This window comes from Roseobacter sp. N2S (genome assembly GCF_031454055.1).
In the GTDB taxonomy this organism is placed as follows: Bacteria; Pseudomonadota; Alphaproteobacteria; order Rhodobacterales; family Rhodobacteraceae; genus Amylibacter.
Genome location: NZ_JAVDQB010000004.1, coordinates 230,402 through 288,072 on the forward strand (window position 1 = coordinate 230,402; position 57,671 = coordinate 288,072).

Annotated in this window: 50 protein-coding genes (2 of these 50 running past the window's edge); 17 read left to right on the plus strand and 33 right to left on the minus strand. The window is 54.7% G+C overall.

Annotated features, from left to right (window positions below):
- From GGE09_RS12260 to trpE, 3 genes are all read left to right on the plus strand, one after another.
- Nucleotides 1-711: the 3' portion of an aminotransferase gene (locus GGE09_RS12260; protein WP_309746422.1), read on the plus strand. The gene continues 492 nt to the left of window position 1, outside the view; 711 of the gene's 1,203 nt are visible here — the last part of the coding sequence; its start codon lies beyond the left edge, outside the window; it ends in the stop codon at nt 709-711.
- 153 nt (nt 712-864) lie between these two features.
- The gene (locus GGE09_RS12265) at nt 865-2,730 is read left to right on the plus strand and encodes a SurA N-terminal domain-containing protein (protein WP_309746423.1); all 1,866 of its coding nucleotides are present in this window, start codon (nt 865-867) and stop codon (nt 2,728-2,730) included.
- Complete coding sequence (trpE, locus tag GGE09_RS12270; RefSeq protein ID WP_309746424.1) at nt 2,727-4,244, plus strand: anthranilate synthase component I; 1,518 nt, start codon at nt 2,727-2,729, stop codon at nt 4,242-4,244. Before GGE09_RS12265 ends, trpE begins: the two co-directional genes overlap by 4 nt.
- Nucleotides 4,245-4,332: 88 nt before the next feature.
- On the opposite strand, the gene GGE09_RS12275 is transcribed toward trpE, so the two are convergent.
- Nucleotides 4,333-5,991, minus strand: a complete 1,659-nt coding sequence (locus GGE09_RS12275) for a divergent polysaccharide deacetylase family protein (RefSeq protein ID WP_309746425.1) — start codon at nt 5,989-5,991, stop codon at nt 4,333-4,335.
- A 157-nt stretch (nt 5,992-6,148) separates the two neighbouring features.
- Between GGE09_RS12275 and GGE09_RS12280 the strand changes: the two genes are divergently transcribed.
- The 6 genes from GGE09_RS12280 (at nt 6,149) to lexA (ending at nt 11,079) form a co-directional block, all read left to right on the plus strand.
- Nucleotides 6,149-6,730, plus strand: a complete 582-nt coding sequence (locus tag GGE09_RS12280; protein ID WP_309746426.1) for an aminodeoxychorismate/anthranilate synthase component II — start codon at nt 6,149-6,151, stop codon at nt 6,728-6,730.
- Nucleotides 6,727-7,752 carry an anthranilate phosphoribosyltransferase gene (trpD, locus tag GGE09_RS12285; protein WP_309746427.1) on the plus strand — a complete coding sequence of 342 codons (1,026 nt, stop codon included), beginning with the start codon at nt 6,727-6,729 and terminating at the stop codon, nt 7,750-7,752. Before GGE09_RS12280 ends, trpD begins: the two co-directional genes overlap by 4 nt.
- Entirely contained in the window at nt 7,745-8,557 is an 813-nt protein-coding gene (gene trpC, locus GGE09_RS12290; protein ID WP_309746428.1) for an indole-3-glycerol phosphate synthase TrpC, read from the plus strand. Before trpD ends, trpC begins: the two co-directional genes overlap by 8 nt.
- Nucleotides 8,558-8,567: 10 nt before the next feature.
- Complete coding sequence (gene moaC, locus GGE09_RS12295; protein WP_309746429.1) at nt 8,568-9,038, plus strand: cyclic pyranopterin monophosphate synthase MoaC; 471 nt, start codon at nt 8,568-8,570, stop codon at nt 9,036-9,038.
- Entirely contained in the window at nt 9,035-10,219 is a 1,185-nt protein-coding gene (gene glp, locus GGE09_RS12300; protein ID WP_309746430.1) for a gephyrin-like molybdotransferase Glp, read from the plus strand. The genes moaC and glp overlap by 4 nt, the downstream gene beginning before the upstream one ends.
- 170 nt (nt 10,220-10,389) lie before the next feature.
- The gene (gene lexA, locus GGE09_RS12305; protein WP_309746431.1) at nt 10,390-11,079 is read left to right on the plus strand and encodes a transcriptional repressor LexA; all 690 of its coding nucleotides are present in this window, start codon (nt 10,390-10,392) and stop codon (nt 11,077-11,079) included.
- A gap of 69 nt (nt 11,080-11,148) precedes the next feature.
- On the opposite strand, the gene GGE09_RS12310 is transcribed toward lexA, so the two are convergent.
- Nucleotides 11,149-13,200, minus strand: a complete 2,052-nt coding sequence (locus tag GGE09_RS12310; RefSeq protein WP_309746432.1) for a ComEC/Rec2 family competence protein — start codon at nt 13,198-13,200, stop codon at nt 11,149-11,151.
- A gap of 83 nt (nt 13,201-13,283) precedes the next feature.
- On the opposite strand from GGE09_RS12310, the gene gltX reads away from it, so the two are divergent.
- Both gltX and gltA read left to right on the plus strand, forming a co-directional pair.
- Entirely contained in the window at nt 13,284-14,693 is a 1,410-nt protein-coding gene (gene gltX / locus GGE09_RS12315; protein ID WP_309746433.1) for a glutamate--tRNA ligase, read from the plus strand.
- Between the two features lie 67 nt (nt 14,694-14,760).
- On the plus strand, nt 14,761-16,056 hold the full coding sequence (gene gltA / locus GGE09_RS12320; RefSeq protein WP_309746434.1) for a citrate synthase: 1,296 nt from the start codon (nt 14,761-14,763) through the stop codon (nt 16,054-16,056).
- 76 nt (nt 16,057-16,132) lie between these two features.
- On the opposite strand, the gene GGE09_RS12325 is transcribed toward gltA, so the two are convergent.
- The 12 genes from GGE09_RS12325 to rplM form a co-directional block, all read right to left on the minus strand.
- Entirely contained in the window at nt 16,133-16,909 is a 777-nt protein-coding gene (locus tag GGE09_RS12325) for an enoyl-CoA hydratase-related protein (RefSeq protein WP_309746435.1), read from the minus strand.
- Between the two features lie 85 nt (nt 16,910-16,994).
- The gene (locus GGE09_RS12330; protein WP_309746436.1) at nt 16,995-17,450 is read right to left on the minus strand and encodes a cytochrome c-type biogenesis protein; all 456 of its coding nucleotides are present in this window, start codon (nt 17,448-17,450) and stop codon (nt 16,995-16,997) included.
- Nucleotides 17,451-17,452: 2 nt separating this feature from the next.
- A complete protein-coding gene (locus GGE09_RS12335) occupies nt 17,453-19,432 on the minus strand; it encodes a heme lyase CcmF/NrfE family subunit (protein WP_309746437.1) in 1,980 nt (659 codons plus the stop codon).
- A 286-nt stretch (nt 19,433-19,718) separates the two neighbouring features.
- On the minus strand, nt 19,719-20,195 hold the full coding sequence (locus GGE09_RS12340; RefSeq protein ID WP_309746438.1) for a holin family protein: 477 nt from the start codon (nt 20,193-20,195) through the stop codon (nt 19,719-19,721).
- Nucleotides 20,186-20,797, minus strand: coding sequence for a holin-associated N-acetylmuramidase (locus GGE09_RS12345; protein WP_309746439.1), 612 nt, complete (start codon nt 20,795-20,797; stop codon nt 20,186-20,188). The genes GGE09_RS12340 and GGE09_RS12345 overlap by 10 nt, the downstream gene beginning before the upstream one ends.
- A 75-nt stretch (nt 20,798-20,872) precedes the next feature.
- Complete coding sequence (gene ccmE / locus GGE09_RS12350; RefSeq protein ID WP_309746440.1) at nt 20,873-21,313, minus strand: cytochrome c maturation protein CcmE; 441 nt, start codon at nt 21,311-21,313, stop codon at nt 20,873-20,875.
- A gap of 2 nt (nt 21,314-21,315) precedes the next feature.
- Entirely contained in the window at nt 21,316-22,140 is an 825-nt protein-coding gene (locus GGE09_RS12355; protein WP_309746441.1) for a YihY/virulence factor BrkB family protein, read from the minus strand.
- On the minus strand, nt 22,137-23,180 hold the full coding sequence (argC, locus tag GGE09_RS12360) for an N-acetyl-gamma-glutamyl-phosphate reductase (protein ID WP_309746442.1): 1,044 nt from the start codon (nt 23,178-23,180) through the stop codon (nt 22,137-22,139). The genes GGE09_RS12355 and argC overlap by 4 nt, the downstream gene beginning before the upstream one ends.
- A gap of 104 nt (nt 23,181-23,284) precedes the next feature.
- Nucleotides 23,285-24,097 (minus strand): aspartate/glutamate racemase family protein, encoded by an 813-nt coding sequence (locus tag GGE09_RS12365; protein WP_309746443.1) that lies wholly within the window; start codon nt 24,095-24,097, stop codon nt 23,285-23,287.
- A gap of 109 nt (nt 24,098-24,206) precedes the next feature.
- Nucleotides 24,207-25,073, minus strand: coding sequence for a lysophospholipid acyltransferase family protein (locus tag GGE09_RS12370; RefSeq protein WP_309746444.1), 867 nt, complete (start codon nt 25,071-25,073; stop codon nt 24,207-24,209).
- A 130-nt stretch (nt 25,074-25,203) separates the two neighbouring features.
- A complete protein-coding gene (gene rpsI / locus GGE09_RS12375) occupies nt 25,204-25,707 on the minus strand; it encodes a 30S ribosomal protein S9 (RefSeq protein WP_309746445.1) in 504 nt (167 codons plus the stop codon).
- Complete coding sequence (gene rplM, locus GGE09_RS12380) at nt 25,704-26,171, minus strand: 50S ribosomal protein L13 (RefSeq protein ID WP_309746540.1); 468 nt, start codon at nt 26,169-26,171, stop codon at nt 25,704-25,706. Before rplM ends, rpsI begins: the two co-directional genes overlap by 4 nt.
- A 331-nt stretch (nt 26,172-26,502) precedes the next feature.
- Here rplM and GGE09_RS12385 point away from each other — a divergent pair, with 331 nt between their 5' ends.
- Nucleotides 26,503-28,629, plus strand: coding sequence for a calcium-binding protein (locus tag GGE09_RS12385; RefSeq protein WP_309746447.1), 2,127 nt, complete (start codon nt 26,503-26,505; stop codon nt 28,627-28,629).
- Here GGE09_RS12385 and GGE09_RS12390 read toward each other — a convergent pair.
- Entirely contained in the window at nt 28,626-29,057 is a 432-nt protein-coding gene (locus GGE09_RS12390) for a PaaI family thioesterase (protein WP_309746448.1), read from the minus strand. The genes GGE09_RS12385 and GGE09_RS12390 overlap by 4 nt on opposite strands.
- A gap of 17 nt (nt 29,058-29,074) precedes the next feature.
- Here GGE09_RS12390 and GGE09_RS12395 point away from each other — a divergent pair, with 17 nt between their 5' ends.
- On the plus strand, nt 29,075-29,920 hold the full coding sequence (locus tag GGE09_RS12395) for an enoyl-CoA hydratase (protein WP_309746449.1): 846 nt from the start codon (nt 29,075-29,077) through the stop codon (nt 29,918-29,920).
- A 78-nt stretch (nt 29,921-29,998) separates the two neighbouring features.
- Here the strand turns inward: GGE09_RS12395 and GGE09_RS12400 are convergent, their stop codons facing one another.
- From GGE09_RS12400 to recA, 7 genes are all read right to left on the minus strand, one after another.
- On the minus strand, nt 29,999-31,486 hold the full coding sequence (locus GGE09_RS12400) for a carboxypeptidase M32 (RefSeq protein ID WP_309746450.1): 1,488 nt from the start codon (nt 31,484-31,486) through the stop codon (nt 29,999-30,001).
- A gap of 13 nt (nt 31,487-31,499) precedes the next feature.
- Nucleotides 31,500-32,636: a heme A synthase gene (ctaA, locus tag GGE09_RS12405; protein ID WP_309746451.1), complete on the minus strand. Its 1,137-nt coding sequence runs from the start codon at nt 32,634-32,636 to the stop codon at nt 31,500-31,502.
- Nucleotides 32,637-32,696: 60 nt separating this feature from the next.
- A complete protein-coding gene (locus GGE09_RS12410; protein ID WP_309746452.1) occupies nt 32,697-33,470 on the minus strand; it encodes an RNA methyltransferase in 774 nt (257 codons plus the stop codon).
- Between the two features lie 129 nt (nt 33,471-33,599).
- Nucleotides 33,600-33,884 carry a DUF1330 domain-containing protein gene (locus GGE09_RS12415; protein ID WP_309746453.1) on the minus strand — a complete coding sequence of 95 codons (285 nt, stop codon included), beginning with the start codon at nt 33,882-33,884 and terminating at the stop codon, nt 33,600-33,602.
- Nucleotides 33,884-34,168 (minus strand): DUF1330 domain-containing protein, encoded by a 285-nt coding sequence (locus GGE09_RS12420; RefSeq protein WP_309746454.1) that lies wholly within the window; start codon nt 34,166-34,168, stop codon nt 33,884-33,886. Before GGE09_RS12420 ends, GGE09_RS12415 begins: the two co-directional genes overlap by 1 nt.
- Complete coding sequence (gene alaS, locus GGE09_RS12425) at nt 34,169-36,820, minus strand: alanine--tRNA ligase (RefSeq protein ID WP_309746455.1); 2,652 nt, start codon at nt 36,818-36,820, stop codon at nt 34,169-34,171.
- Nucleotides 36,821-37,002: 182 nt separating this feature from the next.
- A complete protein-coding gene (gene recA, locus GGE09_RS12430) occupies nt 37,003-38,082 on the minus strand; it encodes a recombinase RecA (protein WP_309746456.1) in 1,080 nt (359 codons plus the stop codon).
- Between the two features lie 193 nt (nt 38,083-38,275).
- On the opposite strand from recA, the gene GGE09_RS12435 reads away from it, so the two are divergent.
- Entirely contained in the window at nt 38,276-38,878 is a 603-nt protein-coding gene (locus GGE09_RS12435; protein WP_309746457.1) for a sulfotransferase family 2 domain-containing protein, read from the plus strand.
- Nucleotides 38,879-38,883: 5 nt separating this feature from the next.
- Here GGE09_RS12435 and GGE09_RS12440 read toward each other — a convergent pair whose 3' ends face one another.
- From GGE09_RS12440 to guaB, 3 genes are all read right to left on the minus strand, one after another.
- On the minus strand, nt 38,884-40,659 hold the full coding sequence (locus tag GGE09_RS12440; RefSeq protein WP_309746458.1) for an ATP-binding protein: 1,776 nt from the start codon (nt 40,657-40,659) through the stop codon (nt 38,884-38,886).
- Nucleotides 40,660-40,736: 77 nt separating this feature from the next.
- On the minus strand, nt 40,737-41,909 hold the full coding sequence (locus tag GGE09_RS12445) for an RsmB/NOP family class I SAM-dependent RNA methyltransferase (protein ID WP_309746459.1): 1,173 nt from the start codon (nt 41,907-41,909) through the stop codon (nt 40,737-40,739).
- A gap of 3 nt (nt 41,910-41,912) precedes the next feature.
- On the minus strand, nt 41,913-43,367 hold the full coding sequence (gene guaB / locus GGE09_RS12450; RefSeq protein ID WP_309746460.1) for an IMP dehydrogenase: 1,455 nt from the start codon (nt 43,365-43,367) through the stop codon (nt 41,913-41,915).
- Between the two features lie 127 nt (nt 43,368-43,494).
- Between guaB and GGE09_RS12455 the strand changes: the two genes are divergently transcribed.
- Nucleotides 43,495-44,403 carry a cytochrome c gene (locus tag GGE09_RS12455; protein ID WP_309746461.1) on the plus strand — a complete coding sequence of 303 codons (909 nt, stop codon included), beginning with the start codon at nt 43,495-43,497 and terminating at the stop codon, nt 44,401-44,403.
- Nucleotides 44,404-44,495: 92 nt separating this feature from the next.
- On the opposite strand, the gene lipA is transcribed toward GGE09_RS12455, so the two are convergent.
- From lipA to GGE09_RS12495, 8 genes are all read right to left on the minus strand, one after another.
- Entirely contained in the window at nt 44,496-45,449 is a 954-nt protein-coding gene (gene lipA / locus GGE09_RS12460) for a lipoyl synthase (RefSeq protein WP_309746462.1), read from the minus strand.
- 125 nt (nt 45,450-45,574) lie between these two features.
- Complete coding sequence (locus tag GGE09_RS12465) at nt 45,575-46,132, minus strand: hypothetical protein (RefSeq protein WP_309746463.1); 558 nt, start codon at nt 46,130-46,132, stop codon at nt 45,575-45,577.
- Between the two features lie 170 nt (nt 46,133-46,302).
- The gene (gene katG / locus GGE09_RS12470) at nt 46,303-48,510 is read right to left on the minus strand and encodes a catalase/peroxidase HPI (protein ID WP_309746464.1); all 2,208 of its coding nucleotides are present in this window, start codon (nt 48,508-48,510) and stop codon (nt 46,303-46,305) included.
- A 377-nt stretch (nt 48,511-48,887) separates the two neighbouring features.
- Entirely contained in the window at nt 48,888-50,282 is a 1,395-nt protein-coding gene (gene lpdA, locus GGE09_RS12475) for a dihydrolipoyl dehydrogenase (RefSeq protein ID WP_309746465.1), read from the minus strand.
- A 120-nt stretch (nt 50,283-50,402) separates the two neighbouring features.
- Nucleotides 50,403-50,981 (minus strand): DUF924 family protein, encoded by a 579-nt coding sequence (locus tag GGE09_RS12480; protein WP_309746466.1) that lies wholly within the window; start codon nt 50,979-50,981, stop codon nt 50,403-50,405.
- A gap of 87 nt (nt 50,982-51,068) precedes the next feature.
- Complete coding sequence (locus GGE09_RS12485; RefSeq protein ID WP_309746467.1) at nt 51,069-52,343, minus strand: MFS transporter; 1,275 nt, start codon at nt 52,341-52,343, stop codon at nt 51,069-51,071.
- 85 nt (nt 52,344-52,428) lie between these two features.
- Nucleotides 52,429-53,487: a tRNA preQ1(34) S-adenosylmethionine ribosyltransferase-isomerase QueA gene (gene queA / locus GGE09_RS12490; protein ID WP_309746468.1), complete on the minus strand. Its 1,059-nt coding sequence runs from the start codon at nt 53,485-53,487 to the stop codon at nt 52,429-52,431.
- A 70-nt stretch (nt 53,488-53,557) separates the two neighbouring features.
- A complete protein-coding gene (locus GGE09_RS12495; RefSeq protein WP_309746469.1) occupies nt 53,558-56,788 on the minus strand; it encodes an AsmA-like C-terminal region-containing protein in 3,231 nt (1,076 codons plus the stop codon).
- 176 nt (nt 56,789-56,964) lie between these two features.
- On the opposite strand from GGE09_RS12495, the gene bcp reads away from it, so the two are divergent.
- Nucleotides 56,965-57,426: a thioredoxin-dependent thiol peroxidase gene (gene bcp / locus GGE09_RS12500; protein ID WP_309746470.1), complete on the plus strand. Its 462-nt coding sequence runs from the start codon at nt 56,965-56,967 to the stop codon at nt 57,424-57,426.
- Nucleotides 57,423-57,671: the 5' end (the start) of a ferritin-like domain-containing protein gene (locus GGE09_RS12505; protein ID WP_309746471.1), read on the plus strand. 564 nt of this gene lie beyond the right edge of the window; only the first 249 of its 813 coding nucleotides appear in the window; its start codon is at nt 57,423-57,425; the stop codon falls past the right edge of the window. Before bcp ends, GGE09_RS12505 begins: the two co-directional genes overlap by 4 nt.

The window sequence follows — 57,671 nt, forward strand, 5'->3', positions numbered from 1 at the left end:
GGGATGATTGATGATCGGGTTAAAGCCATCGTCCTGGTCACCCCGAACAACCCCAGCGGCGTGGAATATCCGCCTGCGCTGACCTCTGCCTTTTACAAACTGGCGCAAAAGCGCGGCATTGCGCTGATCGTTGACGAAACATACCGCGATTTTCATTCGCAAACTGGCGCACCACACGGGCTTTTCGCCGATCCGGATTGGCAGGATACGCTGATCCAACTCTATTCCTTTTCCAAAGCCTATCGCCTGACCGGCCACCGCGTTGGTGCGATGATCTGTTCGGCCAGCCGAATGCTGCAAATTGAAAAGTTTCTCGACACGCAGACCATTTGCCCCAATCAATTAGGCCAACGCGGGGCTTTATTCGGCATGCGCACGCTGGGCAGTTGGCTGGCCCGCGAGCGTCAGGAAATTCTGGACCGCGCCGCCGCCATGCGCGCAGGATTTCCACAATTGGACGGCTGGCAATTGAAAGGCTGCGGCGCTTATTTTGCCTATGTGTCCCACCCGTTTGACGCACCGTCCAATGTAATCGCCAAAGCCTTGGTGGATAAAGCCGCCGTTCTGGCCCTACCTGGAACCATGTTCAGCCCCACTGTGGCCGAGGGCGGCACCGGTCACGCCGAACGGCATTTCCGCATTGCTTTTGCCAATGTAGACCGCACAGGCATCGCCACTTTGTTCGATCGTTTGGCCGCGTTTTCCCCATGAGCCGCCAATCCCCTCCGCCCCAACAGGCCCATTTCCACAGAAAACCCGCAAAATGTTGATCTCTATAGCCTATCGTAAGTGCGTTGCCGCTTGCTCTTCGGCCCGTTGCTGCCTAAAACCTGCCACCAGACTAGGGAGCAAAGGGTCCGTCAAATGCTAAATTCTATGCGCGGAAAAGGCCAAAGCAAGGTCATGTGGGTCATCATGGGGTTGCTCATGCTGGGCCTGACAGGTTTTGGGATCGGCGGCATTGGCGGCGGAAACATCCGGTCCATCGGGACTGTGGGGGACGAACCCATTGACACCAACACCTATGCGCGGGCCTATCAAAACGCCGCTGGACGGTTGAACCAACAGGCCGGCCGGACCCTGACCGCAGTGGAATTGGAAAATTTCGGAGTGCAAGAACAGGTTCTAGATGCAGTTGTCGGTCAAGCTGCCCTGAACAACGAGGCTGCAATGCGCGGTCTTTCCGTGGGCGATGAAACCGTCCGCACGACTATTCTGCAAAGCACACAGTTCCAAGGGTTGGACGGCACGTTTGATCGCGAAAACTATAACTTTTATCTGGAACGCCAACTTGGCATCACCGCAGGCGAATTTGAAACCCTGATCCGCAAGGAAAATGCCCGTTCCTTGGTGGAAAACACCATTGTCAGCGGTGTCAGCGGCGATCTGACGGTGCCTACAACACTGATGAATTTTGCCCAGCAGGAACGCTCTTTTGAATGGGCGGCCCTTGTTGAAGACAATCTTGGCACACCCATCCCCACGCCGAGCGACGAAGACCTGCAAGCCTATTATGACGCTCACGCAGCCAATTACCTTTCACCTTTGACCCGCAACATCACCTTTGCATGGCTGAACCCCACCGATCTGCTGGACAAGGTTGCAGTGGACGAGGCCGACATCCGCGAAAGCTATGACCTGCAATCAGACCGCTTTAACAAAGTGGAACAGCGGGCCGTGGATCGTATTATTTTCCCGACAACCGAAGACGCACAATCGGCGCGGGATCGTCTGGATGCCCAAACGGCCACCTTCAGTGAAATCGTTGCCGAACGTGGCCTAGAAGATGCCGACGTCGATCTGGGCGAAGTCAGCCGCAGCGATCTTGGCACAGCCGTTGGGGATCTGCTGTTTGCAGCCACCGAACCCGGCGTAGTGGGCCCTGTTCAATCCGACCTTGGCCCGGCCCTGTTCCGGATCAACGCGGTTCTGGCCGCCGACAGCACCCCTTATGAAGACGTGCGCGATGAGTTGCGCAATGAATTGGCAGGCGAATCTGCACGGCGTCTGGTGTCCGATCGTGTGACTGATATCGACGACCTGCTGGCAGGGGGCGCCGATCTGGAAGCGCTCGCTAAAGACACTGAAATGACCTTGAACACCATTGCCTATTTTGAAGGATCTGATGCGGCCATCGCGGGGTATGAAGAATTCCGCGCGGCTGCCATGGACGCCCAACAAGGCGACTTCCCAGAAGTGCTTGACCTGTCGGATGGCGGTGTGTTTGCCCTGCGTCTGGACAGCATCGACCAGCCCAAAGCCATCCCACTGGATGAGGTGCTTGAAAAAGTCACCGCCGACTGGCGTGCCGAACAACTGAACACAGCCCTTAAAGCCTTGGCAGAACGACTGAAACCCGGTCTGGAAAAAGGCGGCGATCTAAGCATCATGGGCCTGAACCTGACGCCGGTTGATGGCATCAAACGCAACAGTTATCTGGAACAACTGCCCCCGACCGCAGTGCTAGAAGCCTATAAACTGGCCAAAGGTGACGTGGCTATCGTGGATGGCGGTGACAGTGTTGTGCTGCTGCGTCTGACAAATATCACAGAATTCGACCCAGACCTTGATGGCAATGATGTTGTGCTTGAACGGATCAAAGGCCAGTTGGATGCGCAAATCTCGATCGACATGCTCAGCTATTATACCAACGCCCTGCAAACCGAAGCTGGCGTGCAGCTGAACCGCGCCATCATCTCGCAGATCAACGCACAGGTCACCGGATTTTGAGCACTCTCATACCAACATACGAGGCCTTTGAGGCCGCGCATAAAAATGGTGACAATCAGGTAGTCTACACCCGACTTGTTGCCGATCTGGATACCCCTGTCTCGCTGATGCTGAAACTGGCACAGGCACAAAAAGACAGCTTTATGCTGGAAAGCGTCACAGGCGGGGAAATCCGCGGGCGTTATACCTGTATCGGGATGAAACCCGATCTGGTCTGGCAGTGCCACGGCGATAAGGCGCGGATCAACCGTCAGGCACGATTTGATGCCAATGCCTTTGAGCCCATGAAGGCCGATCCCCTGACCAGCCTGCGCGCAGTGATCGACGAAAGCCATATCGACCTGCCCGAAGACCTGCCAGCCATCGCAGCGGGGCTGTTTGGCTATCTGGGCTATGACATGATCCGTCTGGTGGAAAACCTGCCAGACGTGAACCCTGATCCGCTCGGCCTGCCCGATGCGGTGATGATGCGCCCCTCTGTGGTGGTGGTTGTGGACGGTGTCAAAGACGAAATTACGGTTGTCTCGCCTGTTTGGGCCACTGGCGGCCTGTCTGCCCGCGCCGCCTATAATCAGGCCGCCGAACGGGTGATGGATGCCGTGCGCGATCTGGAACGCCCTGCCCCGATGGCCACACCTGTGGCAGATATTGCCAATGCAGTGGGCGAACCCGTTTCCAACACTACCCGCGAAGAATATTTCGGCTTTGTGGAAAAAGCCAAAGACTACATCCGCGCAGGCGACATCTTTCAAGTGGTCCCGAGCCAGCGTTGGACACAGGATTTCAAACTGCCGCCCTTTGCGCTCTATCGCGCTTTGCGCCGCACCAATCCGTCGCCCTATATGTTCTTTTTCAACTTTGGCGGCTTTCAGGTGATCGGTGCCAGCCCTGAAATTCTGGTGCGCGTCAAAGACAAAGAGGTCACCATCCGCCCCATCGCCGGCACCCGCCACCGCGGTGCGAATGAGGCCGAGGATCGCGCGCTTGAAGCCGATCTCTTGGGCGATCCCAAAGAAATGGCAGAACACCTGATGCTGCTGGACTTGGGGCGCAACGACGTGGGCCGTGTGTCAAAAATCGGCACCGTGAACCCCAACGAACAATTCATCATCGAACGCTACTCCCACGTGATGCACATCGTTTCAAATGTGATCGGGGAACTCTCGGACGATCAAGATGCTTTATCCGCGCTGCTGGCAGGCCTGCCCGCAGGCACCGTATCGGGCGCCCCCAAAGTCCGCGCCATGCAGATCATCGACGAGTTGGAAAAAGAAAAACGCGGTGTGTACGGCGGCGGCGTGGGCTATTTCAGCGCCACGGGCGAAATGGACATCTGCATTGCCTTGCGCACTGCCGTGCTGAAAGATCAAAAATTGCATATTCAGGCAGGTGGCGGCATTGTCTTTGACAGCGAACCCGAAGCCGAGTTGCAAGAAACCGTCAATAAATCCAACGCCTTGCGCAAAGCCGCCAAAGACGCCGTGGCATTTGTCAGCACCGGCGGCAACTACTGACCCGCTGAAGAACTGCCCGACTTGGCATTGGCGTGCCCTGCGTTGCGGCTTCTTTTGAGCTTAAATACCCATGAAGCCAAGGCCCGTATCAACGGCCATGTTCGATCAGAACCGCTGACACAGGGGCCAGCGTCACGGCGCGTGCGTTGGTGCTCAGCGACCAGTTCAACAAAGCCGCCATCGTCGCACGGGACGGCGTAGCCACCACAATCGCCTGCCCTTTTGATCGGGCCTGACGGGCCGCTCGGTTCAAATACCCCGTCATCACAGCATCCGATTCCCCGGCCCCGTCCAACACGCGGTTAACCACGGCTGACGGCACATTCTGCTGATCCGCCAAACGCGGCGCTGCATTCAGCCCGCCCGCATAGGTGATCAACCCGTGCCCTGTTCCGGCAAAATAACTGACAACCGCGCGCACCAACCGCTGGTCTTTTTGCAAATTCGCATCCGGACGGTCGATCAGCCCCAAAGCCTCTGGCATCATGGTGAAATATTTCTGTAGCAATTCAGCCACTTGTTCATCGGTTTGCCCGCCAGACAAAGACAGCGATACATCGTGGGGACTTAGGCCTAAAACCTCAAATCCGGCGTTGCGATAGGCCCGCGCCTTGCTGGCCACATCCGGCTGATCCAGTGGAATCGCTATGGCCAGCGGCAGGCCCAAGCCCGAAAGTTTGGGTAATTGATCGGCAATATCCCCCGTATCCAGCAGGACAATAGACATCAAAGGCTTGCCCGTGGGGGTGAAATTATTGGCGTTGGCCCAAACAGCCCCAAGCGCAGGCTCGTCAATTTGAACGGATTCTTCGCTGGTCTGCCCACCGATACTTGGAATACGGGCACTGATCCCGCCAGTGCCAAGCGATGATATCCCGTTTTCACCCGACTCTCCTATGGTGGGCAAACGGGAACCGACTGTCTGGAAAGTGCCTGATTTATTGGCCTGTTGCTGCGGGGTAAGAGCCGCGATGGTGGTGGTGGTTTCTGCATCCGGGTCTGTCCGATCTGGCACAACCACCACAGGCTGATCTGCCAAGTTCGGTTCTGGTTTGGCTTTGATCCGCAGTTCCGGTTCGGAATCCACTTGCGGCATCACCGCCACGCCATCACGTGCGCCGGTCATCTGCGGAGTCGGCGCAAAAGCCGCAGGCGTAGCTGTATCACGGCTCACTTCGGGGGCCGCTGTGGCTATATCCTGCACATCTGGCGTCAATGCATCAGGGCTGTTGGTGTCCGCCGCAGGCTTCACCAACACAACAGGCTCTGCAGGGATTGTGGACACATTTGGCTGGGTTTCAGCCTGATCATCCCGTTCCAACAAGGTTTGAACCGCTGCCTGTGGTGCCGCATCGGCATCTGGAACCACCATTGCCAGTTCGGTTTCCTCTGGCAGGGGTGTTTCAGCCCCCAACCCCGCCACATCCGAAGCTTTGGGCGCAGCGCTGGACTGGCCTACATTTACAGGCGTGTCCGACGCACCAGATTGTTCTGGCAAAGCGGTGACGGGTTCTGGCGATGGCGTTGCTTGCTGAACCAGCGATAATTTTGGTGCGGACTCTTGTGAAACAGACTCAGCGCCCTGATCAACACCGCTGTCTTGTGCGGTCTGTTGCATCGGCGCCTGCGCTACTTTTGTGGTATCTGTGCGCGGCAAAATTGGATTCATCGCAGCCAGAAACACACCACCCGACAGCCCCACGGCCAGACCGGACATGATTCCTGCGGTTTTACCCCAGTTTGCCATAATTAGCCTCTTGTGCCTGTTATCACTTTTACCTGCAATCGCGCGCGCCTTTTCTTGGCTGGCTGCTCTTGACCTCTGCGCACGCCCATGAGCAATGTATAGCGCAGTTCGATACAGGGATCATCCCCCTAAATCACGGATGTGAAGGACAGGCAAAATGCTGCTTTTGATCGATAATTACGACAGTTTCACCTATAATCTGGTGCATTATGTTGGTGAACTAGGTGCCGAAGTTGTGGTGAAACGCAACGATGAAATCTCGGTGCAGGACGCTATGGAAATGCAGCCCGACATGATCCTGCTCTCTCCCGGCCCTTGTGATCCGGATCAAGCGGGCATTTGCCTAGAGCTGACCAAAGCCGCCGCGCAGACCGAAACACCCCTGCTTGGGGTTTGTTTGGGGCATCAGACCATTGGCCAGGCCTTTGGCGGCAAAGTGGTGCGCTGTCATGAAATTGTTCATGGTAAAATGGGCACCATGCATCATTCCGGAACATCTGTTTTTGCAGGTTTGCCGTCGCCTTTTGCAGCAACACGCTATCACTCGTTGGTGGTGGATCGTGAAACCCTTCCCGACACGTTAGAGGTCACCGCATGGCTGGAAGATGGTACAATCATGGGGCTGGCCCATAAAACCCTGCCGATTCACGGCGTGCAATTTCATCCTGAAAGCATCGCTTCGGAACAAGGGCACGCGCTGTTGAACAACTTTCTAAAAACCGCATTGGAGTCCGCATGAGCACTGCGCTGAAAGCTCTGATCGCCAAAGCCATAGATACCCCGCTAACACGGGCCGAAGCTGAATCCGCCTTCACCATCATCATGGAGGGCGACGCCACACCCGAACAAATTGGCGGTTTCCTGATGGTGCTGCGCACACGGGGGGAAACCGTGGGCGAATATGCGGCCGCCGCAGCCGTCATGCGTGCAAAATGCCACCGTGTCAGCGCCCCGACAGGCGCGATCGACATTGTGGGCACGGGTGGGGACGGAAAATCCACCCTGAATATTTCAACCGCCACCGCAATTGTCACCGCAGGTGCAGGCGTTGTGGTCGCCAAACACGGCAATCGGAACCTATCGTCCAAATCGGGCACTGCAGATGCGCTCGGCGCGCTTGGCGTGCAGGTGATGGTTGGACCCAAAGTGGTGGAACGGGCAATAAACGAGGTCGGGATCGGCTTTATGATGGCCCCCATGCACCACCCCGCTACCCGCCATGTAATGCCCGCCCGTCAATCCCTTGGAACACGGACAATTTTCAATATTCTCGGGCCTTTGACCAATCCAGCCGATGTAAAACGCCAACTGACGGGCGCATTTTCCCGCAATATGATCCGCCCTATGGCCGAAGTTCTGCTGGAACTCGGGTCTGAAAAAGCATGGCTGGTGCATGGATCAGATGGCACTGACGAAATTTCTATCGCAGGCCCCACTTGGGTGGCCAAGCTGGAAAACGGCACGGTCACAGACACCGAAATCTCCCCCGAGGATGCAGGCCTTCCCGTTCATCCCTTTGATGACATTGTCGGCGGAGAACCCCATGAAAATGCCGCCGCCCTAAAGGCCCTGCTTGCTGGTGAAAAATCCGCCTACCGCGATGCAGTTTTGCTGAACACCGCCGCTGCCCTTGTCGTGGCGGATAGGGCTGCTACTTTACGAGAAGGCGCTGAAATCGCTGCACAAAGCATCGACAGTGGAAAGGCCGCCGCCAAATTGGTCGCGCTGGCAAAAATAACAACAGAGGCAGTAGATGACTGATATCCTGGACAAAATAAAAGCCTATAAACTGGAAGAAGTCGCCGCAGCCAAAGAGCAGGTCACATTGGCAGAACTGGACGCCATGGGCGCAGATCAAACGCCACCACGGGGCTTTGCCGAGGCATTGCAAGCGGTTGCCTTATCTGGCGGCTATGGTCTGATTGCTGAAATCAAAAAAGCCAGCCCATCCAAAGGGCTTATTCGTGAAGATTTCGATCCGGCAACACTTGCTGCTGCCTATGCTGACGGTGGTGCGACATGTTTGTCTGTGCTTACAGATACCCCTTCATTCCAAGGCGCGCCGGAATTCCTGACCGAGGCGCGCAATGCCTGCACGCTACCCTGTCTGCGTAAAGATTTCCTTTATGACACCTATCAAGTTGCCCAATCGCGGGCTTGGGGTGCGGATTGCATCCTGATCATCATGGCCAGCGTGTCTGACGCGCAGGCCCAAGAACTGGAAACGGCCGCCTTTGAAAAAGGCATGGACGTGCTGGTAGAGGTACATGACCGCGCCGAACTGGACCGCGCCGCCCTGTTACGCTCACCTTTGCTGGGGATTAATAACCGCAACCTGAAAACCTTTGAAACCACATTGGACACCACTAAAACACTAGCCCGCTACGCCCCTGCAGAGCGGTTATTGGTGTCAGAAAGTGGCCTACATTCACGCGAAGATCTGGCTGAACTTGCCAAATTCGGCGCCCGCTGCTTCCTGATCGGTGAATCCCTGATGCGCCAAGACGATGTGACCACCGCCACCCGCGAAATTCTGACCAGCCCTTGGGCTCCACAGGCAATGTAGCAGGCGATTTATGGCAAAACTGACCCATTTTGACGATAAAGGCGCGGCCCATATGGTGGACGTGTCTGAAAAACCCATCACCAGCCGTGTAGCTGTTGCAAAAGGCCGCGTGCTGATGACGCCGGAAACCCTCGCCATGATAGATGAGGGCCGCGCGAAAAAAGGTGACGTTCTGGCCGTGGCGCGACTGGCTGGCATCATGGGAGCAAAGAAAACTTCTGACCTGATCCCACTGTGTCATCCATTGGCAATTTCCAAGGTTTCGGTGGAATTGACTGTGGCCAGTGACGCTGTTGAAATTGAAGCGACGGTTAAAACCACGGGCCAAACAGGTGTTGAAATGGAAGCCCTGACTGCGGTGAATATTGCAGCCTTAACCGTGTATGACATGGTGAAAGCTGTCGATAAATCCATGCATATCAGCGACATACGACTCGTTCTTAAAGAGGGCGGCAAGTCGGGTCGGTTCGAAGCGGAATGATCAGTGTAGCAGAGGCGCTTGCCAAGGTTCTTGATCTGTTTGAACCGCTTGGCACAGAGGTTATTCCCCTTCGGGATGCCGCTGGCCGGGTATTGGCACAGGATGCCGTTGCGGCCTTTAACCAACCGCCTTTCGCCTCTTCTGCCATGGATGGCTATGCGGTTCGGGACGTTGATCTGTTTACAGGCGCCCCATTGCAAGTTATCGGCGAAAGTGCCGCGGGCGGCAGTTTTGACGGCGAACTTGCCCCCAAACAAGCGGTTCGCATTTTTACCGGCGCCCCTGTTCCAACTGGTGCAGATCGCATCCTGATCCAGGAAGATTGCTCGCGAAGCGGCGATATAATCACCGTCAGTGACGGGATCGACCCAAGTTTTTACATCCGCCCCGCTGGTGGAGACTTCAAAGCAGGCGATGTCATGGCCGCCCCGCGCGTGCTTTCCGCAGGTGATATTGCATTACTCGCATCAATGAATTGCGCCCGTCTTGTGGTGCACCGTAAACCCGTGGTTGCCCTAGTTGCCACCGGCGACGAATTGGTCATGCCTGGCGAAACACCTGGTGCCAGTCAAATAATATCCAGCAATAACTTTGGCTTAAAAGCCCTAATTGAAGCAAACGGCGGCATCGCACGGATATTGCCCATTGCTGCAGATGATCCCGATGCCCTGCGTGCAGTACTCGACCTTGGGGCCGATGCCGATGTAATCGTAACACTGGGGGGTGCTTCGGTCGGGGATCACGATCTGGTCCGTCAGGTCGCAACAGAAGCAGGGCTGGAACAGTCGTTTTATAAAGTTGCCATGCGCCCGGGGAAACCCTTGATGGCAGGACGGCTTGGGAATTCCGCAATGATTGGCCTGCCCGGAAATCCGGTCAGTTCTATGGTCTGTGGTACTGTGTTTCTTGTGCCAGCCCTACGTGCCATGCTTGGCCTTGGAAAAGCCCCCATGCCGCGTGAAGTTGCTATGCTTGGCACAGACATCGGTGCAAACGGCCCCCGCAGCCATTACATGCGCGCACAATTGTCCATTGTCGACGGCCACCTAAATTGTACGCCCGAAAGCAGGCAGGACAGTTCGTTGCTATCCGTCCTGTCGCGGTCGGATGCATTGTTGGTCCGCGAAGAAAACGATCCACCCCGTAAGGCTGGCGATATGGTTCCTTTCATTCGTCTATAATTTCTGTTCCTGCAAACATTTGTAAACTATTAGCAGTTAAAAAATTGCTAATTGTTGTTTTGACCTGCCAAATACAAAATTTCTTTTTGACACAAAACAAGAACACGTATAGAACAATTCAGAACATAAGTGAACCAAACGCGATATTCTGGCGTTGCAGGAGGGTTACCATGCTTACACGCAAGCAGATGGATTTGTTGGAGTTTATTCACAAGCGGATGCAAAAGGACGGTGTTCCGCCCTCATTTGACGAAATGAAGGAAGCCCTTGATTTAAGGTCTAAATCAGGCATTCACCGTTTGATTACCGCGCTGGAAGAACGGGGGTTTATTCGCCGCCTCGCCCACCGTGCCCGGGCCATTGAAATCGTCCGCCTTCCCGATGCGATTGAGGCTGGCAGCTTTACCCCGCGCGTTATTGAGGGATCAGCCCCCCCACCTGCGCCGCGCGAGGCTTTGCCTGTAGAAGAATCCGCCGCCAGATCGCTGCCGATTATGGGCCGAATCGCCGCTGGTACGCCGATCGAAGCGATCCAGCATGTGACCAGCCATGTAGCCGTACCAGGCGGTATGATGCACAATCAGGGCAATCATTACGCTTTGGAAGTCAAAGGCGATTCCATGATCGATGCCGGCATCAATGAAGGCGACATTGTTGTCATCCACGAGCAATCCGATGCGGAGAACGGCGATATTGTAGTGGCATTGGTCGAAGATCAGGAAGCAACTTTGAAGCGCCTACGCAAACGGGGTTCTGCTATTGCGCTTGAAGCTGCGAACCCGGCTTACGAAACCCGTGTGTATCGGGACGATCAGGTTAAAGTTCAGGGGAAATTGGTGGGTTTGATCCGCACTTATTAGATCTGGCCGCCCCGCAGGATGTAATTTGCCTCTCAAATAGGCTTGGTTTGGTTCTGCAACGCACTTCTATTATTGATTCCACAAACGCGTTCCAGAGTTCTGGCGCGCGTTTTGTGTTTTCAAGCCCGCTTTGGTTGACCAGATCGCAACAGCCCCACCTTTGCGCAATTCATTTTCAGTTATGGCTTGGCACGGCCCCTTTATAGAATCCTTCCATTGGGGGGCGATAAGGATATTTGTAGTTGTACAGGACGTAGAAAGTTGCTGTTCAGTAAGTTTCTTACCCCAGAAATAAGTCACTGTGCCGGAAGCAAGGTTTTGTTCCCATGTGTCATTTTTAAGATCAAAACGTTTGGCTGCGATCAATTGAACGGCGCTATCGCCATCATTTTCCAACCAACTGGAGGCCGCAAAACCATTTCCTTTATGACGGGTCAACGCCCGCCCCTCAGACGTGGCGATACCTGCCAATCGTCCGTTATCTGTAATCAGAATATCCGGCCGCTTTGACACGGCCCAGAACGTTAAAGCCAACACAGATACCGGCACGCCGATCCAGCGCAGTTTTCCCTGCCATAGCACAACAATCAATGCACCAAAAGTGAACAGCCCCAAAGCCCAGATCGGACCTGAGGGGATGCGCAATATGGCCCCGTCCCGCGTTGCGATCCAATGGGCCACGCCGAGAATCCAGTCAATGCCCTGACCCATGCCCCAGAACGGCAATCCTTGTGCGCCAAACAGTGACAGAAGTCCCGCGATGACCGCAAAGGGCATTACAATCATGCTCATAACAGGAACGGACAAGAGGTTCGCCAATAAGCCATATTGCGCCATTTGATTGAAATGAAAGGCTGAAAACGGAGCCGTTGCGGCGCCAGCGACGAAAGATGCGATGAGCAGCGACAAAAACGGAGCGATGAAGTGAAATCGGCTTGCGCGCAACGCCTGCCATTTTTGCCAACGGTTTAAAGCCTCAAATGTGGCGACCAATGCTGTCGTGGCGGCAAAAGACATTTGGAACCCCGGGCCAGACAGGCTTTCAGGGCGGGCGATCAGGATCAAGGTCGCAGCTATGGCAACGGCGCGCAGGGTTATGGCGGGGCGGTCCAGCAGAACCGCAATCAGCATAACGCCGACCATCACAAAGGCCCGCTGCGTGGCAATATTCGCCCCTGAAATCATCAGATAGGCCACCCCCGCTAAAAGCGCGACCACAGCGCCAATTTTCTTGGCCTGCCATCGGACTGACAGATAAGGCACCGCCGCCACAGACAGGCGCACCACGGCAAAGATAAATCCGGTTAGCAACCCCATATGCAAGCCCGAAATAGCCAGCAAATGTGCAAGGTTAGACTGACGCAGATCGGTAAGCAGCAGGGGATCAATCTGCGAGCGATCGCCAGTTATTATCGCCGCAGCGAAAGCGCCCGTCTGGCCTGGAATCTCGGTCTGAATCTGTGTTGAAATCCACATGCGCAGTGCAAACACACGCAGGGCGAAAGATCGGTTGTCGGCGGGCACGGCCAGAACGGGCGGCGCGCGGGCGTACCCCACAGCACCCAGCCCGTCGAACCAGGCTTTGCGCTGGAAATCAAAACCTCCCGGTTCGACGGGTCCACTAGGGGGGGACAAACTGGCAGTTAGCATGATCCGTGCGCCCGGAATAAGGGGCGTGCCGTCCAGTTTTGAATGTAGCGAAACGCGGACCCGCTCTGGGGTGCGTTCTGGCGCGATTTTGGTTAATATTGGCGCACCTAATGTGATCCGCGGTTTGTCAGAACCAGAGCGATCCAATTGCACAATTGTCCCCTCTACCGCGCCGTAATAATGCCAGCCCAGTTTCGGGGCGCCAACCTGATGCGCGCGGGTAAGCGCGACCAAAAACCCCAAACACAAGAACACAGGACACCACGCCAGGATCCGCAGCGCATCCGGCCCAACCCGTGTAATGGCGGCGCAGCCGATTGTGACCCCGCATACTGTTAAGATATGGGGCGTAGTGGGTTCAAATCGCAGGGTAAAATACAGACTTACCCCCAGCCCCAGCCAGACAGGGACCCACAGACCAAAGCGGTGACGTTGGGAAAACAGCACCCCTGACAGATCGTCAAGCCCCATCGTTGTCTTGTCCTTTGCCTGTGTTTCGGAATATGAAGTGCCAACCCTGCACGCCCTTGGTTTCCAAAAGGTTAAGATCGCTTATGTCCGATACCCCCGTAGTCACCCGTTTCGCTCCGTCCCCCACCGGTTTTTTGCATATCGGTGGCGCGCGCACGGCCCTGTTCAACTGGCTTTTCGCCCGCAATCAGGGCGGCACATTTCTGTTGCGGATCGAAGACACAGACCGCGAGCGTTCTACCCCAGAAGCGACGGCTGCCATCTATGACGGGTTGAAATGGCTGGGTCTGGATTGGGATGGCGACGCGATCAGCCAGTTTGAACGTCGGGAGCGCCATGCAGAAGTGGCCAAAGCCATGCTCGACAATGGCACGGCCTATCGTTGTTATGCCACGCAAGATGAAATCGAAGCCTTCCGCGAATCCGCCCGTGCAGAGGGAAAATCAACCTTATATCAAAGCCCTTGGCGGGATGCTGAGCCGTCTACAGCCCCTGACTTGCCTTTTGTAGTGCGCCTGAAAGCCCCCCGTGAAGGCGAGGTTCGCATCAAGGACAAGGTGCAAAAAGACGTGAAATGGCAGGCTGATACGCTGGACGATATGGTTCTACTGCGCTCTGATGGCACGCCTACTTATATGCTGGCGGTGGTTGTAGACGATCACGATATGGGCGTTACCCACATCATCCGCGGCGACGATCACTTGATTAATGCGGGCCGCCAAAGCCTGATCTACCGTGCCATGGGCTGGGATATCCCGGTGTTTGCGCATATCCCCCTGATCCACGGGGATGACGGCAAAAAACTAAGCAAACGGCACGGCGCGCTTGGGGCGGAAGCCTACCGCGAGATGGGCTACACACCCGCCACCATGCGCAACTATCTGACCCGTCTGGGATGGAGCCATGGCAACGACGAGTTGTTCACAACAGAACAAGCGGTAGAGTGGTTTGACTTCAAGGGTCTTGGCAAATCCCCTGCCCGACTGGATTTGAAAAAGCTGGATCACGTGGGCGGTTATCAAATTGGAATCGCCCCGGATGACGTTTTGCTGGCGGATTTACAGACCTATCTGGCGGCCACAAACCAACCGGCTTTAACAGATGCGGATCGCGTAAAATTGATTGCGGTCCTACCCCTGTTGAAAGATCGCTCAAAAAAGCTATCAGACGTGCTGGAAAAAGCCCATTTTATTCTGGGATCACGGCCCTTTACGCCAGATGCCTCTGCGCAAAGTTTGCTCGATTCGGTATCCCTTGGCATACTGAAAGAATTGACCGCTGCATTGCAGCATGTTACATGGTCCCATGATGGCCTTGAGACCTGTTTAAAGGAGTTTGCTCAAGCCAATGATCTAAAACTGGGAAAGATTGCGCAACCCTTACGCGCGGCCTTAACCGGGCGCACAGTGTCGCCGTCGGTTTTTGACATGATGGTTGCGTTGGGCAAGGAGGAATCCCTCGGCCGTCTTCAGGATGCGATCACGCCCACCTGAGACGCACAGTTCTGTCCGAGGATAATATGCGCAGGCTTCGGCCTGCCAATAACGATAGAGAGGTCGCATGACAGATAGTCCAAAATCAGCAAAACTCACCTTTGGCGAAACAGAGCTGGACCTGCCAATGTATTCCGCAACTGCCGGCCCGGATGTCATCGACATTCGCCGCCTTTATGCAGACGGGCACGTATTCACATATGATCCGGGCTTCACGTCCACCGCTGCTTGTGACAGCACCATTACTTTTATCGACGGGGACGAAGGCGTGCTGTTGCATCGCGGCTATCCCATTGACCAACTGGCCAGCAAATCCCACTATTTGGAAGTCTGCTACCTGTTGCTTTACGGTGAATTACCAAGCGCCGAAGATCTGGAAGACTTTGAACACCGCGTTACAAATCACACCATGCTGCATGAACAGATGATGAATTTCTTCCGCGGGTTCCGGCGCGACGCACACCCTATGGCGGTTATGACGGGTGTAGTCGGGGCGATGTCAGCGTTTTACCACGACAGCACCGATATCAATGACGAATGGCAGCGCGAAGTCGCGTCCATCCGCTTGATTGCAAAAATGCCAACCATTGCAGCCTATGCTTATAAATATTCAATTGGCCAGCCGTTTGTTTATCCGCGCAATGATCTGGATTATGCGTCCAACTTCCTGCGTATGTGTTTTGCGGTTCCTGCAGAAGACTACGAAGTGAACCCGATTCTGGCCCGCGCTATGGACCGGATTTTCACTTTGCATGCAGATCATGAACAAAACGCATCCACATCCACTGTCCGTTTGGCAGGTTCTTCGGGCGCAAACCCGTTTGCTTGTATCGCAGCGGGCATCGCCTGTTTGTGGGGTCCGGCACATGGCGGCGCCAACCAAGCCTGTCTGGAAATGCTGGAAGAAATCGGCTCTGTGGAACGTATCCCTGAATTCATCGCCCGTGCGAAGGATAAAGACGACCCATTCCGCCTGATGGGCTTTGGACACCGCGTTTACAAAAACCACGATCCCCGCGCGACTGTGATGAAAGAATCCGCAGACGAAGTGCTGGGCTTGTTGGGTGTTGAAAACAATCCAAAGCTACAAGTGGCCAAAGAACTGGAACGCCTTGCACTGGAAGACCCGTATTTCCGCGATAAGAAACTGTTCCCGAACGTGGATTTCTATTCCGGCATCATCCTCGAAGCTATGGGTTTCCCGACATCTATGTTCACACCAATCTTTGCCCTGTCCCGTACAGTTGGCTGGATTTCCCAGTGGAAAGAAATGATCGGCGATCCGACCCAAAAAATCGGCCGTCCACGCCAGTTGTACAAAGGCGCGCCGCTGCGTGACTATGTGGATGTAGAAAACCGCTAAGGTTTTCAACCGCGCAAGACTTAAAGGCCGCCTCATTAGGCGGCCTTTTTATATTGTTACAGCGTATTAGATGGCTTTAGCGCCCTTCAAACTGGGCTTTACGTTTTTCAAGAAAGGCCATAACGCCCTCTTTGAAATCGGCTGTGCGGCCTGCTTTGCCTTGCAGATGCGCCTCGGTTTCTAACTGTTGATCCAATGTTTGATCCACGCTCATGCGCATGGCCCGTTTGATCAGTCGATACCCCTCGGTCGGGCCGCTGGCCAGATGCAAAGCACGGGTGCGCACCACGGCGGCAAAACTGCCATCGGGCACCGCTTCCCAGATCATCCCCCATTCAGCAGCTTTTGTGGCGGAAACAGGCTCTGCAAACAAGGCGGCCCCCATAGCGCGAGCAAAGCCCACCTGCCGGGGCAACCAATAGGTGCCCCCCGCATCAGGGATCAGCCCAATACGCGAAAACGCTTGTAAGAATGACGCAGTTTCAGCTGCAATCACCACATCCGCTGCCAGCGCAAGGTTCGCCCCCGCCCCCGCCGCCATACCGTTCACCGCACTGATTGTCGGAATCCGGCAGTCAAAAATCGCCCGCAGCATGGGTTCGTATTCGTCGCGTAACGTGCCTTCAAGATCAATGTTGGAAACTTTGGACGCATCCCCCAAATCCTGCCCCGCGCAAAATCCACGACCTGCCCCTGTCAGCACCAATACACGGGCCTCCCCCTCGGCCCGTTTGACTGCATGCAGCAATTCCGCCCGCATCTGTGTGGTCAGCCCGTTCAGAACATCAGGCCGGTTCAGGGTGATTGTCGCTATATTTTCGGACAGATCATACAGCAGGGTTTCATAATCCATTAGGCATTGCTCCGGTTTTGGGTTCGGCGCAGTCTACCGCTGTGATCGGGTTTGAAAAGAGGAAACGCAAAAGCGAAAAAACGGGTCAGTCCTGTAACAGCTTTGACAGACGTTCAGACTCGTCTTTGGATAGAACAGGCGAGTCGTCCTGTCCTTTACGGGACCGCCGGCGCAGGTAGAGAACCGCCACCAGCGCGCCCAACAGCAACATCAAGGGCCCTATCAGATAAAGGATCGCATTTGCGCGGGTCATCCGCGGTTTTAACAGCACATATTCCCCATAGCGATCGACGATAAAATCCACCGCCGCAGTATCGCTATCCCCGGCCACAAGCCGCTCGCGCACCAAAAGACGCAAATCCCGTGCGATGCCCGCATTGGAATTATCAATGTTTTCATTGCGACACACCAGACAACGCAACCCTTTGGAAATTTCCCGCGCCCTTTGTTCCAAAACAGGATCTTGCAGCATTTCATCGGGTTCCACCGCCCAAAGAGGCGTAGCCAGCACAACAGCAAGGATCAGGAGCAAGCGACGCATATTCATTCCGCCGCCTGAAGTTTGGCCCGTTTCGGGCGCACGGCACCGGCCACGCGGTATCGCCGGTCCGTCAGGCTTAGACAGCCCCCCAGCGCCATGACCAGACAGCCCAGCCAAATCCAGTTGGAAAAAGGTTTGATATAGGTGCGCATGGCCCAACTGCCATCGGGTTGTTTATCGCCCAACACCACATAAAGATCCCGTGTTATGCCAAAATCAATTGCAGCCTCGGTCGTGGGCATCCGTTGCACAGGGTAGAACCGTTTTTCAGGGCGCAGGTCCGCCACTTTGCGGGTGCCACGATAGGCCGTGACAGTGCCGATCTGCGCAGAATAATTTTGCCCGTTATGATCCTCGACCCCGTTCAGGACAAATTCATAGGCCCCCACATCAAAGCGATCGCCGATATTGATTACGCGAATGTCCTCTTGTTCCCAAGCGGTAACCGCCGCAATGCCAAAGATCGTCAGGCCAAGCCCCGCATGGGCCACCGCTTTTCCCCAGTCGGATCGCGGCAGATTGCGCAAGCGGCGCAGGGTTTCAAGTGGGGCCTGATTGCGATAGCGTGCGCGGATCAACAGATCCAGCATCGCCCCGAGTACCAGCCATGCCGCCAGCGCCAATCCGAACGGCGCCAACATGCGGCCACCGGTTTGCAGGCTCCAGACCAGAACGCCCAAAGCCACCGACAAGGCCAGCGCACCACGCAGATTCTTGAAGGATTTTCCAACCTGCGCCCTTTTCCAGGGCAGGATTGCCCCCAGCGGCAGGATTGCCACCAAAACCACCATAAACGGCGTGAAAGCGGAATCAAAAAACGGCGCGCCGACAGACAGTTTTCGCCCCGTTGTCAGTTCTGCAATCAACGGCCAGATGGTACCGAAAAAGACCACAGCCGTAGCCACCACCAGCAGCAGGTTGTTCAAGACCAACCCACCCTCGCGGCTGATCAGGCCAAACACCGCATTGGTGCGCAACTGCCCTGCCCGCGCGGCGAAAAGCGTTAATGCGCCACCGATAGCAACGGTCAGGATCGCAAGAATGAAAATCCCCCGCTCTGGGTCATTTGCAAAGGCGTGGACCGAAGTAATCACACCTGAGCGCACAATAAATGTACCGATCAGCGAGAAAGAGAAGGCCAGAATAGCCAGCAGAACCGTCCAGCTTTTCAACGCATCGCGTTTTTCCACAACAATGGCAGAATGCAAAAGCGCGGCCGCAATCAGCCATGGCATAAAGCTGGCATTTTCCACCGGATCCCAGAACCACCAGCCGCCCCAGCCCAGTTCGTAATAGGCCCACCAAGAGCCAAGCGCGATGCCAATGGTCAAAGTAATCCACGCCAGCAAGGTCCAAGGCCGCACCCAACGGGCCCAAGCGGCATCAACGCGGCCTTCAATCAGGGCAGCGACAGCAAAGGAAAACGACATAGACAGGCCAACATAGCCAAAATAAAGAAACGGCGGATGAAAGGCGAGCCCCGGGTCCTGAAGCAGAGGATTAAGATCATTGCCATCAATGGGCGGCACCGCCAAACGCACGAACGGGTTCGACGTAAAGATCAAAAACGCCAGAAACGCCGCCGAAATCATCGACTGCACCGAAAGAACCCGCGCCTTTAGCGCACTTGGCAGATTGCCACCAAAAACCGCGACCAAAGCGCCATAAAACACCAGAATAAGAATCCAAAGCAGCATGGACCCTTCGTGGTTGCCCCAAACGCCTGTGACTTTATACAACATCGGCTTGGCGGAATGGGAATTGGCGGCAACCAAAGCCAACGAGAAATCAGAGACCACAAAGCTATAAGTCAGCGCCGCGAAACTGATCGCAATCAGAACAAATTGCGCCACCGCAGTGGTATCTGCCAGCTGCATCCAGCCAGACCAGTTTTTCTGTGCGCCGACCAGTGGCACAAAAGCCTGCACCAAAGCCAAGGCAAAGGCCAAGAGAACCGTGAAATGGCCGATTTCTGCGATCATGATGCTGCCCCGTGTAAATCCCGTCGATTATAGCAGGCTGACACAGGGCAACAATTCAATAAAACTTGTGTTGGCGGTGTGTAATGTCACAGGGGTCCAGACGTTTTGTGAGCACGGCATTGATTTTCGGTTTAGTATAAGAGCGAATGATTTCCCCTTTCCGATATTTTTCAAGGATTAAGGAACTATGGCAGGCAAACGTAAATATCCACCTAACACGGAAAATCTGTTAATAGCCTTGCGGTTTCAGACCCTTATATATCAATGCACGCTCTAGACTGGCCGCCTAATCCCGCGATTTTCGCCAATCCACAACCGCCGCATTCTCCTCCTCGCGTTGGCCCGCCGCCCCGACAAACCCCACCGCCTGTTGTGCCCCACGCAATGTCCGTGCGCGCACATAGTGCATTTCCCGCGCCCCAAAATAAAAGGACACGACCGCCCCCAGCAGCCACCATAATTCACGCGGCACAGCATCAAGCCCGACCATCCGCTGTGAAAACGCTTCTGGGTTCACCATTGAAAACGCAAATAATCCGACAGTCGACAAGGCAAAGACCGGACGGGGTAATCTGTTCAAGCCGTCTACGAAATTATTGAACATTCCGCCCCGCGATCGTTCGAACTCTGCCCCGTATTGCTCGACCGAGGCTTTGTGCTCCAGATGTTCATATTCTGCGTTGGCGGTTTTATTAGGCACGAACACCTCGGCCACTTCTTTCACGGCTTTCCCAAGCCCGAAAACATCCTGTACTAACCCCATTTTGCACACCTTTTCTTGTGATCTGTCAGAGTGATATGGTATTTTGGCGCAATGAATTCTTCGGCCCGTAAAATCCAGCCACCTTTGCCCCCTGCCTGCGTTCGCGCATATTTGCGCGAGGCCACGCGGCTGTCCGCCAAGGCATAATAATAGGCCCTGCGTTCAAGCCCGTAGGCATCCGCAAGATACCCCGACGCGATCGCCATCGCAGCTTTCACTGCGGCGCAGGTTTGCGGGCCAATCGCGCCATCAACCATGACACTTTGGCCAAATTTCGCCAGCATCCGTTGCAAGATTTTCACCGCGTGATTTCCTGCATTCACATACATGTCAAAAACGCTGGACTGTAATACGGCAGGCAAATCACCAATGCTTGGCTTGAAAAAATAATGGGTTTTAAAGATTTCGACGGCTTCGGCCTCGCTCAGCGCCAGCACATCATGGGCGTCCACAACCCCATCACGCGTCAAATCCAGCCCAAGCCGACGCATGGTGTGTACCGTCACCCCGTATTTCGTCGCGCCGCCCAAATCGTCCGGATCATTCACATATCCGCCTTCGCGCCGCACAATCGCGCGCGCAATTTCATCAACTGTCTGCATGATACCCCGATGATCTGTAAAGAACTCAGGGAAAAATACAGAAAACTTACTAAAAATTTGTGGTAACGGCGTGCGCTACTCGCCTGTTGGTTTGAACACACCTTGCTTTTTCAAGGCATCTGCAACCTCTTTTGGCATGTATTCCTCGTCGTGTTTGGCCAGAATTTCCTGCGCTTGAAACACGCCATTTTCCAAAGCACCCGTTGCGATCATGCCTTGGCCTTCGCCAAACAAGTCCGGCAAGATTCCCGTAAAGCTGACGGGCACCGTAGCGCCGCCATCCGTCACGATAAACTCTACCGTATTGCCGGATTTGACCATGGATTCTTCGGCAACCAAACCGCCCACACGGATGATTTGCCCGTCCATCGGGCGGTTGTCCGCTATGTCTGACGGGCTGTAGAAATATTGCAGCGCATCGCCTGCCGCCAGATAGATCACAACAAACCCTGCAAACAGACAGGAAAATCCCGCAATAATCAGTTGGATTCGGCGTGTCTTTTTCAGTCCGGCCATAGTCAGAGCCCTATTCTATAGCGTTTGATCGCTGCGTTAAGTTCCGCGCCAAATAGGATTATTCCAGCTGAAAAGTACAGAAACAACATGGTGATCACAATGCCCGCCAAAGCACCGTAAGTGATCGAATAACTCCCCGAATTTGCCAGATAGAGCGACAGTCCCGTTGCCATCACCAACCAAGAAATTGTGGTGAACAGAACACCGGGCCAACGTGGAAATTCCTTGGCGTGGTCATGGGGCAAAAACCAATGAAGCGACCAGATTAACAGGTAGAACACAACAATACCAACGGCATACCGTGCAAATGTAATGTTGGTTGGAATGTCAAAATCAATAAAGCTTTCAATTATTTTGATCAAGCTAGGGGCCAAAAGGATAGACAAGCCCAATACCACCGACGCAATAGCCGACACTATGACCGTCACCATTGCCTTGGCTTTTCGCATGATCCAAACGCCTTTTTCCCGTTCTCCGTAGATGCCGTCAAAGGCGCGGTTAATTGCCTCAACCGCGCGCATGGCCGCCCAAAGCGCCAGTAGAATGAACAAGGTGAACAGATTATGTTCGTTTGCCAAAACCTGAACCAAGGCGGGTTCCAATGCTTTGGCCAGATAGATTGGGGCGAAATCAAACAGAACACCAACCGCCTCGGCGCTGCGCCCAGCCCCGATGAACCAACCCGTCAGGGCCACACAGAAGATCAGAAATGGAAAGATCGCAAGCAACAAGGAATAGGCGATGTAACCCGCCTGCATATCGCCGCCACGCGCCTGAAATGCCGCAATGGCAGAGCGCGTGACGACAACGATAGGATGATTTATCAAGGGAATAGCGGTGCCATTTCCAGCCCCATTGTTTCGGGCAGGCCCAACATAAGGTTTGCGTTTTGGATCGCTTGGCCGCTGGACCCTTTGGTCAGGTTATCCAATGTGGAAAACACCATCACACGGCCAGGTTTACGATCCGGAATTACCCCCAGATGGCAATAGTTCGACCCGCGCACGTGTTGCGTTGCAGGGGCTTCGCCAAAGGGCAGCACATAGACAAAGGGTTCGTCGTCATATTTCGCCCGCAGCGTGTCATGGATCGTTTGCGCGTCACCTTTGACATAAATTGTCGCCAGAATTCCGCGGTTTTGAGGGAGCAGATGGGGCGTAAAGGTGACATCAACCGATTTACCCGCAATCAAGGACATTTCCTGATCGAATTCCGCCAAATGCCGGTGCGCGGCCACGTTATAAGCGCGGTAGCCCTCAGACACTTCGGAATGCAGCATGCCTTCTTTGGGGGAACGCCCTGCCCCGCTGACACCGGTGGCCAGATCAATGATGATGTCGTCACTTTCTATCACACCCGCCGCCAGAAGTGGTAGAATTGGCATCAGGCCAGTCATCGCATTACAGCCGGTTCCAGCCACCAACCGCGCAGTTTTGACCTGCTCGCGGTAATATTCCGTCAGCCCGTAAACCGCCTCTTTTTGCAGTTCCAGTGCAGTGTGTGGCCCACCGTACCATTTTGCATACACCTCGGGATCGCGCAGCCGGAAATCAGCCGACAGATCGACGATTTTCACATGGGCCGGCAATTCGCGGATGACTTCTTGGCTGGTGGCGTGGGGCAGCGCGCAGAACACCAGATCAATGTCGGTGAAATCCACATCCTCGATTGTGGTCAGTTCCGGCAGATCCAGATGCCGCAGATGGGGGAATACGGACCCATAGGTCATTCCCGCCTTACGATCCGCTGTCATGGCTTTTACAACCATGCCCGGATGGGTGGCGATCAAGCGCACCAGTTCCGCCCCCGTATAGCCAGAGGCCCCTAGAATTGCGATATTTTTAGGCTTTTGTGTTGGCGTCGTCATAAGCCATCTCCTTAGAATTCAATGATGATTTACGGCAAAAAGCGCGCGCGCGCAATCAACCGTTGAGTATGGGTGCTTTGGATGTTTCCGGTGTTCGGGGCGGGTTACACGCCCTCAAACACCATTTTTCGCCCGATAAACCGCGTGGCGGCCGTGCCGACGCGCAGGGGATCACCGGATGTCAAACAACGGGTTTCCCCAGCAGCCCCAACCATATCGGGGTGGCGTTGCAGATAATCTTCCAGACTGGCGGCAGTAAGGCGGCCTTGGGAATAGACCGAAACATCCGGCCCCAATGCGTCTTGAAAAATTGCTTCCAGAATCGGGTAATGAGTGCATCCCAGCACCGCCGCTTGGGGGGTGGGCATACGCCGCTTTAAAGCTGCCACATGACTGCGGGCCAAAGCCTCGGCCAGTTCAAGATCGTTGTCTTCCAACGCATCCACCAAACCACCACAGGGCTGTGCCTCGACATCGACACCGACAGCGCGAAAGGCCAGTTCCCGTTGAAAGGCACGGCTGGCCACAGTGGCAGGCGTGGCAAACAGCGCGACCTGTTTCACTGCCACTTCGCGCGGGGGGGATTGATCGCCCCACATCCGTTCGGTCATTGCTTCGATCATCGGAACAAACACACCCAGAACCCGTTTATCCTTAGGCACCCAATTTTCCTGCATCCGCTTCAGCGCCACAGCCGAGGCCGTGTTGCACGCCAGAATCACCAGATTACAGCCCTCATCGAACAGCCGATCACAGGCCCGCGTGGTGATCCCGTAAATATCATCCGCATCTCGCACCCCGATGGGCGCAATGGCGTTGTCACCGAAATAGACCAAAGGCTGATCCGGCAACCGCGTGCGGATCGCTTCAAAGACGGTCAGGCCGCCAAGTCCACTGTCAAAAACGCCTACAGGCATGGGAATGGTCCGTGAATACGCGAAACTTGCGATAGCTCTAACCAAGCCCCGCAATCGGGTAAAGCCATGATTGAACAAAGCCTGAGTTTCCTGCCCGACCTGTCACATGTCAGCGATGGTTTGCTTCAAATTCAAACCCGTAGCCGTAATTTTGTAACGGATTTGGAGCCAGTCGATAGGTCGACTCGCGCAAGAAATCCATCATTGCCCGTGGATCGCGGGAACAGGCCTCTAATGCGCCGCGATCCAGCGGTTTTCCCACCACCAAGCGCACAGGCGCTTTGCGGGCGCGACGAAACTCGTTTATCAGCAGGGACATACGCAGGGTCGCATGCAAGTGGCTGGCAATCTGGAACAGGCGCGAATTGGCACCTTCAAAATAGATCGGCACCACAGTTGCCCCCGTGCGCGCCACCAGTTTCGCGGTAAACGGCCGCCAGCGCGGGTCCATCGGGTGGGCAAAAGGTTTGACCGCAGTAGACACCGTGCCGCCCGGGAAAATACCAATCGCCCCGCCGTTTTCCAGATAGGTCATAGCCTCTTGGCGGGTTTGCAGGTTCTGGCGCACGCCGTCTTTGGTGCCATCAAAATTGACAGGCAAAATCACATCGCGTAGCGCATTGGAATTGCGAAACACGCTATGGGCGAGAATGCGAAAATCATCGCGGCGTTGCGCCAGAATATCCCCCAGTACCAACCCGTCGAGAATTCCGTAGGGGTGGTTGGCAATCAGGATCAACGGGCCACGGCGCGGGATCATATCGAGCGAGCCTGCCAAAACATCCAGTTTAAGGCGGTATTTTTCAGACATTACCCGAAAGAAATCCGCCCCTGTGGCAGTCTCAGCCTCGTATCCCCGCGCCATGCGCAGCAATTTATGCCGCCCGCTAAGGGTTTCCATCGTTCGGATCAAGGCACGGCCTGATTTTGTCTGGGCCGAGGGGGCGTAGGAAATATCTTTGGTCAGGGTTTGCATCGGGGAACCGTGGCGTGATTGCGTTTGCTGATTGCTACTACAGTTAGGTAACAACCATACGAATTCCGCCCTGCCTGAATGCAAAAAGGCCCCGCAGTGCAGGGCCTTTTCGAAAATCGTATCTGTAAGCTTAACGCTTGGAGAACTGGAAGCTCCGGCGCGCCTTGCGCTTACCGTATTTCTTACGTTCCACAACGCGCGAGTCGCGTGTCAGGAAGCCAGCGGCTTTCAGAGGCGCCCGCAGTGTTGGTTCATAAAGTTGCAACGCTTTGGAAATGCCGTGCTTGACCGCACCAGCCTGACCAGACAGGCCACCACCTTTAACAGTCGCCATCACGTCGAATTCGCCAACAACGCCAGCAATTTCAAATGGCTGTGCCAGGATCATTTGCAGAACGGGACGTGCAAAATAGACGTTTTGCGGCTTGCCGTTCACAGTCACTTTACCCGAACCAGGTTTGATCCAAACACGGGCAACCGCGTCTTTCCGTTTACCGGTTGCATAAGACCGACCCAGCGCGTCGCGAACAGCTTCACGTGTGATGGTAGCGGTTTCAACAGCGGCTTCGATAACGATGTCAGAAGCTTCTACAGCGTCTTTCAACTCGTCCAAGGATTTGATTTCGTCGCTCATGACTGGCTCCGCGTGTTTTTAGGGTTCATCGCTTTGACGTCGAGAACTGTTGGGTTCTGTGCTTCATGCGGATGCTCGGCGCCCGCGTAAACGCGCAGGTTTGTCATTTGCTGACGGGACAATGGCCCACCTGGCAACATACGTTGAACAGCTTTTGTCACCAGACGCTCTGGGAATTTGCCTTCAAGGATCTGACCAGCTGTACGCTGTTTGATCCCGCCCGGGTGACCAGTGTGCCAGTAATGGATTTTGTCAGTGCGTTTTTTGCCTGTCATCTGTACCTTTTCGGCATTGATGATGATGACATTGTCGCCCATATCCATAGATGGTGTGAATGTAGCTTTGTGTTTACCACGCAAGCGCATGGCAACGATCGACGCAAGACGGCCCAAGATGACGCCTTCAGCGTCAATAATGATCCATTTCTTGTCGATGTCAGCAGGTTTTGCTGAGAAAGTTTTCATGGTTTTAAGTCCAATTGATGGAAGTGAAAACAAGGCCCTAAGGCCCTGTCGAATTCTGTCGCCGTTTTACCTGTCTGTTCCGCACAGTCAATTCCCAAAACGCAGGTAAAATCGTTATTAATCAATGCATTGCAATTATGGTATCATAATACCCCACGTTTTTGATGGAAATTTCGCCTTTTCCCCCAAAAAACTAACACCGTTACCCGCTGTACTCTGCCATTCAAAAAAGTTGCCACCCAAAATAACGCGAATTATAGTTTTTCACGCAAGGCAACATTATTGGTCTGCGCACATATTCAAGCAGACCTGATTTTTTAAGGAGTCCCCTATGGTTGGGTTTATTGGCGATCAACACCTTCTTTCCAGCGATGGTCTAGGCGTATTCGCAGAAGCAGATTACAGTACCACCACATTAAGCAACGGCAAGGTCGTCACAGCTTATCTTGCCAGCAGCAGCGGATATCTGACGCTCAGCCTCTATAATCCCAAAAACGGCGAAACCACCATTCTTGGCACCACTGGTTCTATTTCCGAAGGTTACAAGCTGCCCAAGGTCTTTGCGTTGGACGCTGGTAAATTCTCTGTCGTGCTGGAAGAAGACGCGACAGAAACCAACCACAACCAGATTAGCCTGATGACCTTCAATTCCGGCGGCACCCAAACCGGCAGCACCAAAGTGCTCGACAGCGGCTACCTGATGGAATTCCAGAACGCAGCCCATACGGATGAAGGCTATTTTGTCACCTACCGCGACCGCGCACCGGACGCCGAACTGCAATATGTCGGGCGTTTTTTCAGCCCCGCTGGAAAACTGCTACATACCTATGATTTTGACGCAGGGCGCGCGACTTCAGACTTTCCACGCGCCAACCCGAATCTGACCATTCTGGAGAACGGCAATATGGTAGCCGTTTGGGAGAAGAGCGATTCCGATGGTGTGTACGGACAGATTTTCAACGCCAAGGGCAAAGCTTTGGGCGAACAGTTCAAAGTCAGCGAGGACGCAAGCACCTATCGCTTTGCACAAGACCCAGAGCTGGTGGCCACCCCCGATGGCGGCTTCCTGACGGTCTATACACGTCAGGCCATCTACCCCAACACCGAAGATCCGGATGTTGTCTATATCCAGAAATTCAACAAGAACGGCGTGCAAAAAGGCACCCCCACCAGCTTTGACAGCAAAGTTGACGGTCTTTCCATCGCACCACGGGAATTTTCGCTGGGATTGACAAAAGACGGCCTGATCCTGGTCTCTTTCACCGGAAACGGGATACAAACCGGCTATAGCACTGACAGCAACGTATTCCTTGCCGTGCTTTCGCCGTCGGGCAAGCTGGTCTTTGGCCCGACTGTAGTCCATGCCGACGATAAGACCCAACCTCAGTCCCATTCCGCCTTTGTAAATCTGCCCGACGACAAAGTGATGCTGACGCTTTACGACGAAACCTATGTGCAGTTCAGCTATCAGGACTCCATTCAGGGCGTGGATATCGCCACACCGGATTACTTTTGGGAAGGCAATAACAAGGCCAACGTCAAATCTGGCACAACGGGCGAAGACATCTTGTTGGGGCTTGGGGGCGCGGACAAACTGTCTGGCAACAAAGGCGCGGATTACATCAAAGGGGGGAACGGTAATGATACCCTTTCCGGCGGGGATGGCGGCGATCTTTTGTTCGGCGAAGATGGAGACGACACCTTGAAAGGCGACGCAGGGAGCGACACGCTTTACGGTGGACAAGGCAATGACACGCTGAACGGCGGCGGCGGTAAGGATGTGCTTTATGGCGGGGTTGGTACGGACAAGCTTGCCGGCGATGCCAGCAATGACCTTCTGTTTGGCGGCGATGGGCTGGACCGGCTAAACGGTGGCGGCGGCAAGGATGAATTGCACGGCGGCGCGGATCGCGACATCCTGACAGGAAGTGGTGGTAGCGACACGCTCTACGGCGACACTGGCAATGACAAGCTGAATGGCGGCGCGGGCAATGACTATGTCTATGGTGGCGACGACAAGGACTTGTTGAAGGGCGGCGGTGGTGACGACTTCCTTCAGGGCGGCGATGGCAACGACAAAGTCTACGGGGATTCAGGCAACGACCAAATCTATTCTGGTGCGGGCAACGACAAGGAATACGGCGGCGCGGGCAATGACTATATTTATGACAGCGATGGCAATGACCGCCTATATGGTGGAGTGGGCTTTGACCATTTCGTGTTTCAGGACACGGATTTCGGCAAGGACAGGATTTTCGACTTTGAATTCGGCATCGACACGCTGGACATGGGCTACACCGCCTACGGGTTGCAAAGCGCTGGCAAACCGGCCATCCGTATCATCGACACAGATGCCGGCGTTCTGTTCAAAGTAGACAACGATCATTCCGTGCTGGTGGTGAACGCCGACCTGTCAGATTTTAAAGCTGGCGATTACATCACCGACAGCCCGTTCTAGCGCACAAATTCATCCCGCGGCGGGATGGAGTAAGTCACATTGGCATGGGCAACAGGTTTGTCCATGCCCTCGGAATATAGCATCACATCGCCCACAGCCAACGCCTTGCCAAGCTTTAACAACCGCGCCTTGGCGATCATGTCACGGGGTTCAGGCTTGCGCATGAAATCAATCGAACAATTGGTGGTGACCGTCAGCGCCTTGGGGCCGATATTTCCCATGATTATCAGATAAAAACACACATCAGCCAAACCAAACATCGACGGACCGGATACCGTGCCACCAGGGCGCAGATGCTGGTTGGTCACTTTCAGACGGACGGTGATTTCGTCTTCTGTCATATCTTCGATGACAAAATCGTCTTTAACTTGGGGAAAGACCTCTACAAAGAATTCACGGAGTTCTTCTATGGTCATTTTCAGGGGCATGGTCTTTCCTCAGGCTATTGTTTTGTCTAAGGTTTGGGGCATATGGCGCAGCCAAACAAGAGAAAACCATGACCTCAGACACCCTGTTACGCAACGATGCGGGCGCAATTGCGACGCTGACGATGAACACCCCAAATACGCTGAACGCCCTGTCCGAGGATATGCTCGACGCGCTGCAATCCCAATTTGACAGCTTAATGCAGGATAAAACCATCCGCGTGGTGATCCTGCGCGGCACGGGCAAGGCGTTCTGTGCGGGTCATAACCTGAAAGAAATGACCGCCGTACGGCAGGATGATGACGGGGGAAAACAGTATTTCCTAGACCTGTTCGCCAAATGCACCAAGATGATGACCACCATCCCGAAACTTCCCCAACCGGTGATTTGCCAACCCCACGGTCTGGCCACAGCGGCGGGCTGCCAGTTGGTGGCCAGTTGCGATATGGCGGTGACAGATGAGCAGACAAAATTCGGCGTGAACGGCGTGAACATCGGCCTGTTCTGTTCTACTCCGATGGTGGCCCTGTCCCGCAATATCCCGCGCAAACACGCCTTTGAAATGCTGACCACAGGCACGTTCATTTCCGCATCAAAGGCCCAAGACCTCGGCCTCGTCAACCGTGTGGTCCCCCCAGACGCATTGGACGCCGCAACACAGGAACTGGCGGAATTGGTCGCCTCAAAACTTGGCGCTGCGGTCAAGATCGGCAAACAGGCGTTTTATGAACAAATCCAGATGCCATTGGATCAGGCCTATGACTTTACAGGCGCGGTTATGGCTGAAAACATGATGCTTACAGACACCGAAGAAGGCATTGCTGCATTTCTGGAAAAACGCCCTCCAAACTGGTCCCAAACCTAACCGCCAGCACGCAAGCATCTTTTGAGCCCAAATACCTCCCGCGCGGAGCGCTTCTCTCCGCGCGGCCAAGACCAAACCTTACAGCTTGTAAATCTCACCAAATTTCTGGTTCAGATAGGCCAGCAAAGGTTCCGCAGTCGGAACATGTCCCACCGCGCGGGTAATCGTATCCCGCGGTTCATACAGCGATCCGTGGCGGTGGATATTCTGCCCCAACCACCCCAGTGCGGAAGTTGTATTGCCTTGCGCCAGTTCCCCCTGCAACTCAGGCAGATCATCAGACATTTTGGCAAACAACTCGCCCGCATAAATATTGCCCAGCGAATAGGTTGGGAAATATCCGAACAGACCAACGGACCAATGCACATCCTGCAACACACCATTGGACGGCATGTCTACGGGATAGCCGAAATCTTTCTCAAACCGCTCATTCCACGCAGCTTCCAGGTCTACAACTTCCAGATCCCCAGCGATCAACTGGCGCTCCAGATCAAAGCGCAGCAGCACATGCAGGTTGTATTGAACCTCGTCAGCTTCCGTGCGGATAAAACCGCGGTGCAGCTTGTTGACCACACGGTAGAACGCCTCGGCATCCGGCACGCCGAAATCCCCAAATACCTCGCGCATTCGCCCGTAAAGGAACCCTGTGAACGCGCGACTGCGACCCAACTGGTTTTCCAGAATCCGGCTCTGGCTTTCGTGAACCCCCATAGAGACCCCGCTGCCCAGCATGGTCAGACCGTAATCCTGATTGATGCCCTGTTCATAGGTGGCATGGCCGACTTCATGGATTGTCGAATAAAAACAGTTAAACGGGTCACTTTCGGATACCCGCGTGGTGATGCGCACGTCATTGAAACTGCCGCTGGAAAACGGATGCACGCTGAAATCCAGCCGCCCGCGGGTCCAGTCATAACCAAATGCAGTGGCCAGTTCGCGGGCGATCATGGTCTGCTGGTCGCGGGAAAACGTACCGCGCAAATCAGGGATTTGTTCGCCGCTTTGAGCCACCCTGCCCCGCAAATCGACCAGACCGTCGCGCAAACCACCCAGCAGCTTTGCCAATACAGGTTCCGACATGCCCGGTTCGTAATCCTCTAGCAGCGCATCATAAAGATTGCCGCCCTCCGCCAAAGCCGCCGCTTCTTCGCGCCGCAGCGTCAGAACCTCGCTTAGAACATCCTGAAACGCCGCGAAATCCCCCGCTTCACGGGCCTTTGCCCAAACACCCTGCGCTTGTGACGTCACACGGGCGATCTGGCGGGCCAACGCGCTTGGCACTTTGGACTGGCGTTCAAACTGGCGTCGGATCAAGCGCACATTGGCGGCCTGTTCTTCAGTCAGATCAGCAGCACTTGCAGCATCCAGCCATTCAGCTATCCGGGGATCGGTGCGTTGGGCGTGGCCAACTTTTTCCAGCGCGCTCATCCATTCAGAGCGTTGCGCCGCTGACCCTTTGGGCATGATCGTTTCCTGATCCCACCCCAACAAACCCGACACTTGCCCCAATGCAACCACATCACGATAGTGTTCGGCCAAAGCCGAATACGCAGTCATGGAATTCATGTATTCACCTCAATTATCTAAGCTTTTGCGCCCTTGGATACAGCGCAGAAAAACGAACGTTCAAAACACTAACAATCACAATAACGGCACCAATCTGATGAAAGATTGCCAGATGCCACGGTGCAGCATGCATCACTGTGGCAATTCCCATAACCATTTGTGCCAGAACGACGAAAAGCACAATCAAAGCCGCCCGCCGAGTCTGTAGGATAGCCGAGCTGCGCGACGAAAACCAGAGGTGGAGAGTGAAGAGAAAAACACCATAGCCTAGCAATCTATGATTGAATTGCACCAAGGCAGGGTTTTCAAAGAAGTTGGTCCAGAACGGCTCGTAATCAAAGGATTCCGAGGGCAGGAACTCTCCGTTCATCATCGGCCAGTCGATATAACCGCGCCCCGCATCAATACCCGCCACAAGCGCGCCCAGCAGAATTTGTGCAAATGTCAGCACCAGCAGGATCGTAGACAGGGTCACAAGACGCTTTTCCTGATTGCGGCGGGCTTGGAACATCTCCATCTCGGGGCGTTGCAACTGCCACGCATACCACACCAGCACACCAAGGATGATAAAGGCCAGCCCCAGATGGGTCGCCAGCCGATAAGATGCCACATCCACCATGCGACCAGACAGCCCCGAAGACACCATCCACCAGCCAATCGCCCCTTGCAAACCGCCCAAAGCCCCCACAAGAACCAGCCGTCCGGTCCAGCCTTTCGGGATTTGGCGCCGTGCCAGAAAATAGAAAAACCCAAGCGCCCAAATCAGCCCGACAAGACGGCCCAACTGGCGATGGCCCCATTCCCACCAATAGATCGACTTAAACTCGTGCAGGGTCATACCCTTGTTTTGCAACTGATACTCCGGAGTCGCCTGATATTTTGTGAATTCTTCAGTCCAGACAGCGTCATTCATCGGGGGAATCGCGCCTGTGACGGGCTTCCATTCGGTGATCGACAGACCGCTGTCCGTCAACCGCGTCATCCCACCCACAAGGATCATGCCCGCAACAAGTGCAAACAGCACCAGCAGCCAGACCGCAATCGCCCGCCGCGCACCAGATTTACCCGCGTCGATCAAGCCACCTTTCGGCGCGTCCGAGGCTGGTTTCCCAGTCGAAACCTCTTCAAAAATGCTGCGTGTCTTGGTCATGGGCCGCGCCTTTCAGAATGCTTGCCACTATTTAGGGCGCAGGGCGAAGCTGATCAATGGCTATCGGGACTTTGGATGCTTGTCTGCCAGCGACTTGATGACGCCGTGGAAAATACGCACATCCGCCTGCGTCAATGGCAAACGGGAAATCATGTTGCGCAGGTTCGTTACCATGCTTTCGGCCTTATGATCGGGCCAGAAAAACCCCACGGACTCCAGTCGCGCCTCCAACGTTTCGGTCAGTTTCTGAATTTCAATGGATTCAGCCCGTTTGGTGCCAGCCAGTTCCAGAACCTCGGGCGCGGCATCACCCTGCTGGCGGCGCCATTCATAGGCCAGCAACAAAACACATTGCGCCAGATTAAGTGAGGCAAAGGCCGGATTGACCGGCACAGAAATAATCGCATTGGCCCGTGCAATATCAGGATTTTCAAGGCCCGAACGTTCCGGCCCGAACAGGATACCCACCTTCTGGCCTTTGGCCACCATAGCCCGCGCCTGTTCCATCGCCCGTTCCGGCGTGACCACAGGTTTGGTCAGATCCCGCCCCCGCGCGGTGGTGGCAAACACATAATGCAGGTCAGAAATCGCCTGTTCGGTGGTGTCCATCACCTGAACCGCGTCGATCACACGGGCGGCCCCGCTAGACATGGTCACAGCCTTCTGGTTCGGCCACCCGTCCCGAGGATTCACCAGCCGCATCCGTTCCAAACCGAAATTCCACATCGCCCGCGCCGCAGCGCCGATGTTTTCGCCCATCTGTGGCTGCACCAGAACCACTACCGGTTGCGGCCCGCCCCAATCGGCGGCTTTTGCGTGATCTGTGCCTGACATCTGTGAAACTCTCCGAATTGGCTGGCCTGCCTGTTACGCCCCGTCGCCAAAAAGTGCAAGGAAAGCCGCCAAAGGAAATTGCGTCACGCCATAAGTATCCCGCGTTTCCCGATAGATTTTACAAGCGGCTTAAACGCCTTCGACCAGCACCATAGAACGGTTAGAATTGTTCAACGCAAGTGGCAGGATTTTCTGATATTCATCCGAATAATAAAACCGCTTTGCTGCCTCTGTGGTATCAAATTCGATCACCACATTGCGCGCAGCGCCCTTGCCCTCAATCCATTCGGCAGCGCCACCTTTGACAAGGAAGGTGCCGCCGAATTTTTCCGCGCAAGCAACGGTTTGGCTGGCATATTCCATATAGCCGTCCAGATTTGTCACTTCAATCTGTGCAATCACATAAGCGGCCATCAGACGCCCTCTACAAACATGTAATCGCGGTTGGCTGCAGGCAGACCGTGGCTTAGCGCCAGTTGATATTCCGGCCCGTTGTAAAACGCTTTGGCGGTGTCCATGTCAGGCCACTGGATGATCACATTGCGTGACCGCGCGTGGCCCTCCATAACTTCGGTTTTGCCGCCGCGTGCCAGAAAAACGCCGCCATATTGGGCCACCGCTGGCCCTGCCAGTTCCGCGTAGCGGGCGTATTCTGCTTCGTCATGCACATCAATATGTGCCATTGTGTAAACCGTCATTTAATCCTCCAAAACTTTCTGCGCAGCCAAAAGGGCCGCATCAGCATTTTCCACAGACGGGCCGCCAGCTTGCGCCATATCCGCACGACCACCGCCGCCCTTACCGCCAAGTTCTGCCGCAGCCGCCTTCACCAAATCAACCGCGGACACACGGTCGGTCAAGTCCTCAGTGACCCCGGCCGCAATCGCCGCTTTGCCACCCGCGCCCGAGATCAGCACAATCGCACCGCTGCCCAAGCGTTTTTTATGTTCGTCGATCAAACCGCGCAGATCTTTGCCGGGTACATCGGCCAAAACCTGACCCAGAAAGGGCACGCCGTTGATGGTAACCGCATCAGATCCCCCTTCGGCACCGCCCATAGCGGCCTTTTTGCGCAACTCTGCAACTTCATTTTGCAGGGCCTTGCGTTCGTCTTGCAGGGATTTAATCCGCGCTGGTACTTCGGAGGCAGGCGCTTTCAGCACCAACGCTGCCTCGGCCAGCAGATGATCCTGCCCGCGCAAATAATCCTGCGCCGCCTGCCCAGTCAGGGCTTCGATCCGGCGCACACCAGAACTGCTGGCGCTGTCGCCCAGCATCACAAAGGCACCGATATCGCCGGTGCGCTGCACATGGGTGCCGCCACAAAGTTCCAACGAATAGGTGTTTTTGTCAGACCCTTTTCCGCTGCCTGCCAATTTGCCCATTGAAACAACCCGCACTTCATCGCCGTATTTCTCGCCGAACAGCGCCTGCGCGCCCAAGTCTCGCGCTTCGTCAGGGGTCATGATGCGGGTGTCCACAGGGGTATTCTGGCGGATAAAGGCGTTCACATCCCGCTCTACTTGCGCCATTTCATCGGCGTTCATGGCTTTGGAGTGGCTAAAATCAAACCGCAACCGATCCTCTGCGTTCAGCGACCCGCGTTGCGCCACATGATCCCCCAAAGCAACCCGCAAGGCCTCATGCAACAGGTGCGTGGCCGAGTGGTTGGCGCGGATTGCACTGCGCCGCGTGTGATCCACGACCAGTTCGGCCGCATCGCCTGTAGTGATTGTCCCGTCCAGAACCTCTCCAAAGTGCACAAACACACCCGCCTTTTTACGCACATCAGAAATGCGCACAGTCCCACCGTCAGTTTTCAAAACACCCGTGTCGCCAACCTGACCGCCGCTTTCCGCATAAAACGGCGTTTGGTTCAGCACCAATTGCACCGCCGCGCCGCCTGTTGCGGTTTTCACAACTGCGCCGTCCTGAACAATTGCACGGATTTGGCCCTCGGCGGTTTCAGTGTCATAACCCAGAAACTCTGTGTTGCCCTCCGCATCGGCTATGTCAAACCAAACGGATTCATCCGCTGCCTCGCCAGACCCAGACCAGGCCGCCCGTGCCTTGGCTTTTTGCGCAGCCATGGCACTGGTAAACCCGTCGGTGTCCACCGCGACACCTTTTTCCCGCAGGGCATCCTGTGTCAGATCAAGTGGGAACCCATAGGTATCATACAGTTTAAAGGCTGTTTCGCCCGGTAATGCCGTGCCCTCTGCCATGCCTTCCAACTCGGCATCCAGCAGCTTCAAGCCACGATCCAGCGTCGTCTTGAAACGGGTCTCTTCCAGCAAAAGAGTCTCTTCGATCATCGGCTGGGCGCGGCCAAGTTCAGGATAAGCCTGCCCCATCTGGCGCACTAGTTCTGGCACCAGACGATACATCATCGGGTCTTTCGCCCCCAGCAAATGCGCATGGCGCATGGCACGGCGCATGATACGGCGCAGCACATAGCCGCGCCCCTCGTTTGATGGCAGAACACCATCCGCAATCAGAAAGGAAGTAGAGCGCAAATGATCTGCGATAACGCGGTGATGCACGTTCTGATCCCCGTAAGGATCAACCCCAACCGCCTGCGCCGACGCCTCGATCAAGGCTTTGAACAGGTCGGTGTCATAGTTGTCATGGCTGCCTTGCAACAAAGCCGCAATCCGTTCCAGCCCCATGCCGGTGTCGATGGACTGCATGTCCAATTCGCGCATTGTACCATCGGCGAATTGCTCATTCTGCATGAACACAACGTTCCAGATTTCGATAAACCTGTCGCCATCTTCCTCGGCCGACCCCGGAGGCCCGCCCCAAATGTGATCTCCGTGATCATAAAAAATCTCGGTACAGGGACCACAAGGCCCCGTTGGCCCCATTTGCCAGAAATTGTCAGACGTTGCGATGCGAATGATCCGATCCTCTGGCACCCCAAGGCTTTTCCAAATGGCAAAGGCTTCGTCATCTGTGTGGTAAACCGTTGTCACCAAACGGGATTTATCAATGCCGAAATCCTTGGTGATCAAGTCCCAGGCAAAGGGGATAGCTTCTTTCTTGAAGTAATCCCCGAAGGAGAAATTCCCCAGCATTTCAAAGAACGTATGGTGCCGCGCGGTATACCCCACATTGTCCAGATCATTGTGCTTACCCCCTGCCCGCACACATTTCTGCGCCGAGGTCGCCCGCTGATAATCCCGCGTTTCAACGCCTGTAAACAGGTTCTTGAACTGCACCATGCCCGAGTTCACGAACATCAGTGTCGGGTCATTACGTGGCACCAACGGAGAGCTGTCCACAACCGCGTGGCCGTTTTTTTCAAAATAGGAAAGAAACGTGCTGCGAATATCGTTTACGCCAACCATAGTGTTATGCCTTTGTAGTATACGGGTTTTGATCAGGGGCGGTTATACCTTGCCTGCAAAATCTGTCCACAACACAATTGTCCCACCCGAAAAACCACAAAGCGCCGCAGGCACAGCCCACGGCGCTTGTTTCAATGTTCTAAAATACTCCTGCCAAAGGCAAACCACCCCTGCGCGGTACTTTATTCTTCCAGCAGATCGTCCGAGCTGTCATCGGCGCTTGGTTTGGCCATATCAAAATCCAACCCGTGTGAGGCACGAATCTTGTCTTCGATTTCCCAGGCAACCTGCGGATTTTCCTTCAGGAAATTCTTGGCGTTTTCACGTCCCTGACCGATCCGCTGGTCCCCATACGAAAACCAGGACCCTGATTTTTCAACGATTCCCGCCTTCACGCCCAGATCAACCAACTCGCCCCGCTTGGAAATGCCTTCGCCATACATAATGTCGAATTCCACCTGTTTGAACGGCGGCGCCACTTTGTTCTTCACAACTTTCACACGGGTCGCATTGCCGACGATTTCGTCACGATCCTTGATCGCACCGATCCGGCGAATATCCAGACGGACAGAGGCGTAGAACTTCAGCGCATTCCCACCCGATGTGGTTTCCGGAGACCCGAACATCACGCCAATTTTCATCCGAATCTGGTTAATGAAAATCACCGTACATTTCGATTTGCTGATCGAGCCTGTCAGCTTGCGCATGGCTTGGCTCATCAAGCGGGCCTGAGCCCCCACCTGATGATCGCCCATATCGCCTTCCAACTCGGCCTTTGGCGTCAAGGCGGCAACCGAATCGACCACAACCATGGAAACCGCACCAGAGCGCACCAATGTATCAGTGATTTCCAACGCCTGCTCGCCTGCATCCGGCTGCGAGATCAGCAATTCGTCCAGGTCAACACCGAGCTTCTTCGCATAAGTCGGGTCAAGCGCGTGCTCCGCATCCACAAAGGCACAAACCCCGCCTTTTTTCTGCTCTTCCGCAATACAATGCAGCGACAATGTGGTTTTACCCGAACTTTCTGGACCATAAACTTCGATAATACGGCCTTTTGGAATCCCCCCGATTCCCAGCGCAATATCCAGCCCGATCGACCCCGTAGATGTGGCTTCCACATCCATCATGGCATTGCCACCCAGTTTCATAATCGAGCCTTTACCGAACTGCCGTTCGATCTGCCCAAGGGCCGATTCCAGTGCTTTTTGCTTATCCATTGATTTTCTTTCGGTTAGATCGAGTAGGTTCGCCGTGGCCATGTTCTTATCCCTTATTTCACATCCCAGATGCCTGAGCAATCGCTGCTGATGTTCGCCTCTTGTTCTCATTTTATTATATGAGACCAAAACAAGAACACTTCAAGCAAAATTTTAATTTAACAATTGCTTATGAAGGTTTATGAATGGTAAATGTCTGACGCACTTTTAGGTTGAATGGGGGTAATTGACCGAAATGATGGTATTTATCAAAGAAAAGCTGGTGTTCTTTGCCACCCCCAAAACGGCCTCCACTTCGATCGAACTTGCCTTGGGTACGACCTGCGATATCCGCATTTCCAAAATTCCCAACGCCAAACACACGCCTTATCGCAAATACCAACGCCTGCTGGAACCTTTCATCATGACCCTGACGCGGGACGAACCCGACAGTGTTGCGGTTATCCGCGAACCTGTTGACTGGCTTGGCAGCTGGTACCGTTACCGGTCCCGTGATGAATTAAAAGGCTCTTCCAATTCCACCGCCAACATCAGCTTTGATGATTTCGTTGCGGCTTATCTGTCTGATAATCCTCCGGAATATGCCCGCGTCGGATCGCAGGCCAAGTTTATGTCAGACAAAGACGGCCAAGTTGGCATGTCCCATCTGTTTCGCTATGACAACATGGATGGGCTGGTGCGGTTCTTGCAAAACCGGCTTGGCAAACAATTCACCCTTGGACACGCCAATCAATCCCCAGAAGCCACGATATCCCTAAGCCCTGCATTACTGCGCCAATACCAAGACGCCTATGCGCAGGACTTTGAGATTTACGACCGCCTGTCTCTGCCGGAGTGATCGGGTTAACCGGCCAGGTTGCGGACTGCTTCAATCAGTTGCTTTAACGAAAACGGCTTTGGCAGAAACGACGCATTCGGAATATCGCCGTATTCGGACGAAAAATTCTCTTCTGCGTAGCCAGAGACAAAAATTACCTGCACATCGGGGCGGGTTTCCTGCGCTTTGACCACCCAAGTCGGCCCGTCCATGCCGGGCATCACCACATCAGACACGATCACATCCACAAAGAAATCGGAATCCTCTAGTTTTTCAAGCGCTACCTCGGCCGAACAAGCTTCTGTCACGCGCACGCCTTGCATGGCCAGCGCACGAGAGGCAAAACTTCGGACGGGTGCCTCATCCTCAACCAATAGAACGGAAAGTCCGTTCAGGGATTTCGGAGCAGATTTTGTGGTTTTTTGAGCTTCCACGGGCTCTACATAGACACCCTCATGAGCTGGCAACAGCAGACTGAATTCTGATCCCTGCCCCAAAACGCTTTTGGCAAAAATAAAACCACCAGTTTGTTTCACGATGCCATAAGCCATGGACAGCCCCAAGCCCGTCCCCTCGCCCACATCTTTGGTGGTGTAAAACGGTTCGAATATCTTTTCTAAATGTTCCGCACGAATACCGCAGCCCGTATCCGCCACGCTGATGGTGACATAGGTGCCTTTGGGCACCAGCACACGGTCCACGCGGGTGGTTTTATCAAAAACCTGTGTGCCGCTTTTGATCAGAACCTCGCCTCCTTCGGGCATAGAATCCCGCGCGTTAACCACCAGATTCATGATGACCTGTTCCAATTGGCGCCCGTCCACAAAGGCACGGGGTAAATCTTTGCCGTATTCGGCCAGCAACTCTACCTTTTCGCCCAATAATCGGCTTAGCAAATGGGTCAGTTCTGACAAAGTATCATTTACCGACAATACCTTAGGCGTCAGCGTTTGTTTGCGCGAAAACGCCAGAAGCTGCCCCACAAGCGCCGCCGCACGATTGGCGTTTTGGGTGATCTGGGTCAGGTCTGCGTGATCCTGATCGCCCTTTTCATGGCGCAGCAACAACAGATCACAATAACCCGAAATTGCAGTTAAAAGGTTGTTGAAGTCATGGGCCACACCGCCCGCCAACTGGCCGATGGCTTGCATCTTCTGGCTTTGTACGAACTGGGCTTCAAGGGATTTCAGCTCGGTCGCGTCACTGAAGGTGGCAATCAAACCGCCCTGCCCGTCAACAGGCGGCGGCATCAGTGAAACTTGCAAGATTTCTTCAGTCTGTGATCGCCGCACCTGCACCATTTCCGGCTTACACGGCACATGATTGTCCCTTGCCGCCTGCATCCAAGTGGATACAGACCGCCCCAACCCTTCGACAAGGGTTTCAAACAACGGGGTTTCCGCAGGCTCCAAACGCAGAAATTCCCGTGCGGCCACGTTGGACTGGCCAATGCGCCCCCGACTGTCGATATGCACCATAGCAATGGGCAAACGATCAAACAGTTGCTGCACTTTTTCGGCAATTTTGGTTTCTGTCATCGGATCAACAACCGGCGCGGGTTCAGGCACCACTTCCGGAAGGGCCGGCGTTTCCAGTTGAAAATCCTCGTATACGGGTGCCCTTTCAAAGCCCCCCATAGAGTACCGGCGCGCTGCGGCCACCAGACCGAACCCACCCAGAAATGCAACGATGCCGAACCAAGCAACCGGATCGGGCATTAACCATAATAAAATCAGGCTTGCGCCCACTATCCATATTAGCGCCACTTGTGTGGCGTATTGCGAAATTTTGAAACCAGTCATAAAGCCCCCCAGCCTTATTCTTCAAAACTCCACCCCGTAATTCGCGTCAAACGACGTTAGCACATCGTCAATACACGTTAAAATTGTTTTTTCAGAATCGCGCAATAAAATCCGTCACCGGGACAATTCAGCCCGAGATTATGGGTGGAAACCACCTCATAGTCCGTAGTCTTCCTTAAAAAGGTCTTAACTTGACTGGTGTTTTCCCGTTCCAGCACCGAACACGTAGCGTAAACCAGTGTTCCGCCGGCTTTCACCAGTTGCGCCGCCTCTGCCAAAACCTGTGCTTGCATGGCTTGCACCTCGGCCAGTTTGTCCTGCGTCAGACGCCATTTGCCTTCGGGATTGCGTCGCCATGCGCCAGAACCGGAACATGGCGCATCTACCAGAACCAGATCATAAGTTGCTTTGGACGGTTTTTCGGCCAGCAAAGTCACCTTGGCCCCAGCCCGTGCTGCGCGTTCTTCCAAAGGCGCCAGACGGGCCGCACTGATATCCCATGCGCTATAACGGGCATCTGGTACCCGCGCCGCCATGGCCAGTGTTTTACCACCGCCCCCTGCACAGTAATCCAGCACGCTTTGCCCCGCTTGCAGATCAAGCATCCCAACCAGCGCCTGTGACGCTGCATCTTGCAATTCCACTTGGCCACTTTGATAGGGTTTGGAACCTGCAACCCTGCGCGGGTTTTCAACCACCCGAAGCGCGGAAGCCACATCCGCAACGGGGTCACACATGATCCCCTCAGCAGCTAAGGCACGCGCCGCCCCAGAGGGCGTGGTTTTGGCGACATTCACCCGCAAATCAACAGGGGCGCGGTGGCACAGATCCTGTGCAACCTTTGTCGCTGTGGCACCCAAATCGGTTTCAAACACAGATTGCAACCAGTCTGGCAGATCAACGACCTGCTGCCCGCCACTGGCTTGCGCCGCTGCAATCAAAGCCTGTTCTGCGTCATCAAGGGCCACAGGCGCATAAGCCACGCCGCTGAATATTTGATCCGGGTCCAACCCTGCGGACAAACAATGCCCAACGGCAATGCCTCGCCCATCGGGCAAGCCCGAAGCCTGCGCATAACTGTTCAGTTTGCGCAGACAGTCAAATACGATGTCGCGCACGGCCGCACGGTCCTTACTGCCCGCATAGCGATTGCGCCGCGCCCAGTTCGACAACAGTTTTTCCGCCGGTTCCCCCGACAAAAATCCGTCCAGAACATCCACAGAAGCAGCGTAGCGGGCAGCAGGAGTCATAGATCAACCCACCCGATAGTTCGGGCTTTCGCGGGTAATCTGTACATCATGCACGTGGCTTTCTTTCAGCCCTGCCCCCGATATCTTGACAAATTTGCACTTGGTGCGCATGTCTTCAATGGTTGCACTGCCTGTGTAGCCCATAGCCGCGCGCAGACCACCGATCATCTGGTGGATCACAGTTCCAGCTGGACCTTTATAGGGAACCTGACCTTCAATCCCTTCGGGAACCAGCTTTTCAGCCGAAACCTCCTTCTGGAAATACCGGTCCGCAGAGCCCCGCGCCATGGCGCCAACCGACCCCATCCCACGGAAGGATTTATAGCTGCGGCCTTGGTACAAGATCACCTCGCCCGGTGCCTCATCCGTGCCGCCCAGCATGGAACCGACCATGGCACAGGATGCCCCCGCCGCAATCGCCTTGGCAAAATCACCCGAGAATTTGATCCCGCCATCCGCAATAACCGGCGTGCCGGTTTTTGCCCCTTCCGTGGCGCAATCGTCGATGGCAGTCAGCTGGGGAACCCCGACACCCGCCACAATACGCGTGGTGCAGATCGACCCGGGGCCAATGCCAACCTTTACAGCATCCGCACCAGCACCAATCAAAGCGCGGGTTGCCTCGGCGGTAGCCACATTGCCAGCAACCACTTGGATGTCACTGTTATAGGCTTTGATCCGCGAAACGGCTTCAGAGACGCTGATGGAATGGCCGTGGGCCGTGTCGATGACCAAAAGGTCCACGCCTGCCTCGATCAATTGAACCGAGCGTTCATAGCCCGCATCCCCAACAGTAGACGCAGCCCCAACGCGCAGACGACCACGGCCGTCTTTACAGGCTTGCGGGTTCAGCACTGCCTGTTCAAGGTCTTTGATGGTTAATAGACCTGACAGCTTGTTATCACCGTCCACCACCAGCAGCTTTTCGATGCGACGGGCGTGCATCATCGACTTGGCCTCTGCCAGACTGGCAGGTTCGCGCAGGATCGCCAGATTGTCGCCAGTCATCATAGTATGGACAGGTGTGTCATCCGCACTGGCAAAGCGCATGTCTCGGTTGGTGACGATCCCCAACACGCGGCCTTTTTCGTCCACTACAGGAAATCCCGTGACACGATAGCGTTCTTGCAGCGCTTTGGCATCGCCCAAAGTCTGGTCAGGGCGCAGGGTAATCGGGTTGTAAACGATCCCGCTTTCAAAGCGCTTTACACGGCGCACCTGTTTTTGCTGTTCATCCAGCGTCAGGTTGCGGTGTAAAATCCCGATACCACCGGCCTGTGCCATGGCAATCGCCATACGGGCCTCGGTCACTGTATCCATTGCTGAACTCAGCAACGGAATGTTCAAAGGGATGGTTTTAGTCACAAACGTCCTTGTGTCTGCCGTGGCTGGCAAGACATCTGATGCCCCAGGCACCAAAAGTACGTCATCAAAAGTGAGGGCCTCACGAATCTCCATTGCATGCTCCTGCTGGAATACCGCTGTTGGCACGTCCCTATCTCATGGGTTTAACAAAAAGAAAAGGCCCGAACCGCGATTTCTGTTTACGCGCCCTGCGGCATTAAGGATACTCGGCCCCATGCTTATGAAAAAACTCCTCCGTTTCGCCCTTCTTGCCGCTGTAATCGGCTTTGGTATTTTCTGGTGGATCACCACCCCGAAAGTCTGGGAGGACGCGGCTTTGGCCGATCTGACTGGCGATCCCGACAAAGGCGCCTTGGTCTTTGCGGCAGCTGGCTGCGCGTCCTGTCATTCAGCCAAAGGGGCCGAAGGCGAAGCGAAACTGGCACTTGTGGGCGGGCGGGAATTTGCATCAGACTTTGGGACATTCTACGCGCCTAATATTTCGCAGAGTGTTGAATTCGGCATCGGCGGCTGGTCGTTCAGCGATCTGGCCAATGCGGTTACCTTCGGAACCGCGCCCGATGGGAAGCACTATTATCCGGCCTTCCCCTATACCACCTATCAGAACATGAGCGCTGCGGACCTGGCGGATTTATATGCCTATCTGAAAACCCTGCCTGCAGTGGACACGCCAAGCCAGCCCCATGACGTGGGCTTCCCCTTCAACATCCGCCGCTCCCTTGGCGGGTGGAAATTCCTGTTTGCAGGCAAAGGCTGGGCCTTACAGGGTGATCTGACGCCCGAAGAGACCCGAGGCCGTTACCTAGTAGAAGCCATGGGCCACTGCGCCGAATGCCACACCCCGCGCAATGCAATCGGAGGCTTGCAACGGGACCAATGGCTGGCAGGCGGCCCGAACCCAGACGGCAAAGGCCGTATTCCCAACATCACCCCCCATGCAGACGGCATCGGGGGCTGGGCTGTGGTGGATATTGTGACCTATCTGAATTCCGGCTTCACACCAGAATATGACGTGGCAGGCGGGCAGATGGCAGATGTGGTGGAAAACACAAAACAACTGCCGCCCGAAGACCTGAACGCCATTGCGGCCTATCTGAAACGGATCGCCCCTGTGGAAAGCGCAGAATAAGCGTCCCGCGCGCATAAATTAAAGCGTTTCGCGTTTCACATTACGTAAAACACGAAACGCTTTAAGTTCTAAAGAAGCAGATGGCGGGGGCTTTAAGCCAGCCCCAGCGCCTTGTTGCGCGAGGCCCGAAGCCGTGCGAAATCATCGCCTGCGTGATAGCTGGAACGTGTGAGCGGCGTGGCCGAAACCATCAGGAACCCTTTGCCAAACGCCGCTTTTTCATAGGTGGCGAATTCGTCAGGGGTGACAAACCGATCCAGTGCGTGGTGCTTGGGGGTGGGCTGTAGATACTGCCCGATGGTCATGAAATCAATGTCAGCGGCGCGCATGTCATCCATCACTTGCATAACGGACTGTTTGTCTTCGCCAAGGCCAACCATGATGCCCGATTTGGTGAACATGGACGGGTCCAGTTCTTTGACCCGCTGTAACAACCGCAGCGAGTGGAAATAGCGCGCGCCGGGTCGGACCTCTGGATACAAGCCCGGTACGGTTTCAAGATTGTGGTTGAACACATCCGGGCGCGCTTCGACCACAACTTCGAGCGCCGAGGCGTCGCAGCGGATAAAGTCTGGCGTCAGGATTTCAATGGTGGTTGAAGGCGATTGTTTGCGCACCGCGCGAATGGTCTGCGCAAAATGTTCCGCCCCGCCATCAGCCACATCATCACGGTCTACCGAGGTGATCACCACATGGTTCAGCCCCAGCTTTTTCACCGCAGCCGCAACACGGCCCGGTTCAAACACATCAAGGTCTTCGGGTGGTTTGCCCGTCGCGATATTACAGAAGGTACAGGCGCGGGTACAGACCTCGCCCATGATCATCATGGTGGCATGGCCTTGGGACCAACATTCCCCCACGTTCGGACAGCCCGCTTCCTCGCAGACCGTTACCAGCTTGTTTTCCCGCATAATATTGCGCGTTTCAAAATAGCCCTTGGACGTGGGCGCCTTTACCCTGATCCAATCAGGTTTCTTCGGCTGGACATTATCCGGCCGTTTTGCTTTTTCGGGATGCCGTTGAGACGGAATTTTCAGATCGCGCATGATACGTTTCCTTGGTTGCCCCTTTATCCCCATAATAGCTTGTTTTTGCAACAGGAGCAGTCAGGAAATCGCATGGCGGGTATGCGGGATAGAATAATGATCAAAATGGCATGAAAGCCCAGCGTTCAATAAATTTCGCGACAAGTCCGGACACGCGTCATGTGTTTAACAACACCTTCCAAACCTGAGATATCCACACCGATTTCCTCTGGTCGGCGGTCCTCACAAACACGTATACTGTCCCGATCAATATCTATTTCACCGTTGAAGATTGGTTCCCCCAATCTTTTAGGCGCTGGCTTCTCCCAAATCAGTTTTTCATCAACAGTGAGCCGAAAACCAGTCCGTTCACACTGACCGCAAGCGCCAGTATCTGTTCGCTTTCGATAGTCTTGCGTTTCAAAAACCACTTTCTTGCCCTGTATCATGCAGGTTGCAGGTTTTTTATGAAACAACTGTAATTTCATTGGCCCATCAAGAGAATCCGAATTCCGATGAAACTGCCCACCCCCTAATTCTGTCCAGAATACCCGGATAAAGAAATGTTTTTTATAATATTCGCGATCTTTCAAGTCGTAACAATGGGTCAGAACGACCGACCCCCACTGATCTGCATAGGTTGGTACATTCGAAAATACATGAAGAATCATACTTAACAACAATGCCTTGCCACGAAACAGCATGAATTTTCCTTTTATTCTTTGGGATCGGTTCAACGAAATCTGGAACCTATCACAAAACTAGACAAGGCCCCACGATCTAATACGCTAATACAATCTTCAAACAAAAAAAGGGCAGAACCAACCGGCCCTGCCCCCTTTTTCTTCAGCCGTGACAGGTCACGGCGTCACAATCACTTTACGTCGAAACGATCGGCGTCCATCACTTTGACCCATGCTTTGACGAAGCTGGCAACAAAGGCCTCGGTTGCGTCGCTGCTGGCGTAGACTTCGGCCAAGGCGCGCAGTTGAGAGTTGGAGCCGAAGACCAGATCGGCCCGTGTGCCGGTCCATTTCACTTCACCAGTCGCCCGATCACAGCCTTCATAGACGCCCGCCGTATCGGTGGCTTTCCACTCAGTCGCCATGTCCAGCAGGTTCACAAAGAAATCAGTGGTCAGCGACCCTTTGCGATTGGTGAACACACCGTGCTGGGATTGATCCGTGTTGGCGTCCAGTACCCGCAGGCCGCCCACTAGAACGGTCATTTCCGGCCCTGTCAGGGTCAAAAGCTGCGCGCGGTCCACCAGCAGTTCTTCGGCAGACACCGAATACTGTTTCTTTTCGTAGTTGCGGAAACCGTCAACCACTGGCTCTAGCACATCAAAGGATTCCACGTCGGTTTGCTCTAGTGACGCATCCGTGCGGCCCGGTGTGAACGGTACTTCGACGATCTGCCCTGCGTTTTGTGCAGCCAGTTCAACAGCAGCGCTGCCGCCCAGTACGATCAAATCCGCCAAAGACACTTTCTTGCCGCCAGTTTGCGCCCCATTAAACGCAGCTTGCACGTCCTCTAGAACACCCAGAACTTTGGCCAGTTGTGCAGGCTGGTTCACCGCCCAATCTTTTTGCGGCGCCAAACGAATGCGCGCGCCATTGGCACCGCCCCGTTTGTCAGAGCCGCGGAACGTAGAGGCCGAGGCCCAAGCGGTTGCAACCAATTCACTGATTGACAGACCAGAGGCAAGAATTTTGCCTTTCAGATCAGCAATGTCACTGGCGTTGATCAGTTCGTGATCCACAGCAGGTACAGGATCCTGCCAGATCAGCACTTCTGACGGCACTTCAGCGCCCAGATACAGATCGCGCGGCCCCATATCGCGGTGGGTCAGTTTAAACCAGGCGCGGGCAAAGGCATCGGCGAATTCTGCCGGATTCTGGTGGAAACGGCGGGCGATGGGTTCATAGATCGGGTCCATCCGCAACGCCATATCGGCAGTTGTCATCATCAGTTTGACAGGCGTGTCAGATCCGTCCACTTGGGGCGCGTGGTCTTTGACAGGCAGGTCAATCGCCTGCCAGATATGCGCACCTGCGGGGCTTTTGGTCAGTTCCCATTCATAGCCGAACAGCACGTCGAAAAAGCCAGTATCCCATTTGGTCGGGTTCGGGGTCCACGGGCCTTCGATGCCGCTGCCGATGGTATCAACGCCTTTACCGCTGCGGAATTTGCTTTTCCAACCAAGGCCTTGTTCCTCAATGCTGGCGCCTTCTGGTTCGGGGCCGACATTTGCAGCATCGCCCGCACCGTGGGCTTTACCGAAAGTGTGCCCGCCTGCAACAAGCGCGACGGTTTCTTCGTCGTTCATCGCCATACGGCCAAATGTGTCACGAATATCAAAGCCCGATGCAACCGGATCGGGGTTGCCGTCTGGCCCTTCAGGGTTCACATAAATCAGACCCATTTGCACAGCGGCCAAAGGATCTTCCAGCTCGCGCTCGCCGCTGTAGCGTTTGTCGCCACCCAGCCATTCGGTTTCAGTGCCCCAGTAGATGTCCTCTTCTGGTTCCCAAACGTCAGCCCGACCGCCAGCAAAGCCAAAGGTTTTAAAGCCCATGGATTCCAGTGCGCAGTTGCCTGTCAGGATCATCAAATCGGCCCAGGAAATCTGTTTGCCGTATTTCTGTTTAATCGGCCACAACAGGCGGCGGGCTTTGTCCAGGGACACGTTGTCAGGCCAGCTGTTCAACGGCGCAAACCGCTGCGTGCCCGAAGTTGCCCCGCCACGGCCATCGCCCATGCGGTAGGTGCCGGCACTGTGCCACGCCATCCGGATGAAAAACGGGCCGTAATGGCCGTAATCCGCTGGCCACCAGTCCTGAGAATCCGTCATCAGCGCGAACAGGTCTTGCTTCAGCGCAGCCAAATCCAGTTTTTTGAACTCTTCTGCATAATCAAAGGCCTCGCCCATCGGGTCAGAAGCAGGGGCATTCTGATGCAAAATCCGCAGGTTCAGAAGGTTAGGCCACCAAGCCCCGTTTCCTGTGCCTTTGCTTTTTGCATTGGTCGCGCCATGCACGACAGGGCATTTGCCCTCACTGTTCACGTCAAAAGCATCCATGATATCTCTCCGTTATGCTGTGTGTTTGGTGTGTTAGGTGTGTCAGTCGATACGAAAAACCAATGGCGGGCGTTCAAAGAGTCGCACCGCAGCAGGATTTCGAATAGAAAATTAAAAGGTCAGGGGCGTCTGTTTACCGCAGGTTTTCTTGGCTTTGATGTCAGTCTTATATGACATTGGCGACTCCCCGTCTTTGCTCCACATCATGTAGCAAATCCATACCAGAAGTTTAAGTTGGATTTTTCGATAATTTTCATAACTTAAGACTATCGAAAATCTACTGCTTTCCCCGGTTGTCTTATGGTGGAAACGCAACTGCCGCGTTTGGGGAGTCCAAACGCGGCAGTGAAGAATACAATCAGAATGGTGCGGGTAAACTAGAAATGAATCGCTGCGCCATAAGCGTCAAGCACGGATTCATGCATCATTTCAGATAGGGTTGGATGGGGGAAAACCGTTTCCATCAAATCCTGCTCGGTGGTTTCCAACTGACGCCCGATCACATAACCTTGAATCAGCTCGGTCACTTCCGCACCGATCATATGAGCGCCTAACAATTCACCTGTTTTCGCATCAAAAACGGTTTTCACCAGCCCCTCGGGTTCACCCAAAGCGATGGCCTTGCCGTTGCCAATAAAGGGGAAACGCCCCACTTTGATGTCATATCCTGCTTCCTTGGCTTTGGCCTCGGTCAGGCCCACACTGGCCACTTGCGGGTGGCAATAGGTGCAGCCTGCGATGCTTTCGGGTTTCACCGGGTGGGCATGTTTGCCCGCCACCAGATCGGCAACCATAACGCCTTCATGGCTTGCTTTATGGGCCAACCACGGCGCACCTGCGATATCGCCAATGGCAAAAACGCCCTCAACACCCGTGCGGCAGAATTCATCGGTAATCACATGGCTGCGGTCCAGTTTGATGCCCGCCTCTTCCAGACCCAAGCCCTCAACGTTGCCCACAATCCCCACGGCGGAAATCACTGTGTCGAACTCCATCTTTTCGACTTTGCCCTTCACTTCGATATGGGCGGTGACCTTGCCCTTGGCGCGGTCCAGTTTTTTGACCGTGGATTTCTCCATGATGGTCATGCCCTGCTTTTCAAACTGCTTCTTCGCGTGTTTTGAAATTTCCGCGTCTTCGACTGGCAGTACACGGTCCATGACCTCAACCACGGTGGTATCCGCGCCAAGCGTGTTAAAGAAACTGGCGAATTCTATGCCGATGGCACCCGATCCGATCACCAGCAGCTTTTTCGGCATGTGGGGTGGGTTTAGCGCGTGGCGATAGGTCCAGACCTGTTCGCCGTCAGCTTCAAGCCCGGGCAGCTCCCGCGCCCGCGCGCCAGTGGCCACAATGATGGATTTGCCAGACAGGGTCTGTTCGCCATCATTGTTTTTCACCACAACCTTGCCCTTGCCGGCCAGTTTAGCAGCGCCCATCACAACCGTGACCTTGTTCTTTTTCAGCAGATGCCCCACACCGCCAGACAGCTGTTTCGCCACCCCGCGAGACCGTTTGACAACCGCATCCAGATCATAGCCGATGCCCTCGGCTTTCAGACCAAATTCCTTGGCGCGGTGCATCAAGTGGAATACTTCAGACGAGCGCAGCAAGGCCTTGGTCGGGATACATCCCCAGTTCAGGCAAATACCGCCCAAATGTTCGCGTTCCACCACGGCCACTTTCAGCCCGTTTTGCGCCCCACGAATAGCGCATACATAGCCGCCAGGGCCTGCGCCTATCACAATCATATCAAACTGGGTGTCGGCCATTCTCATCCTCGCAAGATTGGTTCAAGGTTAAACTATCTTGAAATAAGGATGCTACATTTTCTCGGCAGTCGCAAGAGTGCTGCGCGGATAACAGCGCAGCACTGTCCTGAATTCCGCTGGTCAGGCTGCTTTTTGCACGTCTTTCGTCATGCGTTGATAGCCGCCGTCTTCCAGAAACTCTACCTCTGCTGGGGTAGAGTGACGCCCCAAAGCATTGTTACGATAAGGAAAACGTCCGAATTTACGGATCACCGCGCGGTGAACTTTGGCATGCAGCAGGTTGGTGCTGCCCTTGGCGGTCATGCGCTTGGCCATAAAACGCACACAGCGTTCTTGATGGGTCAGGCATTCGGAATGCATGAACGGCAGGTAAAAGAATTGTCGCTGGGGTTCATCCGTGCGCAGATCATAGCCTTCATCAATCGCATGGGACGCAACCTTGCGCGCTTTGTCATCCGTGGCAAAAGCGTTTGGATCTTCGCGGAACATATTGCGCGGGAACTGGTCCAGCAGGATCAACAGTGCAAGGCATTTTTCAGGGCACGCCCCCCAACTGTCATACTGGCCAGCTTTGGCCGCATCCCAGTCTTCCATAAACCTGTCACGGATTTTTTGATCCAGTTCCTCAGTCCCTTGATACCATCCGGCAGGTCCGACTTCGTCGATCCAGAACTTGATAATTGTCTGCGCTTTGTCCATGTTATCCTCCGACAAAGGGCCCGCAAGGGTCTCTTTTGTTACAGCCTTGTTACTTCGACCGGATGCGTCAACCATTTTTTTACTATTTTACAAACTGTTAACGCTATCGTTGCCCTCTTCCCCCTCTAAAGCCATCTCAATTGCCACTTCTTGGGCAACTTCAAAGGCTACAGGCGAAGCTGTACCGAACACAGGGGCATAGCTGTTGGTGTCATCCACATCCGGTGATTTCCGCTGGAAGGTCCGATAGATCGCATAAACCGCCATGGCCAGCATCAGCGCCCCGATATAGAGGAAAAAGCTGTCAGGGCCGAGTTCTGACATCATCCACCCCACTAAAAGCGGTCCGGTAATCGCCCCGATTCCGTTAATGAAAATCAAACCGCCACTGGCCGCTGCCATGTCGTCCAGTTCCAGAAAGTCGTTGGTATAGGCCAGCAACAGCGAATAGAGCGGATTAGCCACGCCCCCGATGATAAAGCTACAGATCAACAAAGTGGTGATGCTGCTGGCAAAAGCAAAGGCCACCAGCGTCGCCGCCGAGCCAATCAGGGTCACACCGATAATCAACAAACGGCGGTCCATTCGGTCTGACATCCAACCAATCGGGAATTGCATCAACATGCCCCCCACATAGATCATGCCGACAAAAATCGAGATTTCACCAACCGTCATGCCCTTTTCAGTGCCATAAACCGCTGTCATGCCAAACAGGGCCGCAAAAACCGCGCCCAGCAAAAACGTCCCCACGATCCCCAAAGGCGAGGCCTTGTACAGCCGTCGCAGGCTCATGGGTTTCGTCGTCTGAAACACAGGGGCCGGGCTGACCGACAACAGGATCGGCGCAAAAGATACAGAAACCGCCACGGAAATAATGATAAACAAGATGAACCCGCCCACATCGGCGAAGTTCAACAACCACTGCGCGGCCACAATCCCCATCATCTGCACGATCAGATAGGCCGACAGCGCCTGACCGCGGGTCTCATTCGTGGCGGCGTCATTCAGCCAGCTTTCCGCAACAACATACACGCCCGAAAAACAAAAGCCGACGATCACCCGCAGCGCGAACCAAGCATATTCATTTGGCAGCGCGGCATAAAGAATCAAAGCCGCCGAGATCATCGAAGCAAGCGCTGCAAACACCCGCACATGGCCCACGCGGCGAATCATATAGGGCGCCATTTGCGAGCCGCCCAAGAAACCGACAAAATAGCCCGACATGATCAAAGACATCGCGCCGGGTGTAAAACCCTCTAACGCGCCGCGAATCCCCAACAACGTGCCTTGCACGCCGTTGCCCAGCATCAGCAGGAACATCCCCAGCAGCAACGCCCAAGAGTTCTTAAATACTACAATCATGTCTTAGCCTATCCGGTCCGAATTCAATCAGCCTTATGAGATTCGTCCCCCCCCTTACAAGCCAAACACGACACCTATGCGCAGCTTACCGCCGCCGCGGCAAAAGAAGCGAGCTGTCACCATAGGAAAAGAAACGGTATTTTTCGTTAATCGCATGGGCATAAATGGATTTTATGGTGTCCGTGCCCATCAAGGCGCTGACCAGCATCATCAGGGTGGATTTGGGCAGGTGGAAATTGGTGATTAACCCGTCCGTGACGGCAAAGTCAAAGCCGGGTTTGATGAAAATATCGGTCTCGCCGACCCAAGGCGCAATCCGCCCTGTGGCGCGCGCCGCAGTTTCAATCAATCGCAGCGCCGTTGTGCCCACTGGAATAACCCGCCCGCCTGCCGCTTTGGTTGCTGCAATTTCATCAGCGGCTTGGGCATCCACGCGGCCCCATTCCGCGTGCATTTTATGGTCCGATACATCATCCGTTTTCACGGGCAGAAACGTGCCCGCGCCCACATGCAGGGTGACTTTGGAAAACTGTACCCCAGTGGCCGCCAGTGCATCCAGCACGCTTTGATCGAAATGCAACGAGGCTGTAGGTGCTGCAACAGCCCCCGCATTTTCAGCGAAAACCGTCTGGTAATCCGCTACATCCTGCGCATCCGCTGCCCGTTTAGCCGCGATATAGGGCGGCAAGGGCATCGCCCCCAAAGCCGCAAGCTGTGCATCGAAATCCGCACCTGATTGTGAAAACCGCAGCCGAATACCATCAGCGCTTTTATCCAGAACCTTTGCTGACAGGTCTGGGGAAAAGACAATCTCCTCCCCCACGCGGACCCGCCGCCCTGGTTTGGCAAGGGCCAGCCAGTCGCCCTGCCCGTCCAGCGACAGTAATGTCACCTCAACCGCAGCAAAGGTTTCACCCTGATCAGACACCCGACGGCGTTTACCGGTCAGGCGCGCGGGAATAACCTTGGTGTCATTTAACACCAGCCGGTCGCCAGCACGCAGGAAATTCGGCAGGTCGTAAAAATGATGATCCGACAGCGCCCCTTCTTGCGCCAATAGCAATCGAGAAGACGGGCGCGGTTTGGCCGGACGCAAGGCAATCAGGCTTTCGGGCAGATCAAAATCAAAATCAGACAGTTTCATGGGCCTGCCCTTGCCCAAACCCGCGCGTAAGTGCAACCGATTTCCGCGCCCCGTCTATCCACGTTCCATGTCACTGGGTTGGTGGTGCGGGTGGCTTGGTGCGGAAAATTTCACGAAAGGCCCCAGGTGTCAGGATGGACAAGGGATTTACCGAAACTTTGGGCGTTGCCGCAGGCCCCTGCATTTTATAGGTAAAACTGAACATACCCTCGCCCTTGCGCCGCCCCATCAGCGGGCCGAAAATCCGCTCAAACAGCCCGTTAACCGCATAAAGCGGCGTCACCACGCCTTCAAAATTCACCGATTTTCGCGCCGAATCGTACCACCCGTCCAACGTCATCCCCATTGACGGGCCAACCGCGCTGATTTTTTCCAGTTTGACCCCGTTTTGGCGCAGCTTGAACTGCCCCTCAACCGTTGAAAAATGAATGCCTTCGCCTTCAAGTTGCTGCAACAACCCGACCACGGAAATCGCGTTCAGCAGCCCCGCCATCGCCGAAGCATCCCGCAACCGCGTGCGTTTCACATCTATTATGCCGTCGTAGTTTCCCTCTCCGGAACGGGGGGTCAGCACCAGCCGCAAATCCCCGCCACGGGCGTTTTTCAACAGCCCCGCCGAGGCCAAGACGCCCCCTGCATCCTTACTGGTCAGTTGCAACGCGGTACCGAATTGCTGGGGGAACAATTGCCCGTCCACCCGCGTGCCCCCATTGATCCGCCCCACGAATGTACCGTTCAACCCTTTGGCTGTGTTCAGCTTTCCAGAAAAATCCGTCAATGACAGCTCATCCGTGATCCGCACCCGATTCAGCGCCATTTTGATGGTGGAATTCCCGCCAGACCCGCCGCCACCCTCAGTGTCATCCAGATAACGCAGATCGGCGGATCCACCGCTGACCGAAATGGTAGAGCCGCCATTGCCTGTGGGGGTCAGCACTGCCGATGTATCCAGCCATTTCCCCACTGAAACAGACGAAAACCGCGCCCGTTGCAAGCCGCCTGTGGCGTTCAGATCAAGTGTGCCTTCTGCATCCAGTCCTGGCGCATTGAATGACAGTTTATCCACCTGCGGCGCATCCCCCAACGACCCGACAATCAACAAGTGCCCTTTGGACCCCACCGCTTTGTCCCATCCAAGTGCTGGTATCCGCATCCGCGCGCCCTCTAGGGTGGATGACAGCGAGAACGCCGGTGCTTCGCCTTTGCGCAGGGTCACATCCATAACCCCCGGCGTTTTGCCCGTGACAGCCCCATCGGGCAGAACAATCCCGAAGTGGCGCAGGTTTTCGTCTGAAAGATCAAACCGTGCTACAACACGGCTTTCTTTTGCAGCCGCAGGTCCAAAGCTCTGGCTCCAACTGGCGTTGATTGGCACTTGATCCAAAAACGCATCCCCCGAAAGGGTCACGCCCGCTTCTGTCACCTGTGCGATCATCTTGTTCGAGGTCAGAACGCGGTCTTTAATCAGCGTTTCCGATTTCACATTCAGCAATTGCGCCGTCAGATCCATCTTTACGTCACTGTTATCTGCTTCTTTGGTTAACGGCAGCTTGAACGTACCACTGACAACCGCAGCCCCCTGCGCCACATTCTCTTTCAAGCCAACTTTATCTAGAAAGCGAAATTTTTTAACGTTCAACAGGCCCAAAGCCGCCCCAACGCCGCCTTTGGCATGGAGCGTAATTTCACCGGGCGAAGGTCTGGCGGTGATGTCAGGAATAAACAGGCTCGACCCAGCAACATCCACCCGCGTTTGATCTGGTGCCACCACATATCCAGCATTCATGTCGATGCGGATATCCTTTTGCGTCAGATAACCAAACCCTTCCCCCTCTTGCAGGCGGGGAACCGTTTTGACAAAGCGGAAATTCGCGTCTTTGATGCCAAAATTAAACGCATATTCATATTTCCCCAGAACCGAACGCATGCCCCCGACAAACCGTACAAACCGCCCCTCAGACACGTTTTCGTTGATCCATGTGCGGGTTTTTTCCACAACTGGCTTAGGCCAAAGCTGTTTCAGTCGGGCCAGATCAATTTTATCCACGTCGACATCATAACTGTTGACCCAATGGGTTTCGCCCGCAACAGAACGGCCTTTCACCTTGAACGTGGTGTTTTGATCAAACACCGTTAGGCGCCCAACTTCGATCGTTAGGGGATCAAACGAAATCCGCGCGTCAAGGGCGGCCTCTCGCAGTTCAATATCCTGATCAAACAGATCGGGGCGCTGGATTTTAATGTCAGACAGCCGCAACTGCCCTGACAGCGCATCCACCTGCCCCCCGTCACTGCGGTGCATTTCGGCAAATCCTGTGGCCTGCAGGGCACCGGAACTGGTTTCCACATCCACCTGCGTCAGGTTCAGTGCATCCGATTTCGGATCATATTCAAAATAGACTTTCGCCTGACTAAAGGTGATCGGCTGACTGTCTGGTGTTTTTGCCAGCGCCCCTTCAGACAATTCCAGTACACCGTGCAAATTGCCCAATGTACCATCCCCGGATAGGGTTGCCCGCACAGATCCCGATAGTGTGGTTTCCAGATTTCGCAGCCAGTCAAACGCTTGGAAAATATCCGCAATTTCCGACGGCGTCGCCTGTGAGAACTGAAACGATACTGTCGCCTCTTCGGAACCGATGGTATATTCGCCGTTCAGCAACATCGTGGCACTGACCGCATCGGGCCGCCCCCGATCGCTGAGCGCCAATTCGGCCCGACCCGTCAGGCGGCTACCGTCCCGCATGACCGCCAGTTTTGAGTTTTCAAGCACCCAAGTCCGCCCCGATGCGCGATCCAGATAGGTGACCTTTGTATCCGTCAGCTCAATCTTGCTTAACCCGACAAGACCTTTTTCCGTATCCAGTTTATCAAGCAACCCCAGCACATCCAGCCCGCCCGCAAGCCCTGATCCGTCACCAAACAATGTGATGGTTCCATCCTTTGCCCGTTCCAGCGAGAGTTCAGAGCCAACTATAGCAATTTCTTCGGGGGCAACGCGCCCTTGGATCAGGGACAGCAGGGAAAAACTGGTGCGCAATTCAGGAACTGCCAGAAGCTCTTTGCCGGTCTCATCGGAAATCACCACACCGCTCAGCCGGATGTTATTGCCCACACCACCCGCACCGGACAACAAGGCCACACCGCCGATTTTCACTGTCTGATCAACCATCTGCGCGTTCAGGCGGGTTTCAACAAAGGCGCGCATCTGGGGAATATCCAGCGGACCACGGTGCAACAGCACGCTCACCACGCCCACAACAAGCACCGTCAGAACGATGCCCGCCATCAGCGCAGCCATACAAGCCACCAAACAATGTTTAATCCAGATCAAGGCCTCTCCGCTCGTCTATCTTAGGAAGACTTCAGTCAGGGGGATGAAATCCACACTTGATATCTGCGTCCCCGCTCTATTTACGTGACCCAGTCGCTGATACCAGCGCCAGTTTAACAAGTTTTTAAACCTAGGGGGTATAAATGCCTGATATCGGTGAAAAAGCGCCGAGTTTTACGCTGCCACGGGATGGCGGTGGAACGGTGTCGCTGTCTGACTACGCTGGAAAGGCGGTTGTTCTGTATTTTTACCCGCGTGATGACACACCTGGCTGCACCAAGGAAAGCATCGGGTTTACCGAATCTGCCGCTCTTTTCGACGCCGCAGGCGCTGTGGTGGTTGGCGTATCTAAAGACAGCGTGAAAAGTCACGATAAATTCGTGGCAAAACATAATCTTGGCATCGTTTTGGCATCGGACGAAAATGAAACCCTGTGCGAAGATATGGGCGTTTGGGTGGAAAAGAACATGTATGGTAAGAAATACATGGGGATTGAGCGGGCTACGTTTCTGATCGACGGCGCGGGTGTGATCCAGCAGATTTGGCGCAAGGTTAAGGTACCGGGCCATGTGGATGCGGTTCTGGACGCGGTCAAAGCTTTATGAACCGTCCTACACTTACCGAACTGGCCTGCGATGTGTTGAACACAGCGGACGGTCGGGAAAAAACCGCCAAAAGCCATGCCGCCGCTGCCTTGTGGTTTGAATCCAAAGAGGCAGGCACGCCACTTGAAATTGGCAACAGCCAACCGCCCGATTTCCCTGCGCGCCCCGAACATCCTGAACTGCTGCCGCCCAACAAAGTGCCGCGGCGCAAATTAGGATCGGTTGAGGGACGCAACACGCTGATC

Bases quoted from the DNA above. Each gene is read 5' to 3' on its own strand.
- GGE09_RS12465 (WP_309746463.1), bottom strand. From the start codon at position 46,132: ATGCTGTTTCGTGGCAAGGCATTGTTGTTAAGTATGATTCTTCATGTA.
- moaC (WP_309746429.1), top strand. From the start codon at position 8,568: ATGGCAAAACTGACCCATTTTGACGATAAAGGCGCGGCCCATATGGTG.
- queA (WP_309746468.1), bottom strand. From the start codon at position 53,487: ATGAAACTGTCTGATTTTGATTTTGATCTGCCCGAAAGCCTGATTGCC.
- GGE09_RS12365 (WP_309746443.1), bottom strand. From the start codon at position 24,097: ATGCCTGTAGGCGTTTTTGACAGTGGACTTGGCGGCCTGACCGTCTTT.
- argC (WP_309746442.1), bottom strand. From the start codon at position 23,180: ATGACGACGCCAACACAAAAGCCTAAAAATATCGCAATTCTAGGGGCC.
- glp (WP_309746430.1), top strand. From the start codon at position 9,035: ATGATCAGTGTAGCAGAGGCGCTTGCCAAGGTTCTTGATCTGTTTGAA.
- bcp (WP_309746470.1), top strand. From the start codon at position 56,965: ATGCCTGATATCGGTGAAAAAGCGCCGAGTTTTACGCTGCCACGGGAT.
- GGE09_RS12440 (WP_309746458.1), bottom strand. From the start codon at position 40,659: ATGACTGGTTTCAAAATTTCGCAATACGCCACACAAGTGGCGCTAATA.
- GGE09_RS12415 (WP_309746453.1), bottom strand. From the start codon at position 33,884: ATGGCCGCTTATGTGATTGCACAGATTGAAGTGACAAATCTGGACGGC.
- GGE09_RS12265 (WP_309746423.1), top strand. From the start codon at position 865: ATGCTAAATTCTATGCGCGGAAAAGGCCAAAGCAAGGTCATGTGGGTC.
- GGE09_RS12330 (WP_309746436.1), bottom strand. From the start codon at position 17,450: ATGCGTCGCTTGCTCCTGATCCTTGCTGTTGTGCTGGCTACGCCTCTT.
- GGE09_RS12310 (WP_309746432.1), bottom strand. From the start codon at position 13,200: ATGGGGCTTGACGATCTGTCAGGGGTGCTGTTTTCCCAACGTCACCGC.
- recA (WP_309746456.1), bottom strand. From the start codon at position 38,082: ATGGCCACGGCGAACCTACTCGATCTAACCGAAAGAAAATCAATGGAT.
- GGE09_RS12445 (WP_309746459.1), bottom strand. From the start codon at position 41,909: ATGACTCCTGCTGCCCGCTACGCTGCTTCTGTGGATGTTCTGGACGGA.
- GGE09_RS12485 (WP_309746467.1), bottom strand. From the start codon at position 52,343: ATGATTGTAGTATTTAAGAACTCTTGGGCGTTGCTGCTGGGGATGTTC.
- GGE09_RS12435 (WP_309746457.1), top strand. From the start codon at position 38,276: ATGATGGTATTTATCAAAGAAAAGCTGGTGTTCTTTGCCACCCCCAAA.
- rpsI (WP_309746445.1), bottom strand. From the start codon at position 25,707: ATGAGCGACGAAATCAAATCCTTGGACGAGTTGAAAGACGCTGTAGAA.
- trpC (WP_309746428.1), top strand. From the start codon at position 7,745: ATGACTGATATCCTGGACAAAATAAAAGCCTATAAACTGGAAGAAGTC.
- GGE09_RS12385 (WP_309746447.1), top strand. From the start codon at position 26,503: ATGGTTGGGTTTATTGGCGATCAACACCTTCTTTCCAGCGATGGTCTA.
- GGE09_RS12420 (WP_309746454.1), bottom strand. From the start codon at position 34,168: ATGACGGTTTACACAATGGCACATATTGATGTGCATGACGAAGCAGAA.
- GGE09_RS12345 (WP_309746439.1), bottom strand. From the start codon at position 20,797: ATGCAGACAGTTGATGAAATTGCGCGCGCGATTGTGCGGCGCGAAGGC.
- GGE09_RS12340 (WP_309746438.1), bottom strand. From the start codon at position 20,195: ATGGGGTTAGTACAGGATGTTTTCGGGCTTGGGAAAGCCGTGAAAGAA.
- guaB (WP_309746460.1), bottom strand. From the start codon at position 43,367: ATGGAGATTCGTGAGGCCCTCACTTTTGATGACGTACTTTTGGTGCCT.
- trpD (WP_309746427.1), top strand. From the start codon at position 6,727: ATGAGCACTGCGCTGAAAGCTCTGATCGCCAAAGCCATAGATACCCCG.
- GGE09_RS12325 (WP_309746435.1), bottom strand. From the start codon at position 16,909: ATGGATTATGAAACCCTGCTGTATGATCTGTCCGAAAATATAGCGACA.
- lipA (WP_309746462.1), bottom strand. From the start codon at position 45,449: ATGCGCGATCTGAAAATTCCGTCTCAACGGCATCCCGAAAAAGCAAAA.
- alaS (WP_309746455.1), bottom strand. From the start codon at position 36,820: ATGGTTGGCGTAAACGATATTCGCAGCACGTTTCTTTCCTATTTTGAA.
- GGE09_RS12400 (WP_309746450.1), bottom strand. From the start codon at position 31,486: ATGAATTCCATGACTGCGTATTCGGCTTTGGCCGAACACTATCGTGAT.
- GGE09_RS12480 (WP_309746466.1), bottom strand. From the start codon at position 50,981: ATGGACAAAGCGCAGACAATTATCAAGTTCTGGATCGACGAAGTCGGA.
- GGE09_RS12410 (WP_309746452.1), bottom strand. From the start codon at position 33,470: ATGTCAGGCACAGATCACGCAAAAGCCGCCGATTGGGGCGGGCCGCAA.
- GGE09_RS12275 (WP_309746425.1), bottom strand. From the start codon at position 5,991: ATGGCAAACTGGGGTAAAACCGCAGGAATCATGTCCGGTCTGGCCGTG.
- GGE09_RS12455 (WP_309746461.1), top strand. From the start codon at position 43,495: ATGAAAAAACTCCTCCGTTTCGCCCTTCTTGCCGCTGTAATCGGCTTT.
- GGE09_RS12370 (WP_309746444.1), bottom strand. From the start codon at position 25,073: ATGCAAACCCTGACCAAAGATATTTCCTACGCCCCCTCGGCCCAGACA.
- lexA (WP_309746431.1), top strand. From the start codon at position 10,390: ATGCTTACACGCAAGCAGATGGATTTGTTGGAGTTTATTCACAAGCGG.
- GGE09_RS12390 (WP_309746448.1), bottom strand. From the start codon at position 29,057: ATGCCCCTGAAAATGACCATAGAAGAACTCCGTGAATTCTTTGTAGAG.
- gltX (WP_309746433.1), top strand. From the start codon at position 13,284: ATGTCCGATACCCCCGTAGTCACCCGTTTCGCTCCGTCCCCCACCGGT.
- GGE09_RS12280 (WP_309746426.1), top strand. From the start codon at position 6,149: ATGCTGCTTTTGATCGATAATTACGACAGTTTCACCTATAATCTGGTG.
- ctaA (WP_309746451.1), bottom strand. From the start codon at position 32,636: ATGACCAAGACACGCAGCATTTTTGAAGAGGTTTCGACTGGGAAACCA.
- rplM (WP_309746540.1), bottom strand. From the start codon at position 26,171: ATGAAAACTTTCTCAGCAAAACCTGCTGACATCGACAAGAAATGGATC.
- GGE09_RS12335 (WP_309746437.1), bottom strand. From the start codon at position 19,432: ATGATCGCAGAAATCGGCCATTTCACGGTTCTCTTGGCCTTTGCCTTG.
- ccmE (WP_309746440.1), bottom strand. From the start codon at position 21,313: ATGGCCGGACTGAAAAAGACACGCCGAATCCAACTGATTATTGCGGGA.
- gltA (WP_309746434.1), top strand. From the start codon at position 14,761: ATGACAGATAGTCCAAAATCAGCAAAACTCACCTTTGGCGAAACAGAG.
- katG (WP_309746464.1), bottom strand. From the start codon at position 48,510: ATGGATGCTTTTGACGTGAACAGTGAGGGCAAATGCCCTGTCGTGCAT.
- GGE09_RS12495 (WP_309746469.1), bottom strand. From the start codon at position 56,788: ATGGCTGCGCTGATGGCGGGCATCGTTCTGACGGTGCTTGTTGTGGGC.
- lpdA (WP_309746465.1), bottom strand. From the start codon at position 50,282: ATGGCCGACACCCAGTTTGATATGATTGTGATAGGCGCAGGCCCTGGC.